The organism is Zobellella iuensis, from assembly GCF_016746085.1.
GTDB classification, from domain to species: Bacteria; Pseudomonadota; Gammaproteobacteria; order Enterobacterales; family Aeromonadaceae; genus Oceanimonas; species Oceanimonas iuensis.
Genome location: NZ_JAERTZ010000002.1, coordinates 1 through 56072, shown reverse-complemented (window position 1 = coordinate 56072; position 56072 = coordinate 1). Strand labels below are relative to the sequence as shown.

53 protein-coding genes and 1 tRNA gene (1 of these 54 running past the window's edge) are annotated in these 56072 nt (G+C 65.5%); 22 read left to right on the top strand and 32 right to left on the bottom strand.

Translation table 11 applies throughout. The features are described from left to right. A protein-coding gene (pcaDC, locus tag JKV55_RS00785; protein ID WP_237332581.1) for a bifunctional 3-oxoadipate enol-lactonase/4-carboxymuconolactone decarboxylase PcaDC crosses the window boundary here: on the top strand, positions 1-194 show its end. Its footprint begins 985 nt before the window's first position; only the last 194 of its 1179 coding nucleotides appear in the window; its start codon lies off the left edge, out of view; it ends in the stop codon at positions 192-194. A 49-nt stretch (positions 195-243) separates the two neighbouring features. Here pcaDC and JKV55_RS00780 read toward each other — a convergent pair whose 3' ends face one another. From JKV55_RS00780 to JKV55_RS00755, 6 genes are read right to left on the bottom strand one after another with little or no spacing between them, the layout of a single operon-like run. Beyond that, entirely contained in the window at positions 244-1083 is an 840-nt protein-coding gene (locus JKV55_RS00780; protein ID WP_202081842.1) for a class III extradiol dioxygenase family protein, read from the bottom strand. Then, on the bottom strand, positions 1076-1441 hold the full coding sequence (locus JKV55_RS00775; protein WP_237332593.1) for a protocatechuate 4,5-dioxygenase subunit alpha: 366 nt from the start codon (positions 1439-1441) through the stop codon (positions 1076-1078). The genes JKV55_RS00780 and JKV55_RS00775 overlap by 8 nt, the downstream gene beginning before the upstream one ends. Before the next feature lie 17 nt (positions 1442-1458). Further along, positions 1459-2334, bottom strand: coding sequence for an amidohydrolase family protein (locus JKV55_RS00770; protein ID WP_202081840.1), 876 nt, complete (start codon positions 2332-2334; stop codon positions 1459-1461). A gap of 17 nt (positions 2335-2351) precedes the next feature. Next, positions 2352-3416 carry a 4-oxalomesaconate tautomerase gene (locus JKV55_RS00765; RefSeq protein WP_202081839.1) on the bottom strand — a complete coding sequence of 355 codons (1065 nt, stop codon included), beginning with the start codon at positions 3414-3416 and terminating at the stop codon, positions 2352-2354. Continuing rightward, the gene (locus JKV55_RS00760; protein ID WP_202081838.1) at positions 3409-4086 is read right to left on the bottom strand and encodes a 4-carboxy-4-hydroxy-2-oxoadipate aldolase/oxaloacetate decarboxylase; all 678 of its coding nucleotides are present in this window, start codon (positions 4084-4086) and stop codon (positions 3409-3411) included. Before JKV55_RS00760 ends, JKV55_RS00765 begins: the two co-directional genes overlap by 8 nt. Positions 4087-4103: 17 nt before the next feature. Then, a complete protein-coding gene (locus JKV55_RS00755) occupies positions 4104-5117 on the bottom strand; it encodes an amidohydrolase family protein (RefSeq protein ID WP_202081837.1) in 1014 nt (337 codons plus the stop codon). A gap of 215 nt (positions 5118-5332) precedes the next feature. On the opposite strand from JKV55_RS00755, the gene JKV55_RS00750 reads away from it, so the two are divergent. From JKV55_RS00750 to JKV55_RS00715, 8 genes are all read left to right on the top strand, one after another. Next, positions 5333-6556: a LysR family transcriptional regulator gene (locus tag JKV55_RS00750; protein ID WP_202081836.1), complete on the top strand. Its 1224-nt coding sequence runs from the start codon at positions 5333-5335 to the stop codon at positions 6554-6556. Between the two features lie 112 nt (positions 6557-6668). Further along, the gene (locus JKV55_RS00745; RefSeq protein ID WP_202081835.1) at positions 6669-7595 is read left to right on the top strand and encodes an NAD(P)-dependent oxidoreductase; all 927 of its coding nucleotides are present in this window, start codon (positions 6669-6671) and stop codon (positions 7593-7595) included. 17 nt (positions 7596-7612) lie between these two features. Continuing rightward, the gene (locus JKV55_RS00740; RefSeq protein WP_202081834.1) at positions 7613-8566 is read left to right on the top strand and encodes a Gfo/Idh/MocA family oxidoreductase; all 954 of its coding nucleotides are present in this window, start codon (positions 7613-7615) and stop codon (positions 8564-8566) included. 66 nt (positions 8567-8632) lie between these two features. Continuing rightward, positions 8633-9625: an aldo/keto reductase gene (locus JKV55_RS00735; RefSeq protein ID WP_202081833.1), complete on the top strand. Its 993-nt coding sequence runs from the start codon at positions 8633-8635 to the stop codon at positions 9623-9625. Positions 9626-9733: 108 nt separating this feature from the next. Then, on the top strand, positions 9734-10432 hold the full coding sequence (gene pcaH, locus JKV55_RS00730) for a protocatechuate 3,4-dioxygenase subunit beta (protein WP_202081832.1): 699 nt from the start codon (positions 9734-9736) through the stop codon (positions 10430-10432). 3 nt (positions 10433-10435) lie between these two features. Next, positions 10436-11035, top strand: coding sequence for a protocatechuate 3,4-dioxygenase subunit alpha (pcaG, locus tag JKV55_RS00725; RefSeq protein ID WP_202081831.1), 600 nt, complete (start codon positions 10436-10438; stop codon positions 11033-11035). Positions 11036-11082: 47 nt separating this feature from the next. Next, positions 11083-12420: a 3-carboxy-cis,cis-muconate cycloisomerase gene (gene pcaB / locus JKV55_RS00720; protein ID WP_202081830.1), complete on the top strand. Its 1338-nt coding sequence runs from the start codon at positions 11083-11085 to the stop codon at positions 12418-12420. A gap of 9 nt (positions 12421-12429) precedes the next feature. Next, the gene (locus JKV55_RS00715; RefSeq protein WP_202081829.1) at positions 12430-13365 is read left to right on the top strand and encodes an AEC family transporter; all 936 of its coding nucleotides are present in this window, start codon (positions 12430-12432) and stop codon (positions 13363-13365) included. A 102-nt stretch (positions 13366-13467) separates the two neighbouring features. Here the strand turns inward: JKV55_RS00715 and JKV55_RS00710 are convergent, their stop codons facing one another. The 9 genes from JKV55_RS00710 to JKV55_RS00670 all read right to left on the bottom strand — a co-directional run bounded on the left by JKV55_RS00710 (position 13468) and on the right by JKV55_RS00670 (position 21677). Further along, on the bottom strand, positions 13468-14628 hold the full coding sequence (locus JKV55_RS00710; protein WP_202081828.1) for a DcaP family trimeric outer membrane transporter: 1161 nt from the start codon (positions 14626-14628) through the stop codon (positions 13468-13470). Positions 14629-14885: 257 nt separating this feature from the next. Then, positions 14886-16073, bottom strand: coding sequence for an ABC transporter substrate-binding protein (locus JKV55_RS00705; RefSeq protein WP_202081827.1), 1188 nt, complete (start codon positions 16071-16073; stop codon positions 14886-14888). Positions 16074-16161: 88 nt separating this feature from the next. Then, positions 16162-16860: an ABC transporter ATP-binding protein gene (locus JKV55_RS00700; RefSeq protein ID WP_202081826.1), complete on the bottom strand. Its 699-nt coding sequence runs from the start codon at positions 16858-16860 to the stop codon at positions 16162-16164. Beyond that, positions 16857-17576, bottom strand: coding sequence for an ABC transporter ATP-binding protein (locus JKV55_RS00695; protein WP_202082004.1), 720 nt, complete (start codon positions 17574-17576; stop codon positions 16857-16859). The genes JKV55_RS00700 and JKV55_RS00695 overlap by 4 nt, the downstream gene beginning before the upstream one ends. After that, the gene (locus tag JKV55_RS00690; RefSeq protein ID WP_202081825.1) at positions 17563-18588 is read right to left on the bottom strand and encodes a branched-chain amino acid ABC transporter permease; all 1026 of its coding nucleotides are present in this window, start codon (positions 18586-18588) and stop codon (positions 17563-17565) included. The genes JKV55_RS00695 and JKV55_RS00690 overlap by 14 nt, the downstream gene beginning before the upstream one ends. Then, complete coding sequence (locus JKV55_RS00685; RefSeq protein WP_202081824.1) at positions 18585-19436, bottom strand: branched-chain amino acid ABC transporter permease; 852 nt, start codon at positions 19434-19436, stop codon at positions 18585-18587. The genes JKV55_RS00690 and JKV55_RS00685 overlap by 4 nt, the downstream gene beginning before the upstream one ends. A 168-nt stretch (positions 19437-19604) precedes the next feature. Next, positions 19605-20387, bottom strand: a complete 783-nt coding sequence (locus JKV55_RS00680; protein ID WP_202081823.1) for an SDR family NAD(P)-dependent oxidoreductase — start codon at positions 20385-20387, stop codon at positions 19605-19607. Positions 20388-20501: 114 nt separating this feature from the next. After that, entirely contained in the window at positions 20502-20837 is a 336-nt protein-coding gene (locus JKV55_RS00675) for an NIPSNAP family protein (RefSeq protein ID WP_202081822.1), read from the bottom strand. Between the two features lie 24 nt (positions 20838-20861). After that, on the bottom strand, positions 20862-21677 hold the full coding sequence (locus tag JKV55_RS00670) for an SDR family NAD(P)-dependent oxidoreductase (RefSeq protein WP_202081821.1): 816 nt from the start codon (positions 21675-21677) through the stop codon (positions 20862-20864). 278 nt (positions 21678-21955) lie between these two features. On the opposite strand from JKV55_RS00670, the gene JKV55_RS00665 reads away from it, so the two are divergent. From JKV55_RS00665 to JKV55_RS00645, 5 genes are all read left to right on the top strand, one after another. Next, positions 21956-22846 carry a helix-turn-helix domain-containing protein gene (locus tag JKV55_RS00665; protein ID WP_202081820.1) on the top strand — a complete coding sequence of 297 codons (891 nt, stop codon included), beginning with the start codon at positions 21956-21958 and terminating at the stop codon, positions 22844-22846. A 161-nt stretch (positions 22847-23007) separates the two neighbouring features. Further along, entirely contained in the window at positions 23008-24765 is a 1758-nt protein-coding gene (locus tag JKV55_RS00660; RefSeq protein WP_202081819.1) for an FAD-dependent oxidoreductase, read from the top strand. Positions 24766-24979: 214 nt separating this feature from the next. Beyond that, on the top strand, positions 24980-25975 hold the full coding sequence (locus JKV55_RS00655; RefSeq protein ID WP_202081818.1) for a TRAP transporter substrate-binding protein: 996 nt from the start codon (positions 24980-24982) through the stop codon (positions 25973-25975). Positions 25976-25995: 20 nt separating this feature from the next. Further along, entirely contained in the window at positions 25996-26532 is a 537-nt protein-coding gene (locus JKV55_RS00650; protein WP_202081817.1) for a TRAP transporter small permease, read from the top strand. Further along, positions 26529-27815, top strand: coding sequence for a TRAP transporter large permease (locus tag JKV55_RS00645; protein WP_202081816.1), 1287 nt, complete (start codon positions 26529-26531; stop codon positions 27813-27815). Before JKV55_RS00650 ends, JKV55_RS00645 begins: the two co-directional genes overlap by 4 nt. Before the next feature lie 21 nt (positions 27816-27836). On the opposite strand, the gene JKV55_RS00640 is transcribed toward JKV55_RS00645, so the two are convergent. Further along, complete coding sequence (locus tag JKV55_RS00640; RefSeq protein WP_202081815.1) at positions 27837-28748, bottom strand: helix-turn-helix domain-containing protein; 912 nt, start codon at positions 28746-28748, stop codon at positions 27837-27839. A gap of 129 nt (positions 28749-28877) precedes the next feature. Between JKV55_RS00640 and pobA the strand changes: the two genes are divergently transcribed. Then, positions 28878-30062, top strand: a complete 1185-nt coding sequence (pobA, locus tag JKV55_RS00635; RefSeq protein ID WP_202081814.1) for a 4-hydroxybenzoate 3-monooxygenase — start codon at positions 28878-28880, stop codon at positions 30060-30062. Between the two features lie 143 nt (positions 30063-30205). Continuing rightward, positions 30206-32116, top strand: a complete 1911-nt coding sequence (locus JKV55_RS00630) for a RecQ family ATP-dependent DNA helicase (RefSeq protein ID WP_202081813.1) — start codon at positions 30206-30208, stop codon at positions 32114-32116. 42 nt (positions 32117-32158) lie between these two features. Here JKV55_RS00630 and JKV55_RS00625 read toward each other — a convergent pair whose 3' ends face one another. Then, a complete protein-coding gene (locus JKV55_RS00625) occupies positions 32159-33385 on the bottom strand; it encodes an amino acid deaminase (RefSeq protein ID WP_202081812.1) in 1227 nt (408 codons plus the stop codon). Between the two features lie 185 nt (positions 33386-33570). On the opposite strand from JKV55_RS00625, the gene JKV55_RS00620 reads away from it, so the two are divergent. From JKV55_RS00620 to eda, 6 genes are all read left to right on the top strand, one after another. Next, a complete protein-coding gene (locus JKV55_RS00620) occupies positions 33571-34434 on the top strand; it encodes a MurR/RpiR family transcriptional regulator (RefSeq protein WP_202081811.1) in 864 nt (287 codons plus the stop codon). Positions 34435-34459: 25 nt separating this feature from the next. Then, positions 34460-35914 carry an N-acyl-D-amino-acid deacylase family protein gene (locus tag JKV55_RS00615; RefSeq protein ID WP_202081810.1) on the top strand — a complete coding sequence of 485 codons (1455 nt, stop codon included), beginning with the start codon at positions 34460-34462 and terminating at the stop codon, positions 35912-35914. Continuing rightward, the gene (locus JKV55_RS00610) at positions 35911-36300 is read left to right on the top strand and encodes a RidA family protein (RefSeq protein WP_202081809.1); all 390 of its coding nucleotides are present in this window, start codon (positions 35911-35913) and stop codon (positions 36298-36300) included. Before JKV55_RS00615 ends, JKV55_RS00610 begins: the two co-directional genes overlap by 4 nt. Positions 36301-36400: 100 nt before the next feature. Further along, a complete protein-coding gene (locus JKV55_RS00605) occupies positions 36401-37894 on the top strand; it encodes a sodium:solute symporter family protein (protein ID WP_202081808.1) in 1494 nt (497 codons plus the stop codon). Positions 37895-37928: 34 nt separating this feature from the next. Beyond that, complete coding sequence (locus tag JKV55_RS00600; protein WP_202081807.1) at positions 37929-38843, top strand: sugar kinase; 915 nt, start codon at positions 37929-37931, stop codon at positions 38841-38843. A 9-nt stretch (positions 38844-38852) separates the two neighbouring features. Further along, positions 38853-39497: a bifunctional 4-hydroxy-2-oxoglutarate aldolase/2-dehydro-3-deoxy-phosphogluconate aldolase gene (eda, locus tag JKV55_RS00595; RefSeq protein ID WP_202081806.1), complete on the top strand. Its 645-nt coding sequence runs from the start codon at positions 38853-38855 to the stop codon at positions 39495-39497. 49 nt (positions 39498-39546) lie between these two features. On the opposite strand, the gene JKV55_RS00590 is transcribed toward eda, so the two are convergent. From JKV55_RS00590 to JKV55_RS00520, 15 genes are all read right to left on the bottom strand, one after another. Beyond that, on the bottom strand, positions 39547-41181 hold the full coding sequence (locus tag JKV55_RS00590; RefSeq protein ID WP_202081805.1) for a tetratricopeptide repeat protein: 1635 nt from the start codon (positions 41179-41181) through the stop codon (positions 39547-39549). Between the two features lie 253 nt (positions 41182-41434). Then, complete coding sequence (locus JKV55_RS00585) at positions 41435-42382, bottom strand: bile acid:sodium symporter (protein ID WP_202082003.1); 948 nt, start codon at positions 42380-42382, stop codon at positions 41435-41437. Between the two features lie 43 nt (positions 42383-42425). After that, positions 42426-43193, bottom strand: a complete 768-nt coding sequence (locus JKV55_RS00580) for a 2-keto-4-pentenoate hydratase (RefSeq protein WP_202081804.1) — start codon at positions 43191-43193, stop codon at positions 42426-42428. A gap of 5 nt (positions 43194-43198) precedes the next feature. Continuing rightward, positions 43199-44623, bottom strand: coding sequence for an amidase (locus JKV55_RS00575; RefSeq protein WP_202081803.1), 1425 nt, complete (start codon positions 44621-44623; stop codon positions 43199-43201). After that, positions 44602-45891 carry a TRAP transporter large permease gene (locus tag JKV55_RS00570; protein WP_096778499.1) on the bottom strand — a complete coding sequence of 430 codons (1290 nt, stop codon included), beginning with the start codon at positions 45889-45891 and terminating at the stop codon, positions 44602-44604. Before JKV55_RS00570 ends, JKV55_RS00575 begins: the two co-directional genes overlap by 22 nt. Further along, the gene (locus JKV55_RS00565; protein ID WP_094041089.1) at positions 45888-46496 is read right to left on the bottom strand and encodes a TRAP transporter small permease subunit; all 609 of its coding nucleotides are present in this window, start codon (positions 46494-46496) and stop codon (positions 45888-45890) included. The genes JKV55_RS00570 and JKV55_RS00565 overlap by 4 nt, the downstream gene beginning before the upstream one ends. A 55-nt stretch (positions 46497-46551) precedes the next feature. After that, a complete protein-coding gene (locus JKV55_RS00560) occupies positions 46552-47586 on the bottom strand; it encodes a TRAP transporter substrate-binding protein (protein ID WP_096778498.1) in 1035 nt (344 codons plus the stop codon). A gap of 74 nt (positions 47587-47660) precedes the next feature. Further along, on the bottom strand, positions 47661-48827 hold the full coding sequence (locus JKV55_RS00555; RefSeq protein ID WP_202081802.1) for a pyridoxal-phosphate-dependent aminotransferase family protein: 1167 nt from the start codon (positions 48825-48827) through the stop codon (positions 47661-47663). Positions 48828-48906: 79 nt separating this feature from the next. Beyond that, the gene (gene hydA, locus JKV55_RS00550) at positions 48907-50328 is read right to left on the bottom strand and encodes a dihydropyrimidinase (protein ID WP_202081801.1); all 1422 of its coding nucleotides are present in this window, start codon (positions 50326-50328) and stop codon (positions 48907-48909) included. A gap of 776 nt (positions 50329-51104) precedes the next feature. After that, on the bottom strand, positions 51105-51800 hold the full coding sequence (locus JKV55_RS00545; protein WP_094041097.1) for a GntR family transcriptional regulator: 696 nt from the start codon (positions 51798-51800) through the stop codon (positions 51105-51107). A gap of 164 nt (positions 51801-51964) precedes the next feature. Continuing rightward, positions 51965-52696, bottom strand: coding sequence for a maleate cis-trans isomerase family protein (locus JKV55_RS00540; protein WP_202081800.1), 732 nt, complete (start codon positions 52694-52696; stop codon positions 51965-51967). 32 nt (positions 52697-52728) lie between these two features. Next, on the bottom strand, positions 52729-54009 hold the full coding sequence (locus tag JKV55_RS00535; protein WP_202081799.1) for a TRAP transporter large permease: 1281 nt from the start codon (positions 54007-54009) through the stop codon (positions 52729-52731). Then, complete coding sequence (locus JKV55_RS00530) at positions 54006-54563, bottom strand: TRAP transporter small permease (RefSeq protein WP_202081798.1); 558 nt, start codon at positions 54561-54563, stop codon at positions 54006-54008. The genes JKV55_RS00535 and JKV55_RS00530 overlap by 4 nt, the downstream gene beginning before the upstream one ends. Beyond that, complete coding sequence (locus JKV55_RS00525; RefSeq protein ID WP_202081795.1) at positions 54560-55570, bottom strand: TRAP transporter substrate-binding protein; 1011 nt, start codon at positions 55568-55570, stop codon at positions 54560-54562. Before JKV55_RS00525 ends, JKV55_RS00530 begins: the two co-directional genes overlap by 4 nt. 395 nt (positions 55571-55965) lie before the next feature. Beyond that, positions 55966-56042 (bottom strand) — tRNA-Asp (locus tag JKV55_RS00520). Between the last annotated feature and the right edge of the window lie 30 nt (positions 56043-56072).

The following is a 56072-nucleotide window of genomic DNA, read 5'->3' as shown; positions in this document are numbered from 1 at the left end:
TGCTGGCCGCGCTCGGGCACAAGGAAGAGCTGGCCCTGCACCTGCGCGCCAGTCGCAACACCGGCGCCAGCCTGGAAGAGGTGCAGGAAACCCTGCTGCATCTCGCGGTGTATGCCGGGGTGCCGGCGTCCAACGCCGCCTTCCGTATCGCCAAGGACGTCTTCGACGCACCCGCGGAGCAAGACGGCAGATAGACAAAAACCGACGGGAAGTCCCCGCCGGTTTTCACTTCAAAGGGCAGCCTTAGTCGTTGAGCAGCAGCTGCATGCCGGCGCCGGTATTGGAAATCGGCGCCACGTAGTTGCGCTGTGCCTCGGTCACCTTGCCGAGCAGGCAGCCGCGCATGGCGATCCACATGTTCAGCTCCACGCCCTGGGCGCCGGCGATCTCGATCAGATCGTCGTTGCTGTATTGGGTCAGCGCCTGCGGATCCGACACCAGCTTGTCCATGCAGTCGTTGTCGAAATCGGCATTGATAAAGCCGGCGCGCTCGCCGTCGAGCTGGTGCGACAGGCCGCCGGTGCCGAACACCACCACCTTCTGCTCGCCGGCGAAGGAGGCCACCGCCCGGCCGATGGCCTGGCCCAGGGCGAAGCAGCGCGACGGCTTGGGCATGGGGTGACGCTCGCAGTTGATGCACACGGGAATCACCTTCAGGTGCTGGTACTGGTGGCCCGGGTACATCAGCGACAGCGGCACCGTCAGGCCGTGGTCGACCTTGATGTCCTGGCAGACGGTGGGATCGAAGTCGTTCTCGACCAGCTCGTTGACGATATGCCAGGACAGTTCGGTCTCGCCGGTCACCGGGGGTATGGTCGCGATGCCCCAGCCCTCGTCGGCGTTCTCGTACCGGGGCGCGCAGCCGATGGCGAAGGTCGGCTTCTTGTCGAGGAACATCTCCAGGCCGTGATCGTTGTAGAACACGATGGCGATGTCCGGCTGCTGTTCGTTGAGCCACTCGCGCAGCGGCGGATAGCCGGCGAAGAAATCCCGCCAGTAATCGCTGTTTTCCAGCCCCCGCTCCATGGCGATGCCGATGGCCGGGATGTGTGAGGTGGTGATACCGCCGATAATCTTAGCCATGCTGCTTGCCCCTTCCTTGACTGTCCAGATACGCCTTGAATTCCTCGGTGGTCATGCCGGTCTGCAGGCCACCGATGTCCTGCATGTTCAGCCCCAGCAGGCCGGTGAACTTCGCCAGGTAATAGATGCTGCCGCCTTCGCGCAGCAGCGCCAGCACGTCGCGCCGGAGAATCGCCTCCTTCTGCGCCGGCGTCAGGCCGAACTGGTCGCAGTAGCCGGCCTCGTCGGCCTTGAACGCCTCGCGGTTGGCGGCGTCGTTGAAGGAATAGCACATCTTGTTCAGCGCATAGCCCTTGGTGGCCATGGGACCGTCGAAATTGATGGTGCCGGGGATCTGTTTTTTCTCGGTGGATGCCATTGTGGTCACCTCCTCCATTATTTGGACCAGTAGAGCCGCATCGGGTTGTCGACCAACAGCTTGTGCTGCAGCTCGGCGGTGGGCGCTATCCGCGGGATCACGTCGACCAGGTGGCCGTCGTCGGGAACGTGCGACTTCATATTGGGGTGCGGCCAGTCGGTGCCCCAGAGCACGCGATCGGGGAACTGCTCGACCAGGGTGCGGGCGAAGGGCACCACGTCCGAGTAATCGGGTGGCGTCAGGGTCAGGCGCTCGGGGCAGCTGACCTTGGTCCAGATCCTGTCGTTGTCGCGCAGCAGCTGCACGAAGCGCTGGAAATCCGCATGCTCGACGCCCTTGGCCACATCGGGCCGGCCCATGTGGTCGACCACTATGGTGGTGTCGAGTTCGTTGAGGAAGGGGATAAGGCCTTCCAGATCCGGCGCCTCGAAGTAGACCACTATGTGCCAGCCCAGGGGCTTGATCTTCTCGGCGATCGACAGAAACACCTCCTTCGGCGTGCTATCGACCAGGCGCTTGACGAAGTTGAAGCGCACGCCGCGCACCCCGGCCCTGTCCATCGCCTGCAATTCTTCCAGCGTAACGCTGGGATCCACCACCGCCACGCCCCGGGCCAGCTGGCCGGCGCTTTCCAGGGCATCGATCAGCGCGGCGTTGTCGGTGCCGTGGCAGGAGGCCTGGACGATGACGTTGCGCTCGAAGCCGAGATGGTCGCGCAGCTCGAACAGCTTCTCCTTGGGCGCATCACAGGGGGTGTACTTGCGCTTGGGGTGGTAGGGGAATCGGTCCGCCGGGCCGAACACGTGGCAGTGGGCATCGACGGCGCCCGCCGGCGCCCTGAACGCCGGCTGGCTGGGGTTAGGGTGAAAAGGTAAGTAATCTGCGTCCATCATCTTGCTGCATCCCTCTGTCAATGGTTATGGGCGAAGACTTCGCCGTCGAACAGTTTGCGCGCCGTCCGCAGCAGCGCCGCCGGACCGGGCTGGCCGGCCTCGTCCACCTCCAGGATCACCGTCATCTCGCCGATGGGGTGCTCCACCGCCAGCAGCTTGCACCTGCCCTCGGGCAGGCTGGCCACCTCGAACGCCGGCGAACCGGGCAGCACCGCCGCCGTGGCCACGCTGACCGCCCCCAGCACGCCGATGGAGGCGTGGCAACGGTGCGGGATAAAGGTGCGGGTCGACAGGGCGCCGCCGCGGCTGGCGGGGCTGACCATGGTCATCTTGGGCACCGACTTGTCCTTGACCTCGCCCAGGTTCATCAGCGGGCCGGCCTGGAGGCGGATGGACTCCAGCCGGGCGCGCAGCGCCGCGTTGGCCTCCAGCTCCTCGCGGCTCTCCTGGCCACTGATGCCCAGATCCGCGGCGCGCAGGATCACCACCGGCATGCCGTTGTCGATCAGGGTAACATCGACGCCGTCGATGCTGTCCACGACATTGCCGGTGGGCAGCAGGGCGCCGCAGCTCGAGCCGGCGGTGTCGGTGAAGGTGATGGGCACCGGCGCGCTGTGGCCCGGCACCCCGTCGATGCGGGCCTCGCCCACATAGCTGACCTGGCCGTTCGGGGTGCAGACCCGGGCGATGGCCACCTGGCCGGTGTTCTCCATATAGATGCGCACCTCGGTTTCGCCGTCCCGCGCCGCCACCAGGCCGCGCTCGATGGCGAAGGGGCCGACCCCGGCCAGGATATTGCCGCAGTTCTGGGCGTCGGTGACGATGGCCTGATCGACGAACACCTGCAGGAACAGGTAGTCGACGTCGGCGTCGGCGCGGGCCGAGCGCTTCACCACCGCCACCTTGGAAGTCAGCGGGTCGGCCCCGCCCAGGCCGTCGATCTGGCGCGGATCGGGCGAACCCATCACCCGCAACAGCAGGGCGTCACGCGCGGCGGTGTCGGCGGGCAGCTCCTCGGCCAGGAAGTAGCCGCCCTTGGAGGTGCCGCCCCGCATCCACATGCAGCGGATCCCCTCAGACATACTTCAGCCCCTTCTCTTGCAGGCGCGGGCGCATGTCGTAAATGTCCAGCCCCAGCTCGCCGTTGGCCAGGCGCACCCGTTTGGCCTCTTCCCGCGCCATGCGCTCGCGCGATTCTTTAAGCACCTCGGCGGCGTGCTCCCGGCGCACCACCACCACCCCGTCGTCGTCGGCGACGATAACGTCACCCGGATTGATCAGGGCGTCGGCGCAGACGATGGGCACGTTGACCGAGCCCAGGGTCTCCTTGATGGTGCCTTCGGCGAACACCGCCTTGGACCAGACCGGGAACTGCATCTGCCGCAGATCCCGGGTGTCGCGCACGCCGCCGTCGATCACCAGGCCCACCACGCCGCGCGCCTGGGCCGAGGTGGCCAGCAGATCGCCGAAGAAGCCGTGCACCGAGGGCGAGGTCGGCGCGAACACCAGGATGTCGCCCGGCCGGCACTGCTCTATGGCCACGTGCATCATCCAGTTGTCGCCGGCGGCGCCGGAGATGGTCAGGGCGGAGCCGGCCACCGCCACGTCCTGCTGGATGGGCCGCATATAATGGGCCAGCAGGCCGGTGCGGCCCTGGGCCTCGTGGATGGTGGCGACGCCGCACCGGGCCAGGCCGTCGATCACCGCCTGATCCGCGCGTTCGATATGCTGTACGACCAGATTCTCTCTCATGATGGGCTCCTTGTGGCTCAGGCCGGAATGCGCAGGCGGCTGAACACGCGCCGGGCATTGTGCTCGAAAATCGCCTGCTTCTGCTCGACGCTCAGCACTTTGTTGCCGTCGATATAGCGTTTGGTGTCATCGAAATAGTGGCCGGTTTCCGGATCGATGCCGCGCACCGCGCCGATCATCTCGGAGGCGAACAAAATGTTTTTGGTCGGTACTATGTCGAGCAGCAGATCGATGCCGCGCTGGTGATAAACGCAGGTATCGAAATAGATGTTGTTCAGCACCCGCTCTTCCAGCTCGAAGCCCTGATCCAGCGCCAGGCCACGGAAACGGCCCCAGTGGTAGGGCACGGCGCCGCCGCCGTGGGGGATGATGATCTTCAGCTCGGGGAAGTCCTTGAACACGTCGGACATCATCAGCTGCTGGAAACCGGTGGTGTCACCATTCAGGTAATGGGAGCCGGTGGTATGGAAGCAGTCGTTGCAGGCCGCGCTGACGTGCACCATGGCCGGGATGTCGTATTCGACCATCTTCTCGTAGATAGGGTAGAAGGCGCGATCCGCCAGGGAGGCGCCGTTCCAGTGACCGCCGCTCGGATCCGGGTTCAGGTTGATGCCGATAAAGCCCATCTGCTCGACGGTACGGATGATTTCCGGCACCGACTTGGCGGGGTCGACGCCCGGTGACTGGGGCAACTGGGCGACCGGCGCGAAGTTGTTGGGGAACAGGTCGCAGACCCGGCGGATCAGATCGTTCTGGTGCTCGGTCCAGAACCGGCTGGTATATTCATTTCCGATATGATGGCCCATCCAGCTGGCGCGGGGAGAGAAAATGGTGAGATCGGTGCCCCGCTCCCGTTGCAGCCGCAACTGGTTGTTCTCGATGCTCTCGCGGATCTGGTCGTCGCTGATGACCATCTGCCCCTTTTCACCGACGAAGGACGAGTCCCTGGCGACGGCCGCCTTCTGCTGGTCGCGATATTCGCCCACCTGGGGCGGCGTGGTGGTGTAGTGACCATGACAATCGATGATCATTGCTGGACTCCCTGTGACTGGATTCCTGGGTCTTAGCGCCTCACATAGCGCCACCACCATCGGAATCGGCAAAAGATTCGCTGGATCCGGGATCCAGCCCGTTTTCGTTGACACAGTATTGTCCTGCCAGGCCACAGCCGGCCATTTCAATTTTCCCGCAATGATATTAGATTTTGATATAGCACCCATATTCAGCCGAGCAGGTCAGGAGCCCGATGCCCCCCCCCCTCCCCAATATCAGACACCTGCGGGTATTCCGCGAAGTCGCCGAATGCCGGAGCATCAGCCAAGCCGCCCCCCGGGTGTTCCTGTCCCAGCCGGCGATCACCCAGGCGATTGCAAAACTGGAAGCGCAGCTCGAGACGGCGCTGTTCGAACGCCACGCCGATGGCATGTTTCCGACCGAGGCGGGCAAGGTCTGGCACAACCGGGTCGACCGCTGCCTGGACTATATCGAGAACGGCATCCGCGAGATCCTGAAAAACCGCCCGGGCGGCCGGCCCGCCTCGGCCGGGCAGATACTGCCGCTGCTGACCACCACCCAGCTGAAGGCCCTGGTCGCCGTCAGCGAGGCCCGCAACTTCACCATCGCCAGCCGCAGCCTCGGTGTTTCCCAATCCTCCCTGCACCGGGCGGCACGGGAGCTGGAACAGCTGCTGGCGATACCGCTGTTCGAGAAGACCAGCACCGGCATCGGCATCACCAAGGCCTGCCAGGCGCTGACGCGGGCGGTCAAGCTGGGCTTCGCCGAGATCCGCCAGGGCCATGACGAGCTCAACGCGCTGCGCAGCCGCGAGGTCGGCAAGATAGCGCTCGGCAGCATGCCGCTGGCGCGCACCTCCATACTGCCGGAGGTGATCAACCGTTTCGGCGCCCTGCACCCGGATATCGGCATCAACGTCGTCGATGCGCCCTACGACGATCTGCTGCAGCACCTGCGCCATGGCGACCTGGATTTTCTGGTGGGCGCCCTGCGCTTCCCCGCCCCGGCCGATGACATCGTCCAGGAGGAGCTGCTGTCGCCGCCCCTGGCGATAGTGGCGCGCAAGGGCCATCCCCTGGCCTCGCGGCCGAAACTCGACATCGCCACCCTGGCCGACCAGGCCTGGGTAGTGCCCCGCGGCGGCACCCCGACCCGGGCCTTCTTCGACTCGCTGTTCGTCGACAAGGGGCTGCCGCCCCCCTCCCGCCTGGTCGAAACCAGTTCGCAAATACTTATCCGTGAACTGCTGCGCGGCAGCGATCGGCTGACCCTGATCTCGACCCACCAGATAGAGCATGAATTGCGCCTCGGGCTGCTCTGTGTACTGCCCTACGCCCTGAGCCACACCCGCCGCCCCATCGGCATTACCCTGCGCCAGAACTGGCAGCCGACGCCGTTCCAACGCCGGTTTCTCGATATGCTGCGCGAGGCCGCCGGCCGCTACGCGGACCAGTAGCACAGGAGCCGCTATGCAAAAATTGAATACCCTGAGCCCAGATCCAATTATTCAGCCCCTGGCCCCGGTGCTAGATTGAGCTGAACCCCCTCTTCCAGCCGGAGCAGAGTCCATGCCGACCGACACCGCACTGCGCCTTGCCTTTATCGGCTTCGGCGAAGCCGCTTCCGCCATCGCCCTCGGGCTGCGCGAAGCCGGCGCCGCCGTCGAGATGCGGGCCTACGATATCAAGTCCGACAGCGACGATGCCCCGCTGCGCGAGCGGCTCCGGCATCAGTACCAGGCGGCCGGCGTCCGTGCCTGCGCGACCCTGGCCGAGGCCCTCGACGGGGCCGTGCTGGTCTTTTCGCTGGTCACCGCCGACCAGGCGGCCCTCGCCGCCCGGGCCGCGGCGCCGCTGCTGCAGCCCGGCCAGCACTTCCTCGACGGCAACTCCTGTTCGCCCGGCGGCAAGCGCGGCTCGGCCATGCTGATCGCCGCCTCCGGCGCCCGCTACAGCGACGTCGCCGTGATGGCGCCCATCCATCCGGCGCGGCAGCGTACCCCGCTGCTGCTCAGCGGCGAGCACGCCGCCGGGCTGCAGCCGCTGCTCGAACGCCTGGGGATGAACGCCCGCCTGATGCCGGGCGCCGTCGGCGCCGCTTCGACCGTGAAGATGCTGCGCAGCATCATGATCAAGGGCATGGAGGCGCTGAGTGCCGAATGCCTGCTGGCGGCGCGCCAGGCCGGTATCGAGGAGACCATACTGCCGTCGCTGGAGCAGAGTTTTCCCGGTTTCGGCTGGCGCCAACAGGCCGGCTACAACCTCGAACGCATGACCCGGCACGGCCTGCGCCGCGCCGCCGAGATGCGGGAGGTGGCCGCCACCCTCGACGAACTCGGCATGGGCAACGAGATGGCCGCCGCCACCGCCGCCTGGCAACAGCGCATCGGCGAACTGGGGATCCGCAACGATAGCACCGACCTGGCGCGGCAGGCGGATCCGATACTGGAGCACCTCGCCCGGGCCTCCGCCCGAGATGTACCACTACCCCGATAACAGTTAGGAGAAGACTGATGAGACTTTGCATCGCCGGCGCCGCGGGCGCCTTCGGCATGAAACACATGGATGCCATCGCCGCCATCGACGGCGCCCGGGTGACCTCGGTCGTGGGTTCCAACCCGGAGGCGATCCGCGCCTTCGCCGAGGAGCGCGGCGTGCCCCACTACTGCACCGATCTGGCCGAGGCCCTGGCCCGGGACGACGTCGACGCCGTGATCCTGGCCACCCCGACCCAGCTGCACGCCTCCCAGGCGATCCAGTGCCTGGAGGCCGGCAAGCACGTCATGGTCGAGATCCCCATGGCGGACAACATCGAAGACGCGCGCAAGCTGGTCGAGACCCAGCAGCGCACCGGCCTGGTCGCCATGGCCGGCCACACCCGCCGCTTCAACCCCAGCCACCAGTGGATCCACAACAAGATCCAGGCCGGCGAGCTGAAGGTGCAGCAGATGGACGTGCAGACCTACTTCTTCCGTCGCACCAACAAGAACGCCCTGGGCCAGGCCCGTTCCTGGACCGACCACCTGCTGTGGCACCATGCCTGCCACACCGTCGACCTGTTTCAGTACCAGACCGGTGAAACCGCCAGCCAGGTGCAGGCCCTCCAGGGCCCCATCCATCCGGAACTCGGCATCGCCATGGACATGAGCATCGGCATGAAGGTTCCGAATGGCGCTATCTGCACCCTGTCTCTGTCGTTCAACAACGACGGCCCCCTGGGGACCTTCTTCCGCTACATCTGCGACCAGGGCACCTACATCGCCCGCTACGACGACCTGGTCGACGGCCACGAGAACAAGATAGACCTGAGCGGGGTGGCGGTGTCCAACAACGGCATCGAGCTGCAGGATCGGGAGTTCATCGCCGCCATCCGCGAAGGCCGCGAGCCCAACGCCAGCGTGGCCCAGTGCCTGCCGGCGATGGAAACCCTGAGCCGCCTGGAGCTGTGCCTGCAGCAGGCAGGCTAACGGCCAGGGGGCGGCCCGCGGGCTGCCCCTTTCCATGGACCACCATGCTTGCAAGGGGATGAACCGATGAAGATTGCCAATCCGCTGTTCGACCAGCCCGGCATCGGCCTGGGCTGCATGAACCTGTCCCACGCCTATGGCAGCCCGCTGTCGGAAGCCGATGCCGTCCGGGCGCTGCAGACCGCCTTCGACCTGGGCTACCGCCATTTCGACACCGCCACCCTCTACGGCGGCGGCGCCAACGAAACCCTGCTCGGCAAGGCATTGCACGACAAACGCCAGCAGCTGTTCCTGGCCAGTAAATGCGGCATGGCGATCGGCCGCGACAGCGGCAAGAAGGAGATAGACGGCCGCCCCGCCACCCTGAAACGCCAGTGCGAGGACAGCCTGCGCCGGCTGCAGACCGACTGCCTCGACCTCTACTACCTGCACCGGCTGGACCCGCGGGTGCCCGTCGAAGAGAGCGTCGGCGCCCTGGCCGACCTGGTCCGTGACGGCAAGATCCGCGCCATCGGGCTGTCGGAAGTTTCCGCCGCTACCCTGGCCAGGGCGCAGGCGGTGCACCCGATCGCCGCGGTGCAGTCCGAGTATTCCCTCTGGACCCGCAACCCCGAAATCGCCCTGCTCGACGCCTGCCGTGCCAGCAGTACCGCCCTGGTCGCCTTCAGCCCGCTGGCACGCGGCTTCCTGGCCGGCAGCCTGCGCGATATCGGTGGCCTGGAGCCGAAGGACATCCGCAACAATATGCCGCGCTTCAGCGCCGACCACTTCCCGAAGAACCTGGCGCTGCTCGACGAATACCAGCGCCTCGCCAGGGACGCCGCCTGCACCCCGGCCCAGCTGGCGCTGGCCTGGGTGCGCAGCCGGGGCGATGTTATCCTGCCGATCCCGGGCAGCCGTTTTGTCGAGCATATGCGGGAAAATCTGGCCGCCGAGCCGCTCCGGCTCGATGCCGGGACCCTGGCCCGGCTCGATGGGCTGATCAACCAGGCGACCGTCTCGGGTCCGCGTTACAATACGGCCCAGCAGGCCGAGATCGATACCGAAGAGTTTGGCTGAGCCCCTGCCCCGCCGGGCAGCGCGGGGTTCCGGCACCGCACCGCCCGGCGGCGAGGAGCCCAAACCAGGGGCGCTTAACGCACTCGACAACCAAGAGGAGCCATCGTCATGAGCCGCATCACCGCCAGGGACTGGAGCAGCCAGCCGCCCTACCGCCATCCCGACTACAAGTCGAGCGGCCTGCGCAGCCCGACGCAGCCACGGGTCCGGATCGACCCGGAGCTGGCCGAGCTGACCGGCCCGGTGTTCGACGCCGACCTGCAGGGGCCGCTGGATCACGACCTGACCCGGAACGGCCGGGTCAACGGCGAGCCCCTCGGCGAGCGCATCCTGGTCACCGGCCGGGTGCTCGACGAGTTCGGCCGGCCTGTCCCCGGTACCCTGCTCGAGATCTGGCAGGCCAACGCCGCCGGCCGCTATGTGCACAAGCGCGATCGGCACGGCGCGCCGCTCGATCCCAATTTCCTCGGCGCCGGCCGCTGCCTGACCGATGCCCGGGGCCGCTACACCTTCTACACCATCAGGCCGGGCGCCTATCCCTGGGACAACCACCCCAACGCCTGGCGGCCCCCCCACATCCATTTTTCCCTGTTCGGGCCCGCCATCGCCACCCGGCTGGTGACCCAGATGTACTTTCCCGGCGACCCGCTGCTGGCCCATGATCCCATCTTCAACGGCGTTCCAACCGAGGCCCGGGACCGGCTGGTGAGCCGCTTCTCCCTGGATGCGACCGAAGAGGGCTTCGCCCTGGGCTACCTCTTCGACATAGTGCTGCGCGGCGTGGACGCCACCCCGATGGAAGCCTGAGCCATGAGCATGAAACAAACCCCGTCCCAGACCGTAGGCCCCTACTTCGCCTACGGCCTGACCGCCCGGCAGTACCACTACCCCTTCGGCCAGGTGGCCGACGGCAGGCTGCGCCGGGGCCAGGTCGCCGGCGAGCCCATCCGCCTCACCGGCCGGGTGCTGGACGGTAACGACCAGCCGGTGGACGACGCCATGATCGAAATCTGGCAGGCCAATGCCGCCGGCCGTTTCCACCATCCGCTCGACCAGCGGGCGGATCGCCCCCTGGATCCCGGCTTCCTGGGGTTTGGCCGCTGCGGCACCGGTACCCGCGAGGATCTGAGCTTTTGCTTCGAGACCATCAAGCCCGGCCCGGCCGGGCCCGGCCAGGCGCCCTTTATCTCGGTGCTCCTCTTTATGCGCGGCCTCCTGAGCCACGCCTACACCCGCCTCTACTTCGAGGATGAAGCCGCCGCCAACGCCGCCGATCCGGTGCTGAACCGGGTGCCCGCCGCACGGCGCGCCACCCTGGTAGCCCGCCGCACCCATACCGCCACCGGGGTGGAGTACCGCTTCGACATCCGGATGCAGGGGCCGCGGGAAACCGTATTTTTCGAGATTTAGGGAAGAGTCCGGGCCGCCCCCGGCAACCGCCATCCAGCGAGGCCATCATGTATTCCGTTTCCCCCTTCGATTCCGCCCTGTACCGGCAACTGCTGTCCGACAAGGAAGCCGCCGCCTTGCTCGGCGACGAGGCCCAGATCGCCGCCATGCTGAAAGTGGAAGGCGAACTGGCCCTGGCCCAGGCCGACTGCGGGCTGATCCCCCTCGACGCCGCCGCGGCCATCGCCAGGACCGCCGCCAACCTGACCCTGCCGGCCATCAAGCTGGCCGCCGGCACCGCCTCGGCGGGAGTGCCGGTGCCGGCCCTGGTCAAGGCGCTGAAACAGGCCCTGCCCGCCGAACAGGCGCGCTGGGTCCACTTCGGCGCCACCAGCCAGGATATCGTCGACACCGCCCAGATCCTCAACTGCCGGGAGCTGCTGGCACTGTACGAGGGCCGCCTGGGCCGGGCCATCGACCGCCTGGCCGGCCTGGCCGCCAGCCATCGCCATACCCCGCTGGCCGGCCGCACCCGCACCCAGCAGGCGGCGCCCATGAGTTTCGGCTTCAAGGTGGCCGGCTGGCTGGCGCCGCTGCTGCGCCAGCGACAACGACTGGCCGAGCTCAGGCCCCGGCTGCTGAAGGTGCAGCTGGGCGGCGCCGTGGGCACCCTCACGGCCATGGGGGAAGGGGCCGCCGACATCGCCGCGCGGCTGGCCAAACGGCTGACGCTGGCGCCGGCGCCCGGCTGGCATACCCAGCGCGACAGCCTGGTAGAGCTGGCCGACTGGCTGGCCATGACCACGGGGCTGCTCGGCAAGGTAGCCCAGGACTGGCTGTGGCTGAGCCAGACCGAGGTGGGCGAGATCGGCTTCAACAACGGCGGCGGCTCCTCCACCCTGCCCCAGAAGAGCAACCCGGTGAATGCCGAGGTCGTGGTGGCCCTGGCCCGGCACAACGCCGGCCTGGTGGGGCAGATGCACCAGGCCATGGTGCAGGAGCACGAACGCAGCGGCAGCGGCTGGACCCAGGAGTGGCTGGTGCTGCCCGCCATGCTGATGGGCACGGCGGTGGCCCTGCACCATATGCTGGACGCCCTGGCACACCTGCGGGTCGATACGGGGCGGATGCAGGCCAACCTGGCGCGGCATAACGGGGTGATCTTCGCCGAAGCCGCCACCTTTGCCCTGGCGGCGCAGATGCCCCGGGACAGGGCGGCCGCCCTGGTCTCCGCCGCCTGCCAGGAAGCCCTGGCGGGCTCGCGGCCCCTGCTCGACATCCTCTGCGAGCAGTCCGGCATCCGCCTGGAACTGGCGCAGTTACAGCGGCAACTGCTCGAGGGCGGCGCCACCGCCCCCTGGCTCGACGCCATCCTGGCCGAAGCCGCCCATCCCCCACACCATTAAGGAGCCACCGTGCTGGCCGTTGTATCCATTACCGCCCCCATCTTTATCCTGATCGCCCTCGGCTACGGCGCCGTGCGCTTCCGGCTGATGCCGGCCGAGGCCGTGCCCGGCCTGGGCCGTTTCGTGCTGTTCTTCGCCATGCCGGCGCTGATCTTCCATACCCTGTCCAACCTCAGCTTCCGCCAGGTGATAGAGCCCCACTACCTGCTGGCCTACGCCGGCGGCTCCCTGCTGCTGCTGATCCTGGGCCTGCTGCTCACCCTGCTGGTGCTGAAAAACGAGGCGGTGCTGGCGTCCTTCAAGGCCATGGGCATGGTGGTGCCGAACAGCGCCTTCTTTGGCTACCCGGTGCTGCTGCAGGTGTTCGGCGAGCCCCCGGCCCGCGCCTTCGCCATGGCCCTGCTGGTGGAAAACCTGCTGATCATCCCCCTGGCGCTGGCGCTGCTGGAGTTCCACGCCAACCGCCACAACGGCCACTCCCTCGGCCGGGTGCTGCTCGGCCTGCCCGGCCGGGTACTGCGCAATCCCCTGGTGCTGGCCATCGCCGCCGGCACCCTGGCCTCGGCGCTCAACCTCAGCCTGCCCCAGGCCATGGCCACCAGCCTGGAGCTGCTGGGCCGGGCCTCGGCGGCGGTGGCGCTGTTCGTGATCGGCGGCTCCCTGGTGGGCAGCCCGGTGCGGGGCAACCTGGCCGGCATGAGCACGGTGATGCTGGGCAAGCTGGTCGCCCACCCGCTGCTGGTGGCACTGATGGTGTGGTGGCTGCCGCCCTTCGAGCCGGAGCTGCAGCTGGCGGCGATACTGATGGCCGCCATGCCGATGATGAGCATCTACCCCATCATCGGCGGCCAGTACGGCCAGCGCAGCTTCGCCGCCAGCACTCTGCTGCTGACCACGGCCGCGGCCTTCGTGACCCTGTCCGTCATTCTGCTGCTGTTCGCCTGAACGCAAGCGGGCCCAGGGCCCGACACAGGCGCAGGCCAACACTCAACGACGAAAAAGCCCCCCGTCACCGGGTGACGGGGGGCTTTTTTTCCGCTATCGCACTCAGAACGAGTAGGTCACGCTGGCCTGCAGCCGCAGGGCGTCGCCCTTGTCGTTATCGGCGGTGGTGCGTGACGCCCGGGACAGCTCCAGCCCGTAACTCACCCTGTTGACGGGGGTCCAGATGTAGTTGAGGTGGACCAGTTCGCGCTTTTTGTCGCGTCCGCCCACTGCCAGGCCGGCCTGCAGGGCATGGTCCCAGTCGATGTCAGCATAGGAGTAGGACAGGTTGACCGCGCCCGGACCCACCGGCTGGCTGACCCCCAGGGCCCCGCCCCAGGCGGTGAGGGTTTCCAGGCTGTCGCCGGCCCGGTAGGCGGCCGGCGCGCCGGACACGTTCAGGTAGCCGCCGATGCCGTCGCCGCCGCCGATCATGGCTCTGAAGGTGGTACCCTGGTCCAGGCTGAGGCTGGCGGCCGCAAACAGCCCCCAGCCGGTGGCGCTGTCATCCACCTCGCCGTCATCCAGCGCCACTTCCCGCAGCAAGCCGCCCAGGGCGTATTTGAGGTTGCCGAACGCGGACTCGTAACGCAGGGTCAGATCCGGCAGGCTGTCCTTGCGATCGCCGTCGGCCACGTTGGCCTCATCGACAAAGGAGGTGCCCGACATGGAGCCGCTGGGGGCCTCCAGCGCGAGGTGCAAGCCGTTGCTGGAATAACGCAGCTGGGCCTGGCGGTTGCCGCCCGGACCTATGGGGCCGGTAAAGTCGAGCACCGGCGTCGCCCCGATCAGGGAGCCGAAATTGGTCCAGGTCTGGCCGGCGGTCAGGCCGTTCCAGGAACCATAGGCATGGCGCAACCTGAAGTTACCGCCGCCGGAGCCGTAAAAGTCCCCCTCCAGCACCGTCAGCAGATCGCCCTGCCCGGTCGGCGTCACCGTTTTCAGGCCGAGCCGGCTCTGGTAGGCATGAAAGGTGGTGTCACCGCCGCTGGAGGTTTTCTCGTCGCCCACGGCCACCCTGCTGAAATCGATGGAATTGCCCAGCCCCTTGCTGCCGGCCTTGACGTCTCCCACATCGTACATGGCATCCAGCTTGACATAGCCATAAGCGGAAACTTTTGTATCGCCGAGTTCAACATCCAACGCCATGGCGCCGCTGCTGCACAATACGGCGGCGCCGACCATCATCGACAAGGGGGTTACCTTAAACAGTTTCTGATTCATTTTCTTCCCTGACTAAAATAAATTAAATAAAAAACACTTCTTCACTTTATTACCCTTATCCATTGCACAACCTGCCCCAGGCCGACCATATAAATCCAACCTGTCTTTAACGAGGAGGAGATAGCCTCCCCATCATTAACAGTGACCATATAGTCGGGCACTTGGCGTTTATATAAACGGATTGCCATGCAAGGATATCCATATCCCCCAAGGTCAAAGATTCAACACCCTGGTGGATATATGCTTGGTTCACTCCATTACAGCCGGCATTCCGCTGAAGGAGTGGCGTACAGGTCGGTCCCGAAGGTCTTTTCAATCACGGGACGCAATTTTCCATCGGCCAGGCTGACCTTGCCCATGTAATTGGGGATCAGCAGTTGGTGGTCCTCCGCCCGCATCAGGGCCGGCCCATGGATGGTGTCGAAGCGGGCGCCTTCCAATGCCGAGGCGACGGCCGCGGGCTGCACGCTGCCGGCCAGCCGTACCCCTTCAAAAATGGTACGGGTGCCGTTGTAGGCCTGGCCTTCATTCTCCGTGGGGAAACGGCCGAAGCGCTGCTGCCAGGCGGCGACAAAGGTCCGATTCATCTCGGTATCGATCTCGGCGCCATAGCCGATATTGCCCCAGACACCCTCGGTGGCTCCCTCGGTGGCCTCGACCAGGTAGTTGAAGATCAGGGAATGGCCGATCAGCTTGCTCTGCGCAGTCAGGCCGAAGGACTCGGCCTGGCGGACGAAGGCGATGGCATCGCGCCCGACCATGGCGACCCAGATGCTGTCGACCCCGGCAGCCTTGAGCTGGGTGATGTAGGGCGCGAAGTCGGTGGTCCCGAGCGGTGCAAACAGCGACAGCTTGTTCCCCTTGCCCTGCTCGGCGGTCAGCACGTCGAAGAAGGTGGCGGAATCATGGCCCCAGTTGTAGTCGGCGGCGATCACCGCGAAGCTGTTGCCCTCCACCCCTTTCATCCACTCGCGCATCATGGCCATGTCCATCCGGTCCGAGTGGTTGGTCCTGAACAGGCGGGCATTGCAGTGGCTGCCGGTCAGCCCGTCCATCTTGCTGAGGATGCCGAAATAGACGGCGTCCCAGCGTTTCATGCTCTGTGCCAGGGTCAGCGAAATGGACGAGGAAATGGGCCCTATCACAAACTTGTGTCCTTCCCGGCTCAGGCGCTCCGTGACCCGGCGCGCTCCTTCCGGGGTACTTTCGTCATCGGCGGTTTTGATAATGACTTCCCGGCCGTCGATGCCGCCATTGGCATTGGCTTCGTCCACCGCGAACTGAATACCACGCAGGGCTTCTTCCCCCTGTTGGGCAAAGACGCCGGTCAAGGAGGTGACCGCCGCTATTTTTATTGGCTCCTTGTTCGAAGCCGTAGCCGCCATGGGCAATAGAGAGGCTATCAGCGAACTCAATACCAAGCCTTTGACATTTCTTTTCATCATAATGCTAATCCCTTAACGTTTAATGGATGCAAAAACCCCTGCCACCCATGGGTAGCAATAAAAATCAGGGGTAAAGCGTTTAATGTAATTACACGACGACGTGTTGCTGTAATTCCATAATATGGTCCTGACGGACCTTTCCTTCGGCGACCACGCTGCCCTTGGACAGGGCGTAGTAGCGCTCCGCCACCCGCCCGACCAATGACAGGTTCTGCTCGATCAGCAGCAGCGAGGTCCCCTGCTCCGCCAGTTGGTTGAGGATTTCCGCCAGTTGATCGACGATCACCGGCGCCAGCCCCTCGGTCGGCTCGTCGAGCACGATCAGTTCGGGGTTGGCCATCATGGCCCGGCCGATGGCCAGCATCTGCTGCTGGCCGCCGGACATGGCCGTGCCCGGGGTATGGGCCCGCTCCCTGAGGATGGGAAACAGCCGGTACAGGCTGTCCAGCCGCCAGGGCCCGGCCCGGCCGACGGCCGCGCCCAGCATCAGGTTCTCTTCCACCGTCAGGTTGGGCACTATGCGGCGCCCCTGGGGCACCACCATGATGCCGTTGTTGGCCGCCATATAGGGCCTCAGCCGGCGTGGCTGGCGCTGCCCCAGGCGGATGTCGCCGCTGCGCAGCGAGGCCAGGCCGAGCAGGGTATTGACCACCGTGGTCTTGCCGACCCCGTTGCGGCCGATCAGCGCCACCTTTTCACCCTGGCGCACCGACAGGTTCATGTCGTGCAGCACATGGGCCGCGCCGTAGCCGGCGTTCACCCCCTTGAAACTCAGTAATTCACTCATGCCGCACTCCCCAGATAAGCTTCCCGCACCCTTGGATTGGCCCTCACCCTGTCCGGCTCGCCTTCTGCCAGCACCCTGCCCAGCTCCAGCACCGTAATGGAATGGGAAATACCGAACACCACCTCCATGTCGTGCTCCACCAGCAGCACCGAGACATCGCGGCCGGAAGCCAGTTTCTTGAGGTGGCTGGCCAGCTCCATTGACTCGGGCACCGTCAGCCCGGCCATCGGCTCGTCCAGCAGCAAGATGCCCGGCCGGCCGACCAGGGCCAGGGCCAGATCCAGCCGGCGCTGTTCGCCATAGCCCAGCTCGCCGGCCACCAGCCCGGCCACCGGCATCAGATCCAGCTCCTCCAGCACTTCGGTCGCATCCCGGGCGGCATCGGCCAGGCCGAGCTTGGCGGCCGCCAGCTCGACCTGATCCCATACCCTCATGCCGGCAAAAATGCTGGTACGTTGAAAGGAACGGGAAACCCCTCTCTTGCGGCGCTCGAACACCCCCAGCCTGGTTACCTCCTCCCCCTTTAATCGGACTATGCCGGCGGAGGGCAGGCGACGTCCGGTGATGGCGTCGATGACGGTGGATTTACCGGCGCCGTTGGGGCCGATCAGGCCACGGATCTCTCCCGGCTTCAGGGAAAAGGACACGCCGTCGACCGCCTTGACACCGCCGTACTGCACCACCAGTCCCTGTACTTCGAAATTAAGCTTTGCCATTGCTGGACTCCATCCTTGTGACGCTCGGCTGGCGACGCTGACCGCGGCGGAAGCGGAGGCGACGCAACCCTTTCTCCAGGCCGCCGGCCATGCCTTCGGGGGCAAACACCACCACCAGGATCAGGGCCATCCCCAGTATGCCCATCCAGTAATCGGTGACCCCGCCCAGGTAATCCTTGACCAGGAAGTAGACCACGGCGCCCAGCACGGGCCCCCACAGCTGGTGAAAGCCGCCGAGGATCACCATGATCAGGGCGATGCCCGAAACGCTCCAGTGCAGGCTTTCCGGCGACACATAGCCGGTGTAGAGCGCGGACAGCACCCCGGCCATGGCGGTAATGCCGGCCGACAGGCTGTACAGCGCGGCCCGGGGCAGCAGCACCTGGATGCCGATAAAACGGGCCCGCTCCTCGTTGTCGCGAATCGCCTCGGTGACCCGGCCGAAGCGGCCGCGCAACAACAGCGTCAGCAGCGCCATGGTCAGCACCAGTACCCCCCAGCACAGCAGGAACATGGCGTCCGGCTCGTACAGACGATGGGTATCCAGGCCGAACAGGGTATCGGGCCAGTTGATGCCGAGGCCGTCGGCTCCCCCGAGCAGCTCCCGCGAACGGGAGGCGGTCAAGAAGAAGCTCTGCCCCACGGCCAGGGTCAGCATCCCGAAGGCGATGCCTGGCACCCGGCAGATCAGCAGCCCCAGCACCAGGGCGACGAGCAGTACCACCAGCAGGGTCAGCAGGATGATCAGTTCGGCCGGCAGCCGGGTATGCTGCAACAGCAACGCCAGCAGGTAGCCGGAGGAGCCGAAGAAGGCAGCGTGACCGAAGCTGCCCAGGCCGTTCTGGCGCAGCAGCACCCCGACGCCCAGCGCAAAGAGCGCATAGATGGTCGCCTGGGTCAACAGCGACTGGGCAAGGCCGGACTCGACCAGGGTCACCAGCAGCAGCCCGGCCAGCAGCGCCAGCGCCGTTTTCCACAGGATGTCCTTGTTGCTTTTGTTGAGCTGGCTCATAGACGATTACCGGCGATACCCGCCGGCCTCCACAGCAGAATGGCAATCATCAGCATAAAGGGCAGCAGGGCGGAGATCGCGGGCAGGTAGACGATGCCGAACGACTGTACCTGGCCCAGCAGCACGGCGGCGACGAAGGTGCCCCCTATGCTGCCCAGGCCGCCGATCACCACCACCACGAAGGAGTTGATCAACACATCGCTGCCCATGCCCGGCGCCAGGGAGAGCATGGGCGAGGCCACCACGCCGGCCAGCCCGGCCAGAGCGGTACCCAACCCGACCACGATGGCGCTGACTTTGTCGGTATTAACACCCTGCATGGCGGTGGTGGTCGGATCCGTGCTGGCGGCTCTCAGGTAGAGGCCGATGCGGCTGAAGCGGATCCAGCAGAACAGCCCCCCCATGACCAGGGCCCCCAGCGCCACTATCGCCAGGCGATAGACGGGTACCGCGGAGCCGAACAGCGTCAGTGAACCGCCGAGCAGCTCGGGCACCGACACCGACAGATTGGAACGCCCCCAGAGGCTGTGCACCAGATCCTCGATCACCAGCAGCAGGCCGAAGGTCACCAGCAGCACGCTCAGGGGCTCCTTGTCCTGCAACAGGCGAAAGCAAAACCGGTCCAGCAGCACTCCGATAAATCCCATCAGCAACGGGGCGAGCAGCAGGGCCAGCCAGAAACTGAAATGGGTGGCGATGCTGTAGCCCAGGTAGGCTCCCAGCATATAAAGTGCCCCATGGGCAAAATTGACGACCCGCCGCAGTCCATACACCATGGACAGGCCGGAAGCCGCAATCAACAGCAAGGCCCCGTAGACCAGGCCGTTGATCACACTGATCGTAATCATATCTCCTCTCCTTGTTTCAGTATTCGCAGAAAACCGCTTTCTATCCGTGAATGATCAATTAAAGATAAAACCCCCTTCCCTTTAAGAATCCGCTGAAAAAACTGAATATAAAACTCATTGAATAACGACTCCGCCGCACGAGAATAAGCGGATATCGGCAGCCATTAGTTAATCGTTCAATACCTGTTCCGGTGCGCCCAGCGCCAGCCAGCCGCCATCGGCCACCAGGGTGGTACCGGTAATAAAACTGGCCCGCTCGGAGGCGATAAAGGCGATGACTTCCGCTATTTCTTCCGGCCTGGCCAGCCGCCCGAGCGGCGTGCGGCCGACGATACTCCGGGTATCCAGCGCCCCTTGCCGCTCCAGGCCGGCCACCAGTTCGGTACGGACATAACCGGGGGCGACCGCGTTCACCCTGATGCCTTTACGCCCCCATTCACAGGCCATGGAACGGGTCATAGCGGCAATGCCGGCCTTGGCCGCGCCATAGGCATTGCGCCCGGGAATGCCGGCCAAGCCGGCGATGGAGCCTAAATTCACGATGCAGCCACGGCCTTGCTCCAGCATGACCCGCGCCACCATCCGGCTCATCAGAAAAGTGCCCTGCAGGTGTACCCGCAATACCCGGGAAAAATCCTCCAGCCGTTGTTCCTCGGTCGGCACCGACTGGTCCGCGATGCCGGCGCAATTGATCAGCACATCGATTCGGCCGTATATCGACATCACTTTTTTTATTAATTCATCGACCTCATTTTCATTGCCGATATCACAGCCCAACCCCAGATGCCGTTCCCCCAATAATGCCGCCTGGGTCACCGCCAGCTGCGCCCTGATATCGACAATAACGATGTGGTCACCGGCGTCCGCCATCAAGCGGGCGCTCGCCCAGCCGATGCCATTGGCCCCGCCGGTAATCAGCACCACTCGATGATTATCCGTGTCGCGTTGCATATCCCCATTCCTAAAAAAGAGCTGCCGGCCATATCGGCTTATTTAACGCCAGGACGGCGGCAGCCAGGCTGTAATCACCGCTATTCAGCTAAAGGGTTGTCGACTTGCACTGCACTATTTCAGGCCGGCCAGGCTGTCAAACTGGACCGGCTTGATAATTCTGTTTTCCTGGGCGATGACCAGATGGGCCGAGGCCTGCAGATAGTCGGCAAAGGCCGGATCCGAGTCCCGGGCCAGGCTGCGTTGTTCGTAATCGGTCAGGTTTTCATAGCCCCACAGGTGCACCACCTGGTTCAGCGGGCCTATGCTGCTGGTGTAAAACGCCAGCGGCCGCCCCAGATGCTGGAGCAGTATGGGCATGGCCAACCGGTCGAACACCGCCAGAAATTCGGCCATGCCCCGGGGTTTGATGGTGTAGATACGGTGATCCACTATGGCGTGATGCTGCATCGGCGTCGTCCTCCGTGATGGGGTTCAGGCCTTGGCCGCTTCATAGCCGGGGCGCGGGATCAGGGCCATCGGCATGGCCTCCAGTCCGCCGTCCACCGTCAGCTCGGCGCCGTTGATGTAGTCGGAGCGCGGACTCGCCAGGAAGAGCACCGCGTCCGCAATGTCCTGCGGCTTGCCGATGCGCCGGCTGGCGGTCATCTGCCGGCGCCGCCGGGCCACCTCTTCGTCCTCGTAAAAGGAGGCGGACAGGGGCGTCAGGATCAGTCCCGGGCAGACGCTGTTGCTGCGGATGCCGTGCTCCCCCCATTCCGCGGCCAACTGGCGGGAGAGCATGCTGACCGCCGTCTTGGCCGCGCTGTAGGCGCCGCTGTAGGTCTGCGGATAATGGGCCGCGATGGAAGACACATGCACGATGCGGCCCGCACCCTGCGCCAGCATCAGTCGGCCGAACTGTTGCGAGCACAGCAGGTAACCGGTGAGGTTGACCTCGAGCACCTGGTTCCACTGCTCCAGGCTGATGTCGGCCAGCGCGGCCGGACGCAGCACGCTGGCGTTGTTGATCAGCACATCACAGCCGCCGAAGCGGTGTTCGACCCGGGCGGCGGCAGCCTGCACGCTGGCCGGATCGGCGATATCGCATTCCATCGCCGTCACCTCGACGCCGGCCCGGTCCGCCAGCTCATCGGCCAGTTGCTGGCATTGGGCCAAGTCCCTGTCCAGCAGCACGAGACGGGCCCGCTGGCCGGCCAGGGCCCTCGCAATCTCGTGGCCAATACCCCCGGCGGCGCCGGTGATCACGCACACCGCCTCGTTCAGTTGTAGCCAGCTTTCTTGTTCCATTATTTCCACCTCCGGAGCCCGGCTTTCTACCCGACCTGGCTCCACCTAGAATTAACATTGGATTTACAAGGCGGATGATAGGATCTGGGGGAGGGCGGAATGAAGGGACAAAACCCACAAGGAACCCGACATTTTTCACAAAACATTTACACCGGCTCTGGCGTCGGGTGGCTCTCTTTATTACTTTTCCATTGAAAAACAAGTAACAAAATAGCGTTTGGATATATTATCCGCCGCCGGGCGGTAATTCGGACAGAAGGACTTGAACGGAACAGACTATGACCAAGAAGATTCCCAGCTATACCCTATACGGCGAACCGGCGCAGCCCGTCTGGCATGAAGCGCTGCACGTCGAGTCCATTTCCAAACGCTCCGGTTTTTACAATTGGGAAATAGCGCCCCATCGCCACGATGGCCTGCTGCAGCTGCTGTATCTGCGCAGCGGCTCGGGGGAAATTCTGCTCGATAACCTGCGCACGCCGGTCCGGGCGCCCTGCATCCTGATGATACCCTCGCAGATAGTGCACGGTTTTCATTGGGCGGGGCGGGTCGAAGGAGAGGTCGTCACCGCGCTGCAATATCCGCTGGAATCGATGGCCCAGCTCTTGTCACCGTCCTTGCTGCCCCTGCTGCAGCGTCCGCAAGTCATTCCCCTGCCGGACTGGGACCAGGAAGACAATCCCCTGCTGCCGCTGTTCCGGGCCCTCGGCGAGGAATACCACCACAGGGCCAGGGATCACATCGCCTGCAGCCAGGCCCTGTTGCTGGCCCTGCTGATCAATGTGTTCCGCCAGACCGAGGCCGACCCCCGGGTGCCGGTCGTCGTCAATCGGCGGGCCCATCAGATCAAGCAGTTTCGGGAGCTGGTCGAGGTCCATTTCAAGAGCCACAGGGCCGTCAACCAGTATGCCGAGGAGCTGAACCTGACCGGCGCAACCCTGGGTCGACTGTGCCAGGAGCACCTGGGGATGCCGCCGATGGCGGTGATCAACGCTCGCCTGGTGCTGGAAGCCAAACGGGAGCTGGCTCACTCCACCATGAGCATCAAGGAAGTGGCGCACGAGCTGGGCTTCAGTGATGTCGGCTACTTCAGCCGCTTTTTCAAGAAGCACACCGACCTGACCCCCAGTGATTTCCGCGTCAGCGTCGGCCGGCAGGAGACGGAGTGAATATGCATAAATAGTCCTGACCTTGACGGGATTTGTCCATTCAATCGCCACCAACAGAAAATTAACATCGTTGATACCTCGTCCGACCCTGTGCGCCATCTCGGTCGGGCAGCGAGCCGGATCGCCGGCTCGCCATCATCTGTTAGTTGGAGATTTGAACAATGGACAAGCAATCCCTGCCCCATGATATCCAGTGCGACCTGCTGGTCATCGGCTCCGGTGCCGGCGGTCTGTCCACGGCCATTACCGCCAAAAAGCACGGCCTGGAGGTGGTGGTCATCGAGAAAGAACCCTTTTTCGGCGGCACCACCGCCTTCTCCGGCGGGGTGCTGTGGGTACCCGGCAATGCCCATACCCGCGAGGCTTTGGGTGTCGAGGACAGCCGTGAAGCGGCGGTGGCCTACATGAAGGGCGAAACCGGCGCCTTCTACGACGAGGCGGCGGTCGCCGCCTTCCTGGATAACGCCCCGGCCATGGTCGAGTTTTTCGAGCGGGAAACCGAGGTCAAGTTCGTGCCCACCCTGTACCCGGATTACCACCCCGACGCCCCGGGCGGTGTCGATGTCGGCCGCTCCATCCTGGCGGCGCCTTATGACATCCGCCGCCTGGGCCAGGACATGGCCAGGCTGCGGCCGCCGCTCAAGACCATCACCTTCATCGGCATGATGTTCAATTCCTCCAATGCCGATCTCAAGCATTTCTTCAACGCCACCAAGTCGCTGACTTCCTTCTGCTACGTGGCCAAGCGCCTGGCTACCCACCTGAAAGAGCTGGCCCTGTACCGCCGTGGCATTCAGGTCACCAGCGGCAATGCGCTGGCGGCGCGACTGGCCAAGTCGGCGCTGGATCTCGGCATTCCCATCTACACCGATACCCCGGCCAGGGAACTGCTGCAGAGCGGCGACCGGGTAACCGGAGCCCGGGTCGAGGGCGCCGCCGGCGAGGTAACCATCAATGCCCGTCGGGCGGTGGTACTCGCCTGCGGCGGCTTCTCCCACGACGTCGAGCGGATCCGGCAGCGTTATCCGCACCTGCAGCGCGGCGGCGAGCACCTGTCGCCGGTGCCCGCCGGCAATACCGGTGACGGAGTGAAGATGGCGGAGCACAACGGCGCCCGGTTGTCCCTGCGCTACCAGAACACCTCGGCCTGGATGCCGGTGTCCCGGGTGCCCTACGGCAAGAGACAATTCGGTGTATTCCCGCACCTGCTGGACCGCTACAAGCCCGGCATCATAGGGGTGCTGCGCAACGGCCGTCGCTTTACCAACGAGTCCAATTCCTATCACGACGTCGGCGCCGCCCTGATCCGCGCCTGCGAGCAGCAGAGCGAAACCGCCATGTGGCTGATCTGCGATCAGGCGACCATCGGCAAATACGGACTCGGTTTCGCCAAGCCCTCCCCCATGCCGCTGAAACCGCTGATCAAGAACGGTTACCTGCTCAAGGGCAATAGCCTGGAAGAGCTGGCCCGCAACGCCGGCATCGACGCCGTCGGCCTCAAGCAGACGGTGGCCGAGTACAACCAGGGCGCCACAGTGGGCGAGGACCGCCAGTTCGGCCGGGGCACCACCGCCTTCAACCGCTACCTGGCCGATCCGGACAACCAGCCCAATCCCTGCGTCGCCCCCATCGGCAAGGGCCCCTACTACGCGGTCAAGGTGATCATGGGCGATCTGGGCACCTTCGACGGCATCAGGACCAGTCCGGTCGGACAGGTGCTGAGCGAGGCCGACACCCCTATCGCCGGGCTCTATGCCGTGGGCAACGACAGGGCCAGCATCATGGGGGGCAACTACCCCGGCGCCGGCATCACCCTGGGCCCCATCCTGACCTTTGGTTATATCACCGGCCATCATGTCGCCGGCATCGATCTGACGACCGGAGCAGAGCCGCCACTCGCGCTGAAAGAAACGGCTTGATGCTCGCCGGCCGGCGCCACTGCGCCGGCCGTTTTTCCCCTTCTCTCGCCCGTCACCCCTTGCATATTGATTTTGATATACATAACAGCCAAATATTCATTATTGGGCGCCCCCCGATTGTTTTAGCTTTGTTATCCGAATGAGAAATTGATGTTCGCACTCACCGGCATGCCGGTGCTCCCAAGGACGCTGATAACCACAACAAGGTGATCCCATGAACAAACTGGCAACCCTCACTCTGGCAACGCTGCTCGGACTCTCCACCGCCCAGGCCGCCGACTACAACCTGCGTTTCTCCCATTTCTGGCCGGCCAACTCCGGCGTGCACCAGGGCTTTGAGGCCTGGGGCAAGTCCCTGGAAGCCGCCTCCGACGGCCGGATCAAGGTCGACTTCTACCCGGCCCAGACCCTGACCAAGGCGCCGCAGAGCTACGACGGGGTCAAGCACCGCATCGCCGACATCACCGCCACCGTGCAGGGCTACACCGCCAACCGCTTCCCGCTGACCCAGATCATGGAGCTGCCGGGCATGGCCGATACCGCGGTGCACGGCACCTGCGTGCTGCAGTCGCTCTACGACGAAGGCCTGATCAGCAGCGAATACCAGGACACCCAGGTGCTCTACCTGTTCACCCATGGCCCCGGCTACCTGCACACCCGGGACAAGGTCATCGAGAAGCCGGAGGATCTGGCCGGGCTCAAGATCCGCCGCCCCACCACGGTCGTGGCCCAGCTGCTGGAGTCCCAGGGCGCCCAGCCGGTCGGCATGCCCGCCCCCGAAACCTATCCGTCGCTGCAGCGGGGCGTGATCGACGGCGTGGCCATGCCCTGGGAGGCGATGAAGGTGTTCCGCCTCAACGAGCAGGCCGGCCAGCATGCCGAGATCAACCTCTACACCCTGTCGTTCGTGGTCACCATGAACAAGCAGGTCTACAACGGCATGCCCGAGGACCTCAAGGCGGTGATCCAGTCCCATTCGGGGATGGAATGGGCCCAGAAACAGGCCAAGGTGTTCGACGGCCTGGACCGGGCCGGTTATGAGGAGGCGGCCTCCGCCAACCACCATATCGGCACCCTGCAGCAAAGCGCCTGGCAGGCGGTGTTCGAGCAGGCCACCGAGCAATACCTGGCAGAGCTCGAAGCACGCAAGCTGCCGGCCCGGGACGTTTACAGCCGCGCCCGTGAACTCAGCGCCAGCTGCAATGCCTGATCAGACACCGGGGAAGTGACATGATGCGATGGTTAACGACGACCGCCGACCGGCTGGCGCTGGGGATGTACCAGCTCAGCGGGGCCCTGGTGGTGTTTATGATGCTGTGCGTGGTGGCCGACGTGGCCGCCCGCGCCCTGTTCGCCGCCACCGATGGCGGCCTGGATCTGACCTTCAAGGGCGGCATAGAGCTGGTCAAGTTCAGCCTGCTGTTCGCCATGCTGTTCGCCTTTCCTCACGCCGTGGACAAGGGCCAGATAGTGGTGGATCTGTTCACCCAGCAGATGGATGAACGCCGGCTGCGCTTCTTTACCGGCGCCTACACCCTCTGCTTCGGCTTTTTGGGCGGCGCCTTCTGCTGGCGCTTTTTCGAGGCGGCCCGTGCCGCCTCGCTCAACGGCGAGCTGACCCAGGATCTGCTGCTGCCCATGGCCGGCATCTACTACGTCGCCGCCCTGGCGCTGGCCATGCTGGCGGTGCGGGGGCTGCTCGGCGGCCTCAACCTGCTGCTCGGCCCGGCGCCGCGCCCCGACGCCGCCCAGGAGGCCCATTCATGAATCCCTCGGTACTCGGACTGCTCTGCCTGGCGGGCATGTTGGTGATGATCGCCCTGCGTTGCCCGGTGGCCCTGGCCATGGCCCTCACCGGCCTGGTCGGTTTCGGTCTTATTGTCGCCTTCGAGCCGGCCTTCGCCCTGCTCGAGGCCGGCCCCTTCGAAACCCTCAGCAACTACAGTTTCAGCCCCATCCCCATGTTCCTGCTGATGGGGGTGCTGGCCTCCCACGCACGCATGTCCCAGGAGCTGTTCACCGCCGCCCGTTCGCTGTTCGGCGGCTGGCGCGGCGGCATGGCCATCGCCGCCATGTCGGCCTGCGGCACCTTCTCCGCCATCTCCGGCTCCTCGGTGGCCACCGCCGCCAGCATGTCGCGGGTGGCGCTGCCGGAGATGCGCAAGCACGGCTATGCCGACTCCCTGGCCACCGGCACCCTGGCCGCCGGCGGCACCCTCGGCATCATCATTCCGCCCAGCATAGCGCTGCTGCTCTATGCGCTGATCACCGAACAGTCGGTGGGCGAGATGTTTATCGCCGGGCTGATCCCGGGCCTGCTGGGGCTGCTGCTCTACTGCGCCACCATCGCCCTGCTGGTGTACCGCTACCCGCACCTGGCCCAGGCCGGCACCGCCACCCGCTGGCGGCAGAAGCTCGCGGACATGAAAGGCTTCCTGCCGTTTATGCTGGTGTTCGCGCTGATCATCGGCGGCATCTACAGCGGCCTGTTCACCCCCACCGAAGCCGCCGCCATCGGCGCCTTCATCACCCTGGTCATCGCCCTGCTGCGGGGCATGCGCTGGCAGGGCTTTGTGGCCGCGGTATCGGAAACCCTGGCGCTGTCGGCGATGATCTTCTTCATGATCGTCGGTGCCGAGATCTTCGGCTACTTCCTGTCGGTGTCGCGCATCTCCTTCTACCTGGTGGATCTGGTCAACCAGCTCAACATGCCGCCCTATGCGGTGCTGTTCGCGGTGTTGCTGCTGTTCGTCCTGCTCGGCTGCGTGATGGATAGCATCGCCATGCTGCTGCTGACGGTGCCGGTGGTGATGCCGCTGATCCTGAGTGCCGGCTTCGATCCGGTGTGGTTCGGCATAGTGGCGGTGATCACCGTGGAGCTGGGCCTGATGACACCGCCGGTGGGCATGAACGTGTTCGTGATCAAGAGCGTGTCCCCCGAGGTGCCGATAGGGCAGATTTACAAGGGCGTCCTCCCCTTCGTGCTGTCGGACCTGGTCCGGTTGCTGCTGCTCATCGCCTTCCCGGTGCTGGCCCTGGGGCTGATTTAGGCCCAGGGCTTGGGCTGGGCATCATCCCTCCCGATCGCTGTCCGGCCCCCGCTTCGGCCCCGTCGACAGCTGGGCCACGCCGGCCTGCCGGAATGCATTCGGTGAGCAACCGTGCATACGCCGGAAAAAACGGGAGAAATAGGCCGGCTCGCTGAAGCCCAGGCTGTCGGAGATCTGGGCCATGGTCATGGCGGTGTAAATCAGGTTGCGCTTGGCCTCCAGCAACAAGCGCTGATGAATAAACTGCAGGGCAGTCTGATTGCCCAGCTGGTGACACAGGGCGTTGAGCCGCACCACGGAAATACCCAATTGACCGGCGTATTTTTGTACCGGCCACTGCTCACGAAAATGTCGCTCCACCAGCAGGGAAAAGCGGGAAAAATGCTGGTGACCACGAGCGGGAGCCGATGCCACGGCCTGTTGCGCCATGCATTGCCGCTGCAGCCAGGTCAGCAGCAGGTTGACCCAGGCCCCCAGCACCAGCTCCCGCCCCGGCGCTTCGTGAGCATACTCCTGGGCCAGGGCGGCAAAGATGGTGTCGAGATGGCGCTTGTCTTCCCCCGCCGATAGCCTGAATGCCTTGCCGAACGCCGGCGGCATGCCCAGCGCCTGCTCAAAACGGCTGATCACCGGTGAAGCCAGGGTCAGTACACTCCCCTCCACATCCCGGGAAAACCGGAACCCATGCACGCAGAGTGGCGGTACCCACTGCACCACTCCCCCTTGCACCGAACTCATGGTGTCCTCTATGTGCAGCTGGGCTTCGCCCTGCTGCACATAGAGGAACTGGTACAGATCGCCGTGCCGGTGCGGCTTGATTTCCCAGTCGTGCAGGCTGCTGCGCTGGGCGATGGACTCGTAGTGCAGCAGATCAGGCGTCAACCAGGGACGCTGCTCGCCATAGAGTTTGAAGATAGGTACCCCGCTGTCCATCGCCCCTCCCGGTATTTAATAAAGTCCAATTATATTCACAAATAGTCCCTGTTTATCGATAAAAAAATAACGAAAAATACAATTCAACAACACCAGGAATCACCGACAGGGGTCGGACAGGGAGGAAAAATGAAAACTCAAGTAGCCATTATCGGGGCCGGTCCGTCCGGCTTGTTGCTGGGCCAGTTGCTGCACAAGGCCGGCATCGACAACATTATTCTCGAACGCCAGACGCCGGACTATGTATTGGGCCGGATCCGCGCCGGGGTACTGGAGCAGGGCATGGTGGAGCTGCTGCATGAAGCCGGTGTCGGCGAGCGAATGGTGGCGGAAGGACTGGTCCACGACGGCTTCGAACTGGCCATCGACGGCCGGCTGGTGCATATCAACCTGAAGGAGCTGACCGACGGCAAAACGGTGATGGTCTACGGCCAAACCGAGGTGACCCGGGATCTGATGGCGGCGCGCCAGGCTTGCGGAGCCCGGACCCTTTACCAGGCGGAGCATGTCCAGCCCCACGACATGAACACCGACAGGCCCTATGTCACCTTTGAGAAAGACGGTGAAAGGGTACGCCTGGACTGCGACTATATCGCCGGTTGCGACGGCTTTCACGGCGTGTCCCGCCAGTCGATTCCGGCGGAGGTGCTCACCGAATTCGAACGGGTTTATCCTTTCGGCTGGCTGGGGATACTGGCGGATACCCCGCCGGTGCATGACGAGTTGATCTACGCCCGCCACGAAAGAGGCTTCGCCCTGTGCAGCATGCGCTCGCCCACCCGGACCCGCTACTATGTGCAGGTAGCGGCGGACGAAAGGATAGAGGACTGGTCCGATGAACGCTTCTGGAGCGAGCTGAAACGGCGCCTGCCAGCCGAGCAGGCCGACAAGCTGGTGACCGGCCCTTCCATCGAAAAAAGCATAGCGCCGCTGCGCAGTTTCGTGGTGGAGCCCATGCAGTACGGCAAACTGTTCCTGCTGGGCGATGCCGCCCACATAGTGCCGCCCACCGGCGCCAAGGGACTGAACCTGGCCGCCAGCGACGTCAACACCCTGTACCGTATCCTGGTCAAGGTGTACCGGGAAGGCCGTACCGACTTGCTGACGCGGTATTCAGAGATCTGCCTGCGCCGGATCTGGAAGGCGGAACGCTTCTCCTGGTGGATGACCGGCATGCTGCACCAATTCGAGGATAACGACGCCTTTACCCAACGCATGCTGCAGACCGAGCTCGATTATTACGTCGGCTCCGAAGCCGGCCGCAAGACCATCGCCGAAAACTATGTCGGCCTGCCCTACGAAGTGATCGAGTAAACCTTATCAGTCCGGTTCACTCGCTTGGGGAGCCTGGTCTCCCCTGTTTTATTCCCCCATTCGGGTGAAATTCCCGCCGCGGCTTGCGCCGGCCGGCCCGGCTCGCCACACTAGGCCATTATTCCCGACCCAGGCCGCTTTCGATGAACCTGCACCATACCCTGCAACAGACCTTTGGTTTTTCCTCGCTGCGCCCGGGCCAGCAGCAGGTGATAGAGCAGCTGCTGGCCGGCCGGTCGGCGGCGGCCATCTTCCCCACCGGCTCGGGCAAGTCGCTGTGCTACCAGTTGCCGGCGCTGCTGCTGCCGCACCTGACCCTGGTGATCTCGCCCCTGCTGGCGCTGATGCAGGATCAGCTGGCCTTTCTGCGCCGGCTGAACATTCCCGCCGCCAGCATCGACTCCAGCCAGGGCTGGGAAGAGGCCCGGCGGGTGATGCAGGAGGTGAGCGAGGGCCGCATCAAGATCCTGATGATCTCGGTGGAGCGGCTGAAGAACGAGCGCTTCCGCCAGTTTATCGGCCGGGTGCCGCTGTCGCTGCTGGTGGTGGACGAGGCCCACTGCATCTCCGAATGGGGCCACAACTTCCGCCCCGACTACCTCAAGCTGCCCCAGTACCGCCAGCAGCTCGCCATTCCCCAGGTGCTGTTGCTCACCGCCACCGCCACCCCCAGGGTTATCGAGGATATGCAGCAAAAGTTCGCCATCCCTCAGGAAAATGTGGTGATCACCGGCTTCTACCGGCCCAACCTGCAGTTGCAGGTGCTGCCGGTGGACGAGCCGGACAAGGCCGCCGCCTTGCAGCAGTTGCTGGCGGCAGAGCCCCGCTCGCCCACCATCGTCTACGTGACCCTGCAGCACAGCGCCGAACAGCTGGCCGAGCGCCTGACGGCGGCCGGCATCCCCGCCCGGGCCTACCACGCCGGCCTGGAGCAGGAGCTGCGCAAGCAGCTGCAGCAGGATTTCATGCAGGGGCGGGTTCCCTGCATCGTCGCCACCATCGCCTTCGGCATGGGGGTGGACAAGGCCGATATCCGTCGGGTGATCCACTACGATCTGCCCAAGTCCATCGAGAACTACAGCCAGGAGATCGGCCGGGCCGGGCGCGATGGCAACCCCTCCACCTGCACCCTGCTGGGCAACCGGGCCGGGCTCAATGTGCTGGAAAACTTCGTCTACGGCGACACCCCCGAGCCCGCCGCCATCCGCGCCCTGCTCGGTGAGCTACAGCAGGCCGGCCCCCAGTGGGAGCTGATGCCGCTGCGGCTCTCCAACGCCACCAACATCCGCCTGCTGCCGCTCAAGACGCTGCTGGTGTACCTGGAGCTGGACGGCATTATCGAGCCGCAATACAGCTATTTCGCCGACTATCGTTTCAAGTTCCTCAGGCCGCGCGAGGAGATCCTCGCCGCCTTCCAGGGCGAGCGCCAGGCCTTTCTGCGGCAGGTATTCGACGGCTCGCCCCAGGCCCGCAGCTGGTGCCAGGTGAATTTCGAGGCCATCTGGCAGCGCGCCGGCGGCGAGCGGCAGCGAGTGATCCGCGCCCTCGACTACCTGCATCAGCAGGGCTGGATCAGCCTGGAAAGCAAGCAGATGATCGAGGTGTACCGGGTGCTGCAATCCGGCTTCGATCCGGAGGCGGAAGCCGCGCGGCTGCATGCCCTCTTCCGGCAGAAGGAGCGCAGCGAGCTCAGCCGGCTGGAGGAGATGATCGACTTCTTCGAGAGCGACGACTGCCTGAGCCGGCGCCTGGCCGGCTATTTCGCCGATCACCAGGCCCCGGTCCGTTGCGGCCACTGCTCGGTGTGCGCCGGCCGGCCCGCCCGGCTGCCGGCCCCGGCGTTGCCGCCCCTGCCCACACCGGCACAACTGGAGCAGTGGTGCCGGGCGCTGCAGCAGGAGGATGGCACCCCGCTCAGCGCCCACAGCCTGGCCTGCTTCCTGTGCGGCATCAGCACGCCCCTGCTCAACCGGCTCAAGGCCAGGGGCAAGCCCGGCTTCGGCGCCCTGGAGCGGCAGCGGTTCGGGGAAGTGGCACAGTTGCTGGCCAGTTGAAAAGCCGGGCGGCGGTCTCCCCACCGCCCGGAGTGGAGGGGGTCAGAATCGCGTTTCTATGGATTCCAGGATCCGGTAATCGTCATCCACCAGCGCCAGCCGGCGCCACTTGTCGAAAGTCAGGCAGGGGTGTGAGGTTCCAAACAGCACCACATCCCCCACCTGCACCTCGGTATCGGCCGGCAAGGTCATAAAGGCGTGCTGATCCATCACCTTCTCCACCCGCCAACCGGCCAGCGCCTCTCCCAGCCGGCGGCCGTCCCGATAGTGGGCCAGGGGAACGGGCAGGCCGGCGTCGAAGGCCACGTCGCGCTTGCCGAAGCCCAGCACCGCCTGGCCCGGCTCGGGTAGCGACTGCACATAGGCGGCCAGCTCCAGGGCCGACACCAGATCGCCGCCCAGCTCGCAGGCCGCCGGACTGCGTGCCATCACCCCTTGCTGGGCCTCGGCATAGATGCCCAGATCGTGGGTCAGGTAGCAGCCCGGGCGCAGCAGCGGCAGGGCGCCTGCCGGCAGTTTGGCGGCATCCAGCCCCTTGGCCACCAGATCGTACCAGGCCGAGCCGGCACCGGTGATCAGCAGGGGCCGGGGGCTGCGCTCGGCTTGGTAGCCGAGCAGCCCGACCGCCTCCGCCACCAGCGCCAGGATCCGCGGCTCCGCCTGCTCACCGCCGATCACCCCTTCGTAAAACTCGACCCCGGCCAATTCCAGGCCCGGCAGCGCCAGGATCCGCTCGCTCAGCGCCTTGGCATCGTCCAGGGAGCGGCAGCCGCAGCGCCCGCCCGGCACCCCCAGCTCCACCAGCACCCGCAGCCGTTGCCCGCGCCCGGCGAAGAATTCGGACAGCCGGACGGCATTGGCGGCACTGTCGACACAGCAGTAGAAGTCGACTCCGGTCTCCAGCAGCTCGGCCACCAGCGCCATATTGGCTTTCCCCACCAGCTGGTTCGCCATCAGTATCCTTTCGGCTCCGGCCTCCCGGGCGACCCAGGCCTGCTGGGGGGTGGCCACCGTCATGCCCCAGGCGCCCGCCGCCAGCTGCCGCCGGAACAGGTCCGGGCTCATGGTGGTTTTGCCGTGCGGGGCGAAGGCCATGCCCTGGCTGGCCATAAAGCGCTGCATCCAGGCCAGGTTCTGCTCCAGGGCAGACAGCTTGATCATCGCCAGGGGCAGACAGGCGTCTTCCTCCAGCACCTGGTAACCCCCGTCGCCCCGTGCGCAAGGCACGCCGCCCTTGTGTCGACCGAGCCGTTCATCTTGATACTTCATAACCAAAAACCTCTGATTGATAATTAAACTAAAAAAAGTAACACAAATTAAGTTATTGTTTTTAAATTAAATTTAAAATTGATATATGAAAACTTGGTACAAAATATCATAATCAACCCATGCAATTGTGCGCATTTTCACTGTTTTGGAAAGCAAAAAAACCAATAATTTTGACGAGGTTCAAGATGACGTACGAGATAGACATAGTGTCCCGCATCACCGAAAAATTTCCGGAACTGAGCGAGGCCGAGAAGCGGGTGGCCCAGCTGATGCTGGATGACATCGCCGCCGCCTCCCGGGCCAGCATCGGCGAACTGGCCCGGGAAGCCGGGGTCAGCCAGGCCACCATCACCCGCTTCGCCAAGGCGGTGGACTGCCGGGACGTACGGGATCTCAAGGTGCGCCTGGCCCAGTCCCTGGCGGTGGGCCAGCGCTTTATCCACGAGGCGCCGGATCTGGACGGCATCAACGGCATCTATGAAGGCATCAAGAATGTGCTGGAGCTCAACCGCAAGGTGGTGGATGAAACGGCCATCAAGCAGGCGGTGAGCTGGCTGAGCCAGGCCCGCCAGACCCTGGTGGTGGGCATGGGCGGCGGCTCCACCATCATGGCCCAGGAGCTGCAGTATCGCCTGTTCCGGCTGGGCTTCGTGGTGAGCAGCTACAACGACGGCCTGCTCTGCCGCATGGTGGCTTCCTCGGTATCGGCCAAGGACGTGTTCGTCGCCCTGTCGCTGACCGGCTTTACCCCCGAGGTGGTGGAGTCGGCGGACATCGCCAGGCATTACGGGGCCAAGGTCATCGCCATCACCCCCAAGGGCTCGCCCCTGGCCAAGGTGGCCGACCTGACCCTGGGGCTGGTCACCCAGGAAACGGACTTTATCTACAAGCCCACCGCTTCGCGCTACGCCATGATGGCGCTGCTCGATGTGCTGGCCACCGAACTGGCCTTGGGCCACAAGCGCCAGGTGCGGGATCAGCTGCGGCGACTCAAGCTGACCCTGGATGCCCACCGGGGCGGCACCGACAGACAACCCCTCGGCGACTGAGCCGGAACAAAGGAAAAGGACGGTTATGCACTACGACATCATCTTCACCCAGGCCACGCTGGTAGACGGCACCGGCGCCCCGCCCCGGACTGCCGATGTGGCCGTCCAGGGCGAGCGCATCGCCGCCGTTGGCGAACGGCTGCCGGGCGAGGCCGAGCAGCGGATAGACGGCCGGGGGCTGGTGCTGGCACCGGGCTTTATCGACGTGCACACCCACGACGACACCAATGTCATCCGCACCCCCGGGATGCTGCCCAAGCTGAGCCAGGGGGTGACCACGGTGATCGTCGGCAACTGCGGCATCAGCGCCGCGCCCGTGACCCTGAAGGGCAACCCGCCCGATCCCATGAACCTGCTGGGCCAGCGGGAAGATTTCCGCTACCCCACCCTGGGCCACTACATAGCGGCGGTCAACCGGGCCCGGCCGGCGGTCAACGTGGCCGCCCTGGTCGGCCACACCGCCCTGCGCCAGAACCAGATGGACGACCTGTTCCGCCCGGCCCGCCCGGCGGAGATCGCCGCCATGCGCGCCCAGCTGCGCCAGGCCCTGGAGCAGGGCGCCCTGGGGCTGAGCTCCGGCCTCGCCTACGCCAGTGCCAACGCGGCGCCCAGCGAGGAAGTGATGGCCCTGGTGGAGGAGCTGTCCGCCCACGGCGCCCTCTACACCACCCATTTGCGCACCGAGTTCGAAGGCATACTGGAGGCGATGGAAGAAGCCTTCGCCACCGGCCGCCATGGCCGGGTGCCCGTGGTCATCTCCCACCTCAAGTGCGCCGGCGCCGGCAATTGGGGCCGGACGGTGCAGACCCTGGCGGCTTTGGAGCAGGCGGCCCGGCATCAGGAGGTGGGCTGCGACTGTTATCCCTACGCCGCCAGCTCCTCGACCCTGGATCTGAAACAGGTCACCGCCGATTTCGAGATTTTCATCACCTGGTCGGAGCCCCATCCGGAGCTGGCCGGCCGACCCCTGGCCGAGATCGCGGCCGGGTGGGAGCTGCCCCTGCTGCAGGCGGCGGAGCGGCTGATGCCCGCCGGCGCCGTGTACCACTGCATGGCGGAAGAGGACGTGCGCCGGGTGCTCGCCCACCCCCTGACCATGGTCGGCTCCGACGGCCTGCCCAATGATCCGCACCCGCATCCCCGCCTGTGGGGCGCCTTTCCCCGGGTGCTGGGCCACTATTGCCGGGAGCAGCGGCTGTTTTCCCTGAGCGAGGCGGTGCACAAGATGACCGGCCTGTCCGCCCGCCGTTTCGGGCTGGTGGACCGCGGCCTGGTCCGGCCCGGTTATTTCGCCGATCTGGTGCTGTTCGATGCCGAACGGATCCGGGACGGCGCCACCTTTGAACGCCCCTGCACCCCGGCCCCCGGCATCGAACTGGTGCTGGTCAACGGCCGCCCCTGCTACCGCCAGGGCCAGGCCACCGGCGAGCGGCGGGGTCGTTTCCTTTATCCCAAACACCATCGAGGAGAACAGCAATGAGTATCAAGCGTTACGGTATCGAAGGCGGCACCGGCACCGGCGGGCAGCACCTGCCCTTCGCCCGGGCGGTGGAAGCCGGCGGCTGGCTGTATGTGTCGGGCCAGACCCCGATGAAGGACGGCGAGGTGGTCGAGGGCGGCATCGTGTCGCAGTCGCGGCTGGCCATCGAGAACTGCCTGGAGATCATGCGCGATGCCGGTTACGGCCTGGAGCACGTCGTCCACGTCAAGGTGATCCTCACCGATGCCCGCTACTTCACCTCCTTCAACAAGGTGTTCCGCGAGTACTTCGGCGAGCATCCCCCCGCCCGCATCTGCGCCGTGGCCGACCTGGTGGTGGACTGCAAGGTGGAAGTGGATCTGACCTGTTACAAGACGCCCCAATAAGGCGGATGGCGGCCGGGTGCCGCCGGATAAAAAAGCGGCACCGACGAGCGGTGCCCAAATCAATCAAATGTTTTAGCGACGCAATTATAAAAGGTGTGTTATGGACAGTACACTGTTTCTGGGCGGCTTCATTGCCTACGTTATCTTCATGATCTGGCTGGGCTGGCGGGTTTCCCGCCGGCACCGAACCGGCACCGACTTCCTGCTCGGCGGCCGCTCCCTCCCCCTTTTCCTCACCCTGGGCACCACGGTCGCCACCATGGTGGGCACCGGCTCCAGCATGGGCGCCGTGGGCTTCGGCTATGCCAACGGCTGGGCCGGCATGCTTTACGGCATCGGCGGCGCCGTCGGCATACTGCTCACCGCCTGGTGGTTCGCCCCGGTGCGCAAGCTGCGCTTCATGACCATGAGCGAGGAGCTGTCCTACTACGTGGGCGCCAACCGGCTGGTCAAGAACCTGGTGGGGGTGCTGATCTTCGTGGCCTGCATCGGCTGGCTCGGCGCCCATATCCTGGGCGGCAGCCTGTACCTGTCCTGGGCCACGGGCATCGACATGACGGTGGCCAAGCTGTTTATCGCCCTGGCCTTCACCATCTATGTGGTGATCGGCGGCTACACCGCCGTGGTCTGGACCGACACCATTCAGGCGGTGGTGCTGTTTTTCGGCTTTATCCTGATGGCCCTGGGCGCCGTGCATTATATCGGCGGCTGGGACAACCTCCACCAGGGCCTGGATCCCGCCGTGCTGACGCCCTTCGCGGTGGACAAGCTGGGCGCGCTGCCCGCCCTGTCGCTGGCCGTGGTGGTCGGGGTGGGCGTGCTGGCCACGCCCTCCTTCCGCCAGCGCATCTATTCCGGCAAGGACGTGGGCACGGTGCGCCGTTCCTTCGTGATCTCCGGGGTGCTCTACCTGTTCTTCGCCGCCCTGCCCGCCATCATCGGCATGGCCGCCCACGTCATCGATCCGGGGCTGGACAACAACAACTTCGCCTTCCCCTTCGTGGCCGCCACCGTGTTGCCCGCCGGCCTGGCCCTGGTGGTGCTGATCGCCGGCCTGTCGGCCACCATGTCCTCCGCCAGCTCGGACGCCATCGCCGGAGTGTCGATCATGCTGCGCGATCTCTACATACTGGTGACCGGCCGCATGCCGGCGGAGGAAAAAACCATCGCCTATTCCCGCATCGCCCTGATCGCGGTGATCGGCCTGGCGCTGGCCTTTGCCCTGACCTCCAACGACATCATCACCTACATCACCCGGATGATCTCCACCGTGATGTCGGGCATGTTCGTCTGCGCCCTGCTCGGCCGCTACTGGCGGCGCTACAACTGGCAGGGAGCCATCGCCACCCTGGTCGGCGCCTCCGTCGCCGCCTTCGCGGTGATCCTCAATGCCGACTGGAACGCCTACTGGGGCAACCCCTGCATCCCCTCGGTGCTGGTGGCGGCCCTGTCCGGAACGGTGATCAGCCTGCTCACCCCGGCCAACAAGGTCAGCCCCGAGGAAGCCCTGCGCCTGCTGACCGAAGAACGGGAACAGATGGAAACCGCCGGTCTGCGCCCGGCGCCCAAGAACGGCACCACCAAGACGGCCTGATTGAAAAGGCGGCTGCGGCCGCCTGGAGACCCCTATGAACATCATCGGTTTCGGCGAATGCATGCTGGAGATTTCCGGCACGCCGCTGGCGCTGCGCTTCGGCGGCGATACCCTCAATACCTGCCTGTACCTGGCCCGGCTCGGCCCCCGCCACGGTCACCGGGTGGCCTATGCCACCGCCCTCGGCGACGACGAACTCAGCGCCGGGCTGCTCCGCGCCTGGCGGGAGGAAGGCATCGATTGCCGCTGGGTCGAGCGCCGGTCCGGGGGCACCCCCGGGCTCTACCTGGTCACCACCGGCCCCGACGGGGAGCGCCACTTCCACTACTGGCGCGCCAACAGCCCGGTGCGCGGCTACTTCGCCGGCCCGGACACCCCGCTGGAGCAGAGCCTGGCCCGGGATCACTGGGATGCCTTCTACCTGAGCGGCATCAGCCTGGCCATACTGCCACCCGCCGGCCGCGAGCGCCTGCTGGCCTGCGCCCGGCAGGCCCGGGAGCGCGGCATGGCGGTGATCTTCGACAACAACTACCGGCCCCGGCTGTGGCCGGCCGGCGAGGCCCGGCACTGGCACGACCGGCTGGCACCCCTGGTCACCCTGGCCCTGCTGACCGAAGAAGACGAGCAGGCCCTCTATCCCGCTGAAACCACCGACGCCCTGCTCGCGCGCTGGCAGGGGGCCGGCTGCCGGGAGCTGGTGCTCAAGCGGGGCGCCGCCCCCTGTCTCATCGCCCTCGATGAGGCGCGTTTTTCACAGGCCCCGGCACCGGTCGACTCGGTACTGGACACCTGCGCCGCCGGCGATTCCTTCGCCGCCGGTTACCTGGCGGCCCGCCTCGCGGGTGAAGCGCCGGCCGTCGCCGCCCGGCTGGGCCATGAAATGGCCGGCATCGTTATCCAGCATCCCGGCGCCATCGCTCCCCGGGATGCCATGTTGTCCCTGCTATAAGGAAGTCCCATGTCACAGCACAACTCACTGACCGCCACCCTGGCCCGTTTCAAGATCATCCCGGTGATCCAGATCAACAACGTCGAACAGGCGCCGGCCCTGGCCCATGCCCTGGCGGACAACGGCCTGGCCGTGGCGGAAGTGACCTTCCGCAGTGCCGGCGCCGCCGAAGCCATCCGCCGGATGAAGCAAGCCAGGCCCGAACTGCTGCTCGGCGCCGGCACCATCCTCGACGGTGGCCAGGCCGAAGCCGCCCTGGCGGCCGGCGCCGAATTCATGGTGGCGCCGGGCCTCAACCCCAGGACGGTAACGGCCTGCCGGGCGCTGGGGGTGCCCTTTATCCCCGGTATCAACAGCCCCAGCCAGATCGAGCAGGCCCTGGAGCTGGAGCTGAGCCTGCTCAAATTCTTTCCCGCCGAGGCCTCCGGCGGTGTCGGTATGGTCAAGGCCCTGCTCGCCCCCTACCAACAGATCAGCCTGATGCCCACCGGCGGTCTGACCCCGGACAACGCCGGCGACTATCTGGCGCTGCCGCGGGTGCCCTGCTGCGGCGGCACCTGGCTGACCCCGACCCAACTGGTTGACGACGGCGATATGGCCGCCATCGGCCTGCGCATCCGCCAGGCGGTGGAAAAGTTTGCCATCCGGCCCTGAACCGGGCGAGGAAGAGGGACCCGGCCCTTTGGCCGGGATCCCCCGCCGGCTAAGGCCGGCCCAGGAACTGCCTGGCCGCGTTCAGCCGCGCCGGCTCGGTATCCGCCTGGGCGGCCAGCTCGACCAGCCGCCGATAGTAGCCGGCGGCGCCCTCCCGGTCGCCGGCCAGCTCGGCGGCCCGGCCGGCGCCGTACAGGCTGTTGAAGCGGTTGGCCGAGCGCGCCAGCGCCGCTTCGTATTCGGCCCTGGCCTCGCTGTACATCTCCAGCTCCAGCAGCATGTCGCCGAACAGCTCACGGGCCGGCAACACCTCGCCCGGCGTGACCGGGTGCTTCTCGGTACCGGCTTCCAGTTCGGCGGCGGCACGCATCCGTTGCAGGCCTTCCTCCTTGTTCTCCTGCAGGAACATCAGCCAGGCCTCGGCCGCCTTTTGCTGGATGTCGACCTGCCTGGCCCAGTAAGGTGAGGTGGTCGCCGCGGCCTCCCGCAGCTCGCCCAGGCGGGCGATGGCGTCCCGCGCCAGTTGCGGTTCACCCATATGGGCGGCACCCAGGGCCCTGGCGAAGTGGCTGATGGCCTCCATGGCCGGGAATCGCTCCCAGGGAAAATCCGCCGGGGTGCGGGGCTCCAGCCTGGCGGCCTGCTCCCACTGTTGCCGTTCCAGGGCCAGCCGCGCCGGGGCCGCCGCCAGGGTATAGGCGGAGGCGGCATGGGCCTGGATGGGACCATTTATGCCGGTGATCCGCGCCAGCTCCTGCTCGGCCTTGCCGTACTCGGCGCCCTGCAGATGGGCATACACCAGGTAATCCAGGGCATGCAGATAGTGGAAGGAGACTGCGTCCCCGAACGGGTGCTTGAGGGCCGCCTCGGCCGAGGCCCGGTTCCAGCCGATGGACTCCTGCCACAGGCCGGCGCGGGTAAAGATATGGGACGGCATATGCAAGGCGTGGGGCACCTCCGGCGCCACTTCGCCGTAACGCCGCGACACCGCCAGGGCCTTTTCCGCCAGCGGCGGATAATCATAGGCATGGATGGCATAGTGGTGGGCGCCCGGATGCTGGGGGTTGTCCGCCAGTACCTGCTCCGCCAGGCGGCCGGCCTCCAGTTGGGCCCGGTAGCTCTTGTCCGCCGGATCCGCCGTGGCGATCAGCGCCAGGGCGTAAAAGCTCATGACTTCGTGCTCTTCGGGCATGGCGTCGTAGGCCTGGCGCCAGCCCTCGGCGAAGCTGGCCAGGCGGGGCCGCTCGTCCGGTTCCCACTGGTGCCGGTAGTAGGCCGCCACCGCCGCGATAAGGGCCTGCTCCAGCTCGCTGGCAGCCCCCGCCGCCCTGGCCTTGTCGATGAGCGCCGCCCCCTGCTGATAGCGCTCCCGGGAGGGCGGGTCCGACCACAGCGGATGGATGTAGCTCATGGCCTGCCCCCAATAAGCCATGGCGCAGCCGGGATCGAGCTCGGCGGCCCGGGCAAACTCGGCCTCGGCGCCTTCATAGGTCATGTGATGCAACAGTGCCATGCCCCGTTCCACCAGGGCCGCGGCCTGCGCCTGGCAGGACACGGCAAACGCGACCTTGCCGAGCTGCTCGCCGTAGTGTTCGCCCGATGCGGTCGTGCCCGCCCCAAACGCCAGGGGAACCATGCCGAACACGAGGACGAGTGCCAGGCCCAGTTTGCTGTGCTTGTTCATACCCTACCTCCTGCCTTTTTCGACGGCGCCGGCATCCGGCTCCCGTCCAAGGCCGGCTCCAACAGTGTCCGCTTTAATTATGGCGTCGGGGCCCCGGGTCCCGGGGAAATTGCTTATATCGAATCGCAGCCAATAACAGCGGGATGGAACCCTTGGATCTAACCACGAACTCCATCCCAGTCAGGTGCCGGTATCCTGCCGAATAGAACGGCATGGCTGTGACAGCGTTCCCCAACTCGGGGCAATGCCGCGCTCATAAGCCGGCCTCGCCGCCCGCCGGGACGGGCCGCGCCCGGGGAGCCAGGCGCGAGGCCAGCAGGGAGTCGGCCAGCATGTGCAGGAAGTGAAACACCATGCAGCCGACCACCGCCAGGCCGCCCGCGGCGTTCATCGCCACCAGCACGCTCACCGCCACCGGCGTGGTCTTCTGGGCGGCGGTGAACAGCAGCGCCAGCCGGGCCGGCCGGGCAAGCCCAAGCCCGGCCCCCGCCAGCAGGCACAGCCCCAGCAGGGTGCCGTGCAGCAGCAGCGACCAGGCCGCCAGCGCCAGCAGATCCGGCCAGCCCAGCTGCAGCAGCGCCTCCCGGCTGGTGGACAGGGTGATCCAGGCGGTGATCACCACGCTCAGGGTCGGCACCACCCCCATCCAGCGGCGCACCACCAGGCCGCCCAGCAGCTGGCGCAACACCAGGCCGAGCACGAAGGGCAACAACACCATGGACGACAGCTTGTGCAGCAGCGGCCAGGGCGAGAGCGCCGCGCCCTGGCCGATCAGCAGGCTCAGCATCAGCGGGATGGTGACGATGCCGAGCAGGTTCAGCCCCAGGGTCATGAACAGCGACCACTGGGCCTGGCCTCCGCTGAGCCGGGTCAGCACCACGCAGGACGAGAGCGTCGGCGGCACCACCGACACCACCAAGAGCCCCAGCGCCAGGCCGGGTGCCAGGCCGCCATGCTGGTAGATCAGCCAGCCCACCAGCGGCGACAGCAGCAGGCTGATCACCAGCGCCGCCAGGAACACCCGGCCGAAGCCGGGCTCGGGCCTGAGCTCCTGCAGCCGGCTCTGCAGGCCGTTGACCAGGAAGATCACCGCCACCAGCCAGGGCAGCGGCTGCCACTGGGCCAGCCAGAGCCCGGGGCCGGGCAGCAGCAGGGCCAGCAGTATGGCGGCGCAGAGGCCGCCGGGAAGTAACCAGGCGATGATAAACTCCTTACCCGGGCCCGGCCCGGAACGGACGCGGGACTCAGTCTATCCTGACCCTGGCCTCGCCGATGCCCGGGAAGCGGGCGCACACCTCGGCGCCGGGGCCGATAAAGCGCATCCCGGTCCAGCTGCCGGTGGTGATCAGATCCCCGGGCTCCAGCCCCTGGTTGCGCGCCACCAGGTGGTTCACCGACCAGCCCAGCAGGCTCGCCGGATCCCCCAGCGGGTGGCCGCCACGCTGCTCGGCCAGCACCTCGCCGTTCACCGTCAGCGCCAGCGGCCGTTGCGCCAGCTCAAGCCCCTGCCAGTCGGTGATGCCGCCGCCGACGATCAGCGCCCCGTTGATCTGGTTGTCCGCCAGCCGCCACAGGGCGCCGGCCTGCTGCCACTGGCGCAGCCGGGTGTCCACCAGTTCGATGGTCACGCACAGCTCGCCCAGCGCCGCCCGCACCTCGGCCTCCTCATACAAGCAGGCCCGGGGCGGCAGGGAGCGGGTCACCCGGAACGCCAGCTCCGCCTCTATGCCGATCATGTGAAAGTCATCCCCGCTCAGGCGGGCGCCGCTGGCGTGGACCCGCCGGGGCGGGATGGGCGCGCTGTAGGGCTCGCTGTCCTTGTTGGGCGCCCCCACCTTCCAGCAGCGGGTGCGCTGCCCCGGCCACAGCGCCCGCGCCACCCCGTCCTGGACGGCATAGGCCTGGGCCACCGTTTGCGGCCCCACCGCCTCCGCCGGGGTGTCGAACTGCTCACCGCCCCGGTAGGCGGCCAGCACCAATGCCACCGCCTGTTGCATCTCCTGTTGTTCCATTCTGGTCATCCTGTCGTGGTCTGCTCCGCCAGGGCCGGCCAGCGCCAGCCCCGCCCGTTTGCTCGTTCATAGTCCGCCGCCAGTTGCAGCAGCTGCGCGTCCTGGCCGAAAGCGCCCACCAGCTGGAAGCCGATGGGCAGGCCGCCCGCCGAGGGCGGCGCCGGCAGGTTGATGGCCGGGTGCCCGCAGGCGTTGACCCAGCCGGTGTAGATGGCGTGGCCCCGCGGCCCCACCGCCTGGCCGGCGATCTCCGGCGGATAAGGCTCTGTCGCCGGCCAGGGCAGCGCCGCCGCCGAGGGGGTGATGATGATGTCCACCGCCTCGAAGGCCCGGCTCACCCGCTCCCGGAAACGGCGGATGCCCTCCCAACCGCCCAGGTAGTCCGCCGCCGGCAGCTGCCGTCCCTGCGCGGCCAGGGCCCGGAAGCGCTCGGCGGCCACCGGCTCGGCTTGTGGCAGGGCGGCGAAGATGGCCGCCACCGCCGCCGCTCCCATCATCGGCCAGAAGCGGTCCACCGCCGCCAGGCCGAAGGGCAGCGCGCCCCGGGTCACCCGGTGGCCCAGCCCTTCCAGCACCGCCACCGCCCGCTCGACGCTCTCCGCTATCTCCGGATCCAGCGGCTGTTCGCCGAAGCGCGGCACGTAAAGGATCCGCAGCGGCCCGGCGCTGGCCGCCGGGCGGGCCCACAGGGAGCCCTGATCCCGCCGGTCGGGGCCTGCGATAACGCGGTACAGCGCCTCGGCGTCCGCAGCGGTGCGCGCCAGCGGGCCCACCACCTCGAAGTCCAGCATCACCTGGGGCAGGCTGCCGGCCCGGGCCACGGCGCCGATGGAGGGCTTGAGCCCCACCAGGCCGGTGTGGGACGCCGGCCGGCGGATGGAGCCGCCGCCGTCGGTGCCCAGCGCCAGCGGGCAGAGCCCCGCCGCCACCGCCGCCACCGCGCCCCCGCTGGAGCCGCCCGGGGTCAGCGCCGGGTTCCAGGGATTGCGGGTCACCCCGAACAGGGCGTTGTCGGTATAGCCCTCCAGGGTGAACTCGGGCACGTTGGTCTTGCCCAGGATCACCAGCCCCGCCGCCCGGCAGCGGGCCACCGCCAGTTCGTCCTCCTCGGCAATCCGACCCGCCAGCGCCCGGTTGCCCCAGGTGGTGGCCAGGCCCTCGACGTTGAGGTGGTCCTTGACCGTGAGCGGCACCCCGTCGAGCGGGCTGAGGGGGGTGCCCTCGGCCCAGCGTGCGGTGGCGGCGGCGGCGTCCTCCCTGGCGGCCGGGTTTATCGTGATCAGGGCATTGAGTTTCGGGTTAAGCCGGCCGATGCGTTCGCCCAGCGCCTCGACCACCGCCAGCGGGGTCAGGGTGCCGGCGGCGTAGGCCGCCGCCAGCTCCAGGGCGCCCAGGCGCCAGCTCTGGGTTACATCATGTTGGGCAGCCATAGGGCGATCTCCGGGAACATCATCAGGCTCAGGGTGAACAACATCATGATCAGGATAAAGGGCACCACTCCCCACATCACGTCGCTGATGTTGCCGCCGTCCTTGCGCACGCTCTGCACCACGAACAGGTTCATGCCCACCGGCGGGGTGATCAGCGCCAGCTCGCACATCAGTACCACGAACACCCCGTACCAGATGGGATCCACGCCCAGGGCGGTGACGATGGGATAGGTGATGGGAATGGTCAGCACCTGCATCGACAGCACGTCCATGAACATGCCGAGCGCCAGGTAGAACAGGATCAGCAACAGCAGCAGGCCGGTGACGCTGAGCCCGAAGGAGGTGACCCAGGCGGTCAGCTCATCCACCACCCCGGTGAGGCTGATGGTCAGGTTGAGCACGAAGGCGGCGGTGATGATCAGCAGTATCATGCCGGTGATGCGCGCGGTCTGCACGAAGCACTCCTGCAGGAAGGCGAGCGACAGCCGGCCCGAGCGCCAGGCGAAGTAGAGCGCCGTCATCACCCCCAGGGCGGCGGACTCGGTGGCGGTGGCCAGGCCGGTGTAGATGCTGCCCATGACGATGCCGAACACCACCGCCGGCGGGATCAGGTGGCGCGAGAGCCTGAGCTTCTCGGCCAGGGGCAGCCGCTCCTCCCGCATGCTGTCCCGGCCCATGTTGGCGAAGCCGATATAGACCATGAACAGCAGGCTGAGCAGCACGCCCGGGATCAGCCCCGCCATAAACAGCTTGCCGATGGAGTTGTTGGTGAGCGAGCCGTAGATCAGCATGTTGACGCTGGGCGGGATCAGTATGCCCAGGGTGCCACCGGCGGCCAGGCTGCCGAGCGACTGACGCATGGAGTAGTTGCGCTCCTTCAGCGAAGGCAGGGCCACGGTGCCGATGGTGGCGGCGGTGGCCACCGAGGAGCCGGAGGTGGCGGCGAACAGGGCGCAGGAGCCGATGTTGGTGTGCAGCAAGCCCCCGGGCAGCCGGCCCAGCCAGGCGGCCATGGCCAGGAACATCTTGTCGGCGATGCCGCTGCGCAGCAGCAGTTCGCCGAGCAGGATGAACAACGGGATGGCGGTGAGCAGGGCCTCGTTGTGCACGCTCCACACCACGGCGCCGATGGAATCCATAAAGGTCCAGTCGAATACCATGATGCCGCCGATCACCCCGATCAGGGCCATGGCCACGGCGATGGGCAGGCCCAGCAGCAGCATGCCGAGCATGGCGAAAAAGCCGATAAAGACGGTGGTGACGCTCATTTCGCTCCCTCCCCGGCCAGTGCCGGTGTCATGCCGTCGTTGGCCTGTTGCTGGCGTTGGGCGAAGTCCTCCAGCTCGGCCTTGAGCTCTTCACTCACGCCCTTGGGATTGAACTCCCGGTTGAGCGCCGCCAGGTCGCCCCTGGCCAGCAGCCAGCTGGCGCGCAGGCCGTACCCCAGGGCCACCAGGGCAAACACCGAAAGCCCCGCCAGCCACACCCCCTGGGGGTAGATCAGCGGCGTGGCCCAAGGGGTCTGGGAAGTGCTGCCGTAGTCCAGGGTCTCGCGTACCACGTTCAGGCAGACCCAGGCCATGAACAGCCCCAGGCCGGTCATAAACAGGGCCGACAGCCAGTTGAGCAGGCCCTGCAGCCTCGCCGGCAGCCGTTCGTGGAAGATGTCGATGCGCATGTGCGCCCGCCCGAACAGGGCGATGGTAAAGGCCAGGGTGGCGCCCACCGCCAGCGCATAGCCACTGAGTTCGTCCACCCCCTGCAGCGACACCTTGAAGAACTTGCGCAGCAGGGTTTCTACCGCGATCAACATCGACAGCAGCAGAAACATGCCGCCGAAGGCCAGACTGGCCAGTTGCTCGATTCGCTTCATTTCAACCTCTCCTTGTTGCCGGTCGCGGGCGGCTACCGCCGCCCGCGACCTGAGCTTACAGCCCGGCGATACCGGCCAGATCCCGCTGCCAGTTGGCGGAGCAGTCGGGGTTGGCCTTGTCGCACTGCTCGGCCCAGGTGGGGTAGGACACCTTCTGTACCGTGCTGGCCAGGATGGCCAGATCCGCCTCGCTCACCGGCACGTCCACCAGCTTGTACTTGGTGCCGGTGGTGCAGGGCTCGGCACCCACGTTGCAGCGGCTGGCATCCAGGAACAGCTCTTCCGAATAGCTCCAGATGTCCTCGCTCAGCTCGTCGAAGGCCGCCTGCAGCCGCTGCTGCTGCTCCGGGGTCAGCTTGTTCCAGGTCTTGAGGTTGATGCCGTAGCCGTTCAGCGCCAGCTGGAAGCCGAGCGGCAGCATATGGGTGGTGACTTCCGGCCAGCCGGCGGAGTTGGCGGAACTGGGGCCGGTGATGGCGCATTCGATCATGCCGAGCGCCAGGCTCTGGTGCACGTCGCCGAAGGCCACCGGCACCGGCACCCCGCCCACCGATTCCACGAACTGGGCCAGGTTCTGGTCATAGACCCGCACCTTGAGCCCCTTGACGTCCGCCAGGCTGTTGATGGGGTGCTTGCAGAACAGCACCTGGGGCCCGAAGGGCCAGACCGCCAGCAGCTTGGTGTTGAACCGCTCCTGCAGGCGCTGGTCCACCGTGTCCTGGTAGGCTTCCACTACCCGCCGGCCCTGCTGGAAGTCCGGGTTAAGGCCCACCAGATCCAGGCCGAGGATGGTCGGCTCGTCCCGGGACACCTGGGACATGCGCAATGAAATCAGGTCGAACAGGCCGGATTTCAGCACCCGCAGCTGCTCCACGTCCTTGATGCCGGTGGTGTCCAGCGGCTTGTAGTTGATGCTGAGCGGCAGCCCGGTCTTTTCCGCCAGGGTCTCGAAGAAGGGTTGCTCCTTGTTCTTCTGGATCAGGCCGGTGGCCAGGGGCTGGCCGATCACCTTGAGGTTGATGGTTTCGGCCAGGGCCGGGGTGCCGGCCAGGGTGGTGCCGAGCAGGGTGGCTAACAGTAACTTTCTCATCGTGAGGTACTCCTTCCTTGAACATGCGGATTGCATCCGGGGTGGCCCGCCCGGGGCGGACCACCGAAACGGGCTCAGCGGTCGGCGAGGAAACGCATGGCTTCCTGCACGCCGCCGGGCTGGTGCGGCACGCCGGCACAGGCCAGCCCCATCTCCACCCCGGCCAGGGTGCCGAGCAGGGTGAGATCGTTGATGGCGCCCAGGTGGCCGATGCGGAACACCCGGCCCTTGAGCTTGCCGAGGCCGGCGCCGAGCGACATGTCGAACCGCTCCAGGATCAGCCGGCGCAGCCGGTCGGCGTCGTGGCCTTCGGGCAGCAGCACCGTGGTCAGCACCGGGCTGTGCTCAGCCGGGTTGAGGCACAGCACCTCCAGGCCCCAGGCCTGCACCGCCCGGCGGGTGGCCTCGGCATGGCGCTGGTGGCGGGCGAAGACGTGGTCCAGCCCCTCCACCTCCAACATGTGGATGGCTTCCTTCAGGCCGTACAGCAGGTTGGTGGCCGGAGTGTAGGGGAAGTAGCCGGTGGCGTTGCTGGCCAGCATGGCGCCCCAGTCCCAGTAGGACCTGGGCAGCCGGGCCTGTTTGGCGCGCGCCAGGGCCTTGTCGCTCAGGGCGTTGAAGCTGATGCCCGGCGGCAGCATCAGGCCCTTCTGGGAGCCGGAGACGGTAACGTCCACCCCCCACTCGTCGTGGCGGTAATCCGCCGAGGCCAGGCCGGAGATGGTGTCCACCATGAACAGCGCCGGATGGCCGGTGTCGTCGATGGCCCGGCGAATGTCGCCGATGCGGCTGGTCACCCCGGTGGAGGTTTCGTTGTGCACCACGCACACCGCCTGGATCTGGTGGCCGTCGTCCCGGCGCAGGCGCTCGGCGATGGCCTGCGGATCGGCGCCGTGTCGCCAGTCGCCGGGGATGAACTCCACCTCCAGCCCGAGCTTGCTGGCCAGCTCGTGCCAGAGGGTGGCAAACTGGCCGGTTTCGCACATCAGCACCCGGTCGCCGGGGCTCAGGGTGTTGACCAGCGCCGCCTCCCAGGCCCCGGTGCCGGAGGCGGGATAGATCACCACCGGGCTCTCGGTCTTGAAGATGCGCTTGATGCCCGCCAGCACCGCCTGGCCCAGATCGGCGAACTCGGGCCCCCGGTGGTCGATCACCGGGTTGTCCATGGCGCGCAGTATCCGGTCCGGTACCGGCGAGGGCCCGGGGATCTGCAGAAAGTGACGCCCGCTCTTGTATGACATGTCTCGCTCCTTGAACTGCCTTGATGATGGAGGCAAAGCCTCCGGTAAGGGCCCGCGGGCCCGAAAACAACCTTGTCGCCTATCCCCTGACCTTGGGCTTGGCCATCTCCGGCTTGCCGCAGGGCAGGAAGCGGCCCTGGCCGGCCTGGCCCAGCACCTTGCCGTCCCGCCACACCACCCTGCCCCGGCTCAGGGTCAGCACCGGCCAGCCGGTGACGGTGCGGCCCTCGTAGGGGGTGTAATCCACGTCGTGGTGCAGCAGCTCGTTGCGGATGGTGACCTGCCGGTTCGGATCCCAGAGCGCGATGTCCGCGTCCGCGCCCACCGCTATGCTGCCCTTGCGCGGATAGAGGCCATACAGCTTGGCCGGGTTGGTGGCGGTCAGCTCCACGAAGCGGTTGAGGCTGATGCGGCCCTTGTTCACCCCTTCCGAGAACAGCAGCGGCAACCGGGTTTCCAGCCCGGGGATGCCGTTGGGGATGTAGGGAAAGGCGACCTCCTCGCCGTTCGGCTTCTTGCCCTGGGGATCGTCGTAGCGAAAGGGCGCGTGATCCGAGGAGAAGATGGTGAACAGGCCGTCTTCCAGCCCGTCCCAGATCACCTGCTGGTTAGCCTGATCCCGGGGCGGCGGGCTGCACACGCATTTGGCGCCCTCGTAGCCGTCCAGCCCCAGATCCTCGGCGGTGAGGAACAGGTACTGGGGGCAGGTTTCCGCATAGATGCTGATGCCGTGGCTGCGCGCCCAGCGGATCTGCTCCACCGCCTCGGCACCGGACACGTGCACGATCAGGATGGGCACGTCCACCAGCTCGGACAGGGCGATGGCCCTGTGGGTAGCCTCCCGCTCCACCAGCATGGGCCGGGCGGCGGCATGGAAGCGCGGCGCCCTGTGGCCGGCATCCAGCAGGCGCCGGGTCAGCCAGCTGATGCAGTCGGCGTTTTCCGCATGGATCATCGCCATGGCGCCCTCGGCCCGGGCCACCGCCAGCACGTCCAGGATCTGGCCGTCGTTGAGCTTGAGGTCGTCGTAGGTCATGTAGATCTTGAACGAGGTGCAGCCCTGGCGGATCAGTTCCGGCAGTTCTTCCTTCAGCACCGTCTCGGTGGGGTCGCTCACGATCAGGTGAAAGGCGTAGTCGATCACCGCCTTGCCTTCGGCCCGGCGATGGTAGTCTGCCACCGCCGCCTTCAGCGACTGGCCCTTTTCCTGGGCGGCGAAGGGCATCACCGTGGTGGTGCCGCCACAGGCGGCGGAGCGGGTGCCGGTGAAAAAGTCGTCCGCCATGCGCAGGCCGTCCGGCATCGGCTGGTCCAGATGGCAGTGGCCGTCGACCCCGCCCGGCAGCACCAGCAGGCCGCTGGCGTCCAGCTCTTCCCGCCCCGGCGCCAGGTTCAGGCCCATGGCCACGATGCGGCCGTCGCGGATCCCCAGATCACAGTCGGTGATGTCGGCCGCGGTGGCGATGCGGCCATTGCGGATCACCAGATCAAACTCGGACATGACTCCTTCCTCCCTGTCGGTGTATTGCTGCATGAATCTTTAATTCATAATTATGTATACGTAATTAATCATCCATGTGCACCGTATTCAAATCCCGGGAGAGGTTAATGTGAAGAAGATCTCAAAATGTAAAAATTAAGTTAAATTTGGTGATAAAACGGCAGGGCTGGCATAACGGCCAATGGGATCAAAAGGAGATGAAGGAGGGAAAGACGCCGGCGTGTGCAGATTGACACCTCGCTGGTGGAGCGCTGGCGGGCCGCCCGCGCCCCAAAAAACATCATGCTGCTCAACTTTTAAACTGATCGGTGCGCTAGCACCACCATCAGGCATCGTCGGGGCTGGAAAGAGGCAACAGGGACGGCCTCCGCCGACCGTCACCTGCCAGGGGGCGTGAAGCGCCTTGCACCGCCGCCAGCATCGCGAAGCGATGATACGGCGGTTTCCGCAACATCCGGCAGGTGCGAGCGTACAGGGGGCGAGCTTGCTCGCCGCGACGAGCTGTTTCGGCCTGACCGAACATCCAGTGAATGTTCGCAGCAGGCCGAAACAGCGAGTGTCATATTTTGCGGCGTGTCGGTGGAGGTGGCCCTGTTGCCTCTTATCTGCGTCAAGTCAGACAGCCGGACTTGTGACCAAGAAGTCAGGCTGTCGGCCTCTTCTCTTTGCCAACATTCAAACTGATCGCTATTCCAGGGGCGACGGCAGGTGAGGCAGTGTGGGAGAAGGGGAAAAACGGGATGCTCAGGGCCTGGCCACAGACCCTGTCGCGGTGCTCAACCGAGCCGTTGCTGCTTGTCTTCCAGCTCCCTGACCAGCAGATCGCCGGTATGCATCACATGCTCGGCCAGGATACGGCCGGCCCGCTCGCCGTCCCGCGCCTGCAGTGCCTCCAGCAGGGCCCGGTGCTCGGTCACCGATTCTTCCCAGCGGTGATGAAAGCCGATGGCCAGGTAGCGGCCACGGCTAACCCGGTTCATCAGCTGGTGGTGCAGCTGGGTCAGGGTCTCGTTGCCGGCCAGCTCGATGATCAGCCGGTGGATATGCTGGTTGATCTCGAAATACTGGTGCTTGTCCTGCTCCTGGTGGTATTGCTCCAGCTTGTCCTGCAGTTGCCCCAGCCGGGTCAGCTCCGCTTCGGTCGCCCGCTGGGCGGCCAGCTCGGCGGCCCGGCGCTCCAGGGAACAGATCACTTCAAAATGTTCGCGGATTTCCTCGGGGGTAATGGTTGACACCCGGGCGCCCCGGTTCGGCTCTATGGTGACCATGCCTTCCGAGTTGAGCACCTTCAGCGCCTCCCGCAGGGGTGTGCGGGAAATGTCCAGCTGCTTGCACAGCGCCGGCTCGTTGATGCGCTCCCCTTCCTTGAGCTCGCCCTCGATGATCATGGTGCGGACGCAATCGGCCACCTCTTCGTGCAGCGAACGACGACGCAGAGAGTTTCTCCCCAGGGTATTGATTGCTGTAGCCATCATCGTGCTCCTGTTGTTATTGCTTTGTAGGCCGCTTACCTTAATCTGTTGCCGGTAAAAGCGATACGTCCGGACCCCGCAAGGGTGATCCCGGTCTTGTTCGCCCCGGCCTGCCAGCGTGAAAGCCCCGGACCGGCCGGGGCTCTGCATTACATAATATATAATTATGGCTTAAGTGAAAATAAATTGCCCCAATTTTTGACCTGGGCGGGATCCCGATCGGCCAGCAGCATGCCCTTCCACACCCCGGTGGACACGGTGTCGTAGATGGGAATGCCCAGCTCCTGCTCCAGATCCGCCGCCACCCGGGCCCCACGCAAATTGGTACAGAAGACGGTGATGGCGTCGCATTGCTGTTCGCGGGCCACGGCGCGGATCATCTCCGCTATGGTGGCTTCGCTCACCTCCGAGAAGGAGAAGTTGCCCCTGTCGTTGAGGTGGCGTTCGGCCACACACTCGTAGCCGGCGGCGGCATAGGTGTTGATCACCTTTTGCTGCACCTCGTGCAGATAGGGGGTGACCAGACCGAAGCGCTTGACCCCGGTGATGTCGAACAGCTCGTTCAGCGCCAGCACCGAGGTGGTGGCCGGAATACCGGTGGCCTCGGTAATGGCCCGACACAGGATCTCATCGTCCTGGAATCCCCGCCAGCCGGAAGAGGTTCCGCTCCAGGTAATGGACTGCACCCGGGCATCCGCCAGCAGCCGGGAGGCCTGCAGGAAGGGCTCGTTGTCGAACTGGCTCAGGGCCTGGTCGGTGAGCGAGATCTCGGTCACCTTGAGCCGGCCGAAATGGGCGCTGACGCCGTTCACGCCGTGCAGTATGTCGGCGGTGACCGGCTCCAGGGTGGTATTGGAAGAAGGGGTCAGCACACCCAATAAAGTACGATCAGTCATCACTTGCTCCTTGTAGTCATCACAGTAAGTCATCAATAACCCAGGGCGCGCGGCAGGGCCGTCACTATCCCGGGGAAAATCCAGCACAACACCAGCACCAGGTACTGCAGGGCAATAAAGGGCCAGACGTAGCGCAGCAGCTGGGACATGGGGATCTTGGCGATACCGCACATCACGAACAGCAATACCCCGACCGGTGGCGTCATCATGCCAATCACCAGGTTGAACACGAACAGGAACCCGAAGTAGAGCGGGTCTATGCCGTAGGCCAGGGCGATGGGGGCGAACAGCGGCACCAGCATGATGTATGCTGCGTTCGACTCCAGGAACATGCCCACCACCAGCAGCATGGCCATCACCAGCGCCAGGAACAGATGGGGATTGTCGGTCAGCGCCTGGATGAATGCCGACAGCCGCAGCGGGATCAGGTCGATGGTGAACAGGAAGGTCAGCGGCGTGGCGAAGGCGATCAGGGCGCCTACCACGGCCGAGGTCAGTGCCGCCCGGAACATGCAGCCCGGCAGATCGGCCCAGGCCAGCTTGCGGGTCACCCACTTGCCGATGACAAAGGCGTAGATCACCGCTATGGCCGCGCCTTCGGTAGCGGTGAAAACACCGCCGACGATGCCGCCGATCACCACCACCGGCATCAGCATGATGGCCCCTGCCCGCCGGGTTTGCAGCAGCAGGTTCTTCAGGCTGAAGGGCTCGCCGGTGGGTGCATAGCCCTTGCGGTGCGCAATCCAGCTCGACAGCGCCATCATGCCCACCACCAGCAGGATGCCGGGCACCACGCCGGCCATGAACAGGCCGCCCACCGACACCGAGGAGCCGGCCATCAGGGCGTAGACGATCATCGCCGCACTGGGGGGAATGATGGGCCCCAGGTTGGAGGCGGACGCCACCACCGCCGAGCCGAAGCCCGCGTCGTAATGCTTTTTCATCGCCGGCATCATGGTGGTGCCCAAGGCACTGGCGCCCGCCACGGCGGCACCGGTCACCGAGGCCAGGCCCAGCCCGGACAGCAGGGTGACATGGGCCAGCCCGCCCTTGACCCGGCCGACGAAGGCGTTGGCGAAGTCGATGGTGCGCTGCATCACCTGGCCGCCGACCATCAGCTCGCCCGCCAGCATGAACAGCGGTATCGCCATCAGCGGAAAGGAGTTGACCGCGTGCATCATCCGCTGGGGCATGACCGACAGCTCGATGCCGCTGTAGGCCAGGCCGCCGAGGGCCGCCAGCCCGAGGGCGAAGGCGAGCGGCATGCCCAGCAACGCCAGGATCAGGAAGGTGATAATCGCCAGGGTGGTCATGAGGCGTCCTCCTCATCGGCCCAGACACGGGTGCCCTGCCAGGCCATAAACAGCAAATGCAGCAGGGCATGGCCGCAGCTCAGCATCACCGGCACGTAGAATACCGCCGCGCTCACCGGCACCGTCGGCATCAGCTCGTCCCAGCCCTCGATGGCCACCAGCACCGACTGGTAGCAGACTACCACCATCAGCACGCCGCTGACCGCCAGCATCAGCCGGGCCAGCCCTTCCTGCAGCCGGGCCGGCAGCCGGTTGGTGATCACGTCGATGCCCACGTGGACACCCTGCTTCAGGCCATGGGGAATGGCGAGGAACACCGCCCACACGAAGGCCAGGCGGGACATTTCATCGGCCCAGTCGATGGACTCGGACAAGACATAGCGACAGAACACCTGAGCCGACACCAGCAGCACCATGATGGCCATGCTGGTGCAGATGGCGTAACGGGACAGCCCGTCCAGTCCCAGCAGGCCGCGGCGTAGGGCCGCGGCCGGCGAAGGCAGGGGCGAAGGCCCGCTCAGCATGCCGGCCTGCTCGGAATGACCGGATTTCATGACTTGGCATCCTCCAGCACCGCATCGACCAGTTCATCACCCAGGCGCGCTTTCAGCTCCTCGATGATGCCGGCGGTCTGCTGCTGCATCTGTTGGTAGAGCTCGGGGCTTACCTGGTTCAGTTGCATGCCGGCGGCCACCAGCTGCTCCCGGGACAGCAGATCCTCTTCCGCCGCTTTTTCCCGCTGCCACTGCACCGCCTTGGCCATGGCGTCACGCATCAGCTGCTGCTCTTCGGCGGAGAGCTTGTCGAAACGCTTCTTGTTGGCCACCACCACGATAAAGTCGAAGAAGTGGCCGGTGTCGGTCAGGTACTGCTGCACTTCCTGGTAATTGTTCTTGCGGATAATACTGAAGGGGTTTTCCTGGCCGTCGATCACCTTCTGCTGCAGGGCGGAATAGACTTCGTTGATGCCCATGGAGGTCGGGCTGGCGCCCAGGGCACGGAAGGTCTTGAGGTGGGTCTCGTTCGGTTGCAGGCGGATCTTGAGGCCGGCGAAATCATCGATGGAGTCGATGGGCCTGACGCTGTTGGTAACATGACGCGGACCCAGTTCCATAAAGCCCAGGGCGACAAACCCCTTGTCCGCCAGCTTGTCGTTGAGCAGCTCGCCGACCCGGCCGTCGATCACCCTGAACGCGGTTTCCCTGTCCTTGAACACGAAGGGCAGGCTGACCGCTTCCAGCTCGGGCACGGTACGGGACAGGAAGGAAACCCCGATCCAGGTCATGCTCAAGACCCCCGATCGCACCTGATCCACGTTTTCGGAAGCACCGCCCAACTGCATGGCCGGAAACAGTTGTACCTTGATATCGCCCTCGGTGGCCGTTTCCACTTCCTGCTTGAACACTTCCATCGCCAGGCTGCTGGAGTGATCGGCCGCGAAGTTGCCCGCCACCCTCAGGGTCTCGGCCCCCGCCGTCCCCGCAAACAGGCCGGCACCCAGCATTACCGTTAACAAACTCTTTTTAAAGTTGTGACCAAAAGAGTGTACATTGCTATCCATCGCCTTCTCCTCGGGTTTGATGTCGCCTTCAACATCATTATGAATTCATAATTATATATACATTCCATTAACAGTATTGGCAATCTCAAAATCTCGCCAGAAGCTGACCAAAAAGACCAAAATAAGCACAAGATATTGAATTTAAATGAGATAACAGAAAAAAGCAGAAGGCGGGCTGTTAATAAAGTGTGATCAAGATCGCCAGGGCAGCGACACCGAAGATCCGGTGCAACCGAAAACAAAAAAGCCCTGACCAAATAGTCAGGGCTTTGAAGTGATGGCGCAGTGGCAAAGACATCGCCTTTGAAGCGAAGGCGCAGCGCGCCGACATCATCCAGCCGTCCGGCGTAGCCAATACGAAAAAACCCCAGCATCTCTGCTGGGGTTTTGAGTGATGGCGGAGCGGACGGGGCTCGAACCCGCGACCCCCGGCGTGACAGGCCGGTATTCTAACCAACTGAACTACCGCTCCGCAAAAGCGTCTTAGTCAGTAACTAATTGG

What these genes read in the sequence shown, in the direction of transcription:
- JKV55_RS00565 (WP_094041089.1), bottom strand. Translation starts at nt 46,496, where the DNA reads ATGAAGCGAATCGAGCAACTGGCCAGTCTGGCCTTCGGCGGCATGTTT.
- JKV55_RS00560 (WP_096778498.1), bottom strand. Translation starts at nt 47,586, where the DNA reads ATGAGAAAGTTACTGTTAGCCACCCTGCTCGGCACCACCCTGGCCGGC.
- JKV55_RS00650 (WP_202081817.1), top strand. Translation starts at nt 25,996, where the DNA reads ATGATGCGATGGTTAACGACGACCGCCGACCGGCTGGCGCTGGGGATG.
- JKV55_RS00555 (WP_202081802.1), bottom strand. Translation starts at nt 48,827, where the DNA reads ATGTCATACAAGAGCGGGCGTCACTTTCTGCAGATCCCCGGGCCCTCG.
- JKV55_RS00755 (WP_202081837.1), bottom strand. Translation starts at nt 5,117, where the DNA reads ATGATCATCGATTGTCATGGTCACTACACCACCACGCCGCCCCAGGTG.
- JKV55_RS00590 (WP_202081805.1), bottom strand. Translation starts at nt 41,181, where the DNA reads ATGAACAAGCACAGCAAACTGGGCCTGGCACTCGTCCTCGTGTTCGGC.
- JKV55_RS00625 (WP_202081812.1), bottom strand. Translation starts at nt 33,385, where the DNA reads ATGAAGTATCAAGATGAACGGCTCGGTCGACACAAGGGCGGCGTGCCT.
- JKV55_RS00545 (WP_094041097.1), bottom strand. Translation starts at nt 51,800, where the DNA reads ATGGCTACAGCAATCAATACCCTGGGGAGAAACTCTCTGCGTCGTCGT.
- JKV55_RS00735 (WP_202081833.1), top strand. Translation starts at nt 8,633, where the DNA reads ATGAAGATTGCCAATCCGCTGTTCGACCAGCCCGGCATCGGCCTGGGC.
- JKV55_RS00535 (WP_202081799.1), bottom strand. Translation starts at nt 54,009, where the DNA reads ATGACCACCCTGGCGATTATCACCTTCCTGATCCTGGCGTTGCTGGGC.
- JKV55_RS00680 (WP_202081823.1), bottom strand. Translation starts at nt 20,387, where the DNA reads ATGCAACGCGACACGGATAATCATCGAGTGGTGCTGATTACCGGCGGG.
- JKV55_RS00770 (WP_202081840.1), bottom strand. Translation starts at nt 2,334, where the DNA reads ATGATGGACGCAGATTACTTACCTTTTCACCCTAACCCCAGCCAGCCG.
- JKV55_RS00775 (WP_237332593.1), bottom strand. Translation starts at nt 1,441, where the DNA reads ATGGCATCCACCGAGAAAAAACAGATCCCCGGCACCATCAATTTCGAC.
- JKV55_RS00695 (WP_202082004.1), bottom strand. Translation starts at nt 17,576, where the DNA reads ATGGCAAAGCTTAATTTCGAAGTACAGGGACTGGTGGTGCAGTACGGC.
- JKV55_RS00685 (WP_202081824.1), bottom strand. Translation starts at nt 19,436, where the DNA reads ATGATTACGATCAGTGTGATCAACGGCCTGGTCTACGGGGCCTTGCTG.
- JKV55_RS00745 (WP_202081835.1), top strand. Translation starts at nt 6,669, where the DNA reads ATGCCGACCGACACCGCACTGCGCCTTGCCTTTATCGGCTTCGGCGAA.
- JKV55_RS00525 (WP_202081795.1), bottom strand. Translation starts at nt 55,570, where the DNA reads ATGGATAGCAATGTACACTCTTTTGGTCACAACTTTAAAAAGAGTTTG.
- JKV55_RS00705 (WP_202081827.1), bottom strand. Translation starts at nt 16,073, where the DNA reads ATGATGAAAAGAAATGTCAAAGGCTTGGTATTGAGTTCGCTGATAGCC.
- JKV55_RS00670 (WP_202081821.1), bottom strand. Translation starts at nt 21,677, where the DNA reads ATGGAACAAGAAAGCTGGCTACAACTGAACGAGGCGGTGTGCGTGATC.
- JKV55_RS00610 (WP_202081809.1), top strand. Translation starts at nt 35,911, where the DNA reads ATGAGTATCAAGCGTTACGGTATCGAAGGCGGCACCGGCACCGGCGGG.
- JKV55_RS00620 (WP_202081811.1), top strand. Translation starts at nt 33,571, where the DNA reads ATGACGTACGAGATAGACATAGTGTCCCGCATCACCGAAAAATTTCCG.
- JKV55_RS00630 (WP_202081813.1), top strand. Translation starts at nt 30,206, where the DNA reads ATGAACCTGCACCATACCCTGCAACAGACCTTTGGTTTTTCCTCGCTG.
- JKV55_RS00540 (WP_202081800.1), bottom strand. Translation starts at nt 52,696, where the DNA reads ATGACTGATCGTACTTTATTGGGTGTGCTGACCCCTTCTTCCAATACC.
- JKV55_RS00580 (WP_202081804.1), bottom strand. Translation starts at nt 43,193, where the DNA reads ATGGAACAACAGGAGATGCAACAGGCGGTGGCATTGGTGCTGGCCGCC.
- JKV55_RS00710 (WP_202081828.1), bottom strand. Translation starts at nt 14,628, where the DNA reads ATGAATCAGAAACTGTTTAAGGTAACCCCCTTGTCGATGATGGTCGGC.
- JKV55_RS00660 (WP_202081819.1), top strand. Translation starts at nt 23,008, where the DNA reads ATGGACAAGCAATCCCTGCCCCATGATATCCAGTGCGACCTGCTGGTC.
- JKV55_RS00600 (WP_202081807.1), top strand. Translation starts at nt 37,929, where the DNA reads ATGAACATCATCGGTTTCGGCGAATGCATGCTGGAGATTTCCGGCACG.
- JKV55_RS00645 (WP_202081816.1), top strand. Translation starts at nt 26,529, where the DNA reads ATGAATCCCTCGGTACTCGGACTGCTCTGCCTGGCGGGCATGTTGGTG.
- JKV55_RS00780 (WP_202081842.1), bottom strand. Translation starts at nt 1,083, where the DNA reads ATGGCTAAGATTATCGGCGGTATCACCACCTCACACATCCCGGCCATC.
- JKV55_RS00575 (WP_202081803.1), bottom strand. Translation starts at nt 44,623, where the DNA reads ATGGCTGCCCAACATGATGTAACCCAGAGCTGGCGCCTGGGCGCCCTG.
- JKV55_RS00760 (WP_202081838.1), bottom strand. Translation starts at nt 4,086, where the DNA reads ATGAGAGAGAATCTGGTCGTACAGCATATCGAACGCGCGGATCAGGCG.
- JKV55_RS00675 (WP_202081822.1), bottom strand. Translation starts at nt 20,837, where the DNA reads ATGCAGCATCACGCCATAGTGGATCACCGTATCTACACCATCAAACCC.
- pcaB (WP_202081830.1), top strand. Translation starts at nt 11,083, where the DNA reads ATGTATTCCGTTTCCCCCTTCGATTCCGCCCTGTACCGGCAACTGCTG.
- JKV55_RS00750 (WP_202081836.1), top strand. Translation starts at nt 5,333, where the DNA reads ATGCCCCCCCCCCTCCCCAATATCAGACACCTGCGGGTATTCCGCGAA.
- JKV55_RS00740 (WP_202081834.1), top strand. Translation starts at nt 7,613, where the DNA reads ATGAGACTTTGCATCGCCGGCGCCGCGGGCGCCTTCGGCATGAAACAC.
- JKV55_RS00615 (WP_202081810.1), top strand. Translation starts at nt 34,460, where the DNA reads ATGCACTACGACATCATCTTCACCCAGGCCACGCTGGTAGACGGCACC.
- pcaH (WP_202081832.1), top strand. Translation starts at nt 9,734, where the DNA reads ATGAGCCGCATCACCGCCAGGGACTGGAGCAGCCAGCCGCCCTACCGC.
- hydA (WP_202081801.1), bottom strand. Translation starts at nt 50,328, where the DNA reads ATGTCCGAGTTTGATCTGGTGATCCGCAATGGCCGCATCGCCACCGCG.
- eda (WP_202081806.1), top strand. Translation starts at nt 38,853, where the DNA reads ATGTCACAGCACAACTCACTGACCGCCACCCTGGCCCGTTTCAAGATC.
- JKV55_RS00530 (WP_202081798.1), bottom strand. Translation starts at nt 54,563, where the DNA reads ATGAAATCCGGTCATTCCGAGCAGGCCGGCATGCTGAGCGGGCCTTCG.
- pcaG (WP_202081831.1), top strand. Translation starts at nt 10,436, where the DNA reads ATGAGCATGAAACAAACCCCGTCCCAGACCGTAGGCCCCTACTTCGCC.
- JKV55_RS00765 (WP_202081839.1), bottom strand. Translation starts at nt 3,416, where the DNA reads ATGTCTGAGGGGATCCGCTGCATGTGGATGCGGGGCGGCACCTCCAAG.
- JKV55_RS00690 (WP_202081825.1), bottom strand. Translation starts at nt 18,588, where the DNA reads ATGAGCCAGCTCAACAAAAGCAACAAGGACATCCTGTGGAAAACGGCG.
- pobA (WP_202081814.1), top strand. Translation starts at nt 28,878, where the DNA reads ATGAAAACTCAAGTAGCCATTATCGGGGCCGGTCCGTCCGGCTTGTTG.
- JKV55_RS00570 (WP_096778499.1), bottom strand. Translation starts at nt 45,891, where the DNA reads ATGAGCGTCACCACCGTCTTTATCGGCTTTTTCGCCATGCTCGGCATG.
- JKV55_RS00665 (WP_202081820.1), top strand. Translation starts at nt 21,956, where the DNA reads ATGACCAAGAAGATTCCCAGCTATACCCTATACGGCGAACCGGCGCAG.
- JKV55_RS00700 (WP_202081826.1), bottom strand. Translation starts at nt 16,860, where the DNA reads ATGAGTGAATTACTGAGTTTCAAGGGGGTGAACGCCGGCTACGGCGCG.
- JKV55_RS00605 (WP_202081808.1), top strand. Translation starts at nt 36,401, where the DNA reads ATGGACAGTACACTGTTTCTGGGCGGCTTCATTGCCTACGTTATCTTC.
- JKV55_RS00655 (WP_202081818.1), top strand. Translation starts at nt 24,980, where the DNA reads ATGAACAAACTGGCAACCCTCACTCTGGCAACGCTGCTCGGACTCTCC.
- JKV55_RS00640 (WP_202081815.1), bottom strand. Translation starts at nt 28,748, where the DNA reads ATGGACAGCGGGGTACCTATCTTCAAACTCTATGGCGAGCAGCGTCCC.